Annotated in this window: 47 protein-coding genes (1 of these 47 only partly in view); 20 read left to right on the top strand and 27 right to left on the bottom strand. The window is 57.4% G+C overall.

Translation table 11 applies throughout. The features are described from left to right. Positions 1 to 968: the 3' portion of a calcium-binding protein gene (locus H6F59_RS26760; RefSeq protein ID WP_277882426.1), read on the top strand. 484 nt of this gene lie to the left of the window's left edge; 968 of the gene's 1,452 nt are visible here — the last part of the coding sequence; the start codon falls outside the window, past its left edge; it ends in the stop codon at positions 966 to 968. Between the two features lie 275 nt (positions 969 to 1,243). Then, a complete protein-coding gene (locus H6F59_RS14855) occupies positions 1,244 to 1,498 on the top strand; it encodes a hypothetical protein (protein WP_242021482.1) in 255 nt (84 codons plus the stop codon). Here H6F59_RS14855 and sigC read toward each other — a convergent pair. After that, the gene (gene sigC, locus H6F59_RS14850; protein ID WP_190701400.1) at positions 1,495 to 2,757 is read right to left on the bottom strand and encodes an RNA polymerase sigma factor SigC; all 1,263 of its coding nucleotides are present in this window, start codon (positions 2,755 to 2,757) and stop codon (positions 1,495 to 1,497) included. The two genes, H6F59_RS14855 and sigC, sit on opposite strands and share 4 nt — an antisense overlap. Positions 2,758 to 3,063: 306 nt before the next feature. Between sigC and H6F59_RS14845 the strand changes: the two genes are divergently transcribed. The 3 genes from H6F59_RS14845 to H6F59_RS14835 all read left to right on the top strand — a co-directional run bounded on the left by H6F59_RS14845 (position 3,064) and on the right by H6F59_RS14835 (position 5,312). Beyond that, positions 3,064 to 3,234 (top strand): PCP reductase family protein, encoded by a 171-nt coding sequence (locus H6F59_RS14845; RefSeq protein WP_073608637.1) that lies wholly within the window; start codon positions 3,064 to 3,066, stop codon positions 3,232 to 3,234. A 318-nt stretch (positions 3,235 to 3,552) separates the two neighbouring features. Further along, positions 3,553 to 4,083: a DNA starvation/stationary phase protection protein Dps gene (gene dps, locus H6F59_RS14840; protein ID WP_190701397.1), complete on the top strand. Its 531-nt coding sequence runs from the start codon at positions 3,553 to 3,555 to the stop codon at positions 4,081 to 4,083. Positions 4,084 to 4,262: 179 nt separating this feature from the next. Then, positions 4,263 to 5,312 (top strand): cation diffusion facilitator family transporter, encoded by a 1,050-nt coding sequence (locus H6F59_RS14835; protein ID WP_190701394.1) that lies wholly within the window; start codon positions 4,263 to 4,265, stop codon positions 5,310 to 5,312. Between the two features lie 65 nt (positions 5,313 to 5,377). Here the strand turns inward: H6F59_RS14835 and H6F59_RS14830 are convergent, their stop codons facing one another. The 5 genes from H6F59_RS14830 to tgt all read right to left on the bottom strand — a co-directional run bounded on the left by H6F59_RS14830 (position 5,378) and on the right by tgt (position 10,359). Further along, a complete protein-coding gene (locus H6F59_RS14830; RefSeq protein WP_190701391.1) occupies positions 5,378 to 6,010 on the bottom strand; it encodes a GUN4 domain-containing protein in 633 nt (210 codons plus the stop codon). Next, complete coding sequence (locus tag H6F59_RS14825) at positions 6,000 to 7,565, bottom strand: GUN4 domain-containing protein (RefSeq protein ID WP_190701388.1); 1,566 nt, start codon at positions 7,563 to 7,565, stop codon at positions 6,000 to 6,002. The genes H6F59_RS14830 and H6F59_RS14825 overlap by 11 nt, the downstream gene beginning before the upstream one ends. 59 nt (positions 7,566 to 7,624) lie before the next feature. Continuing rightward, complete coding sequence (locus H6F59_RS14820; RefSeq protein ID WP_190701386.1) at positions 7,625 to 8,623, bottom strand: hypothetical protein; 999 nt, start codon at positions 8,621 to 8,623, stop codon at positions 7,625 to 7,627. A 340-nt stretch (positions 8,624 to 8,963) separates the two neighbouring features. After that, entirely contained in the window at positions 8,964 to 9,101 is a 138-nt protein-coding gene (locus H6F59_RS14815; RefSeq protein WP_017299971.1) for a photosystem II reaction center protein K, read from the bottom strand. 115 nt (positions 9,102 to 9,216) lie between these two features. Further along, entirely contained in the window at positions 9,217 to 10,359 is a 1,143-nt protein-coding gene (gene tgt / locus H6F59_RS14810; protein WP_279308361.1) for a tRNA guanosine(34) transglycosylase Tgt, read from the bottom strand. Positions 10,360 to 10,515: 156 nt separating this feature from the next. Between tgt and H6F59_RS14805 the strand changes: the two genes are divergently transcribed. Further along, positions 10,516 to 10,848, top strand: coding sequence for a helix-turn-helix transcriptional regulator (locus H6F59_RS14805; RefSeq protein WP_190701380.1), 333 nt, complete (start codon positions 10,516 to 10,518; stop codon positions 10,846 to 10,848). Between the two features lie 51 nt (positions 10,849 to 10,899). Here H6F59_RS14805 and H6F59_RS14800 read toward each other — a convergent pair whose 3' ends face one another. After that, positions 10,900 to 12,372, bottom strand: a complete 1,473-nt coding sequence (locus H6F59_RS14800; protein ID WP_190701377.1) for a heme peroxidase family protein — start codon at positions 12,370 to 12,372, stop codon at positions 10,900 to 10,902. Between the two features lie 327 nt (positions 12,373 to 12,699). Here H6F59_RS14800 and carB point away from each other — a divergent pair, with 327 nt between their 5' ends. From carB to H6F59_RS14770, 6 genes are all read left to right on the top strand, one after another. Then, complete coding sequence (gene carB / locus H6F59_RS14795) at positions 12,700 to 15,969, top strand: carbamoyl-phosphate synthase large subunit (protein WP_190701374.1); 3,270 nt, start codon at positions 12,700 to 12,702, stop codon at positions 15,967 to 15,969. Between the two features lie 495 nt (positions 15,970 to 16,464). Beyond that, complete coding sequence (locus H6F59_RS14790) at positions 16,465 to 16,899, top strand: GFA family protein (RefSeq protein WP_190701359.1); 435 nt, start codon at positions 16,465 to 16,467, stop codon at positions 16,897 to 16,899. A 146-nt stretch (positions 16,900 to 17,045) separates the two neighbouring features. Continuing rightward, complete coding sequence (locus H6F59_RS14785; protein WP_190701356.1) at positions 17,046 to 17,204, top strand: hypothetical protein; 159 nt, start codon at positions 17,046 to 17,048, stop codon at positions 17,202 to 17,204. 201 nt (positions 17,205 to 17,405) lie between these two features. Then, entirely contained in the window at positions 17,406 to 19,088 is a 1,683-nt protein-coding gene (groL, locus tag H6F59_RS14780; RefSeq protein ID WP_190701353.1) for a chaperonin GroEL, read from the top strand. 97 nt (positions 19,089 to 19,185) lie between these two features. Further along, a complete protein-coding gene (corA, locus tag H6F59_RS14775) occupies positions 19,186 to 20,430 on the top strand; it encodes a magnesium/cobalt transporter CorA (RefSeq protein WP_190701350.1) in 1,245 nt (414 codons plus the stop codon). 123 nt (positions 20,431 to 20,553) lie between these two features. Continuing rightward, entirely contained in the window at positions 20,554 to 21,066 is a 513-nt protein-coding gene (locus H6F59_RS14770; protein WP_190702121.1) for an adenine phosphoribosyltransferase, read from the top strand. Between the two features lie 106 nt (positions 21,067 to 21,172). Here H6F59_RS14770 and H6F59_RS14765 read toward each other — a convergent pair whose 3' ends face one another. After that, positions 21,173 to 21,934, bottom strand: a complete 762-nt coding sequence (locus H6F59_RS14765; protein WP_190701346.1) for a PrsW family intramembrane metalloprotease — start codon at positions 21,932 to 21,934, stop codon at positions 21,173 to 21,175. 194 nt (positions 21,935 to 22,128) lie between these two features. Here H6F59_RS14765 and crtL point away from each other — a divergent pair, with 194 nt between their 5' ends. The 4 genes from crtL (at position 22,129) to cax (ending at position 27,089) form a co-directional block, all read left to right on the top strand. Then, positions 22,129 to 23,358 (top strand): lycopene beta cyclase, encoded by a 1,230-nt coding sequence (crtL, locus tag H6F59_RS14760; RefSeq protein WP_190701343.1) that lies wholly within the window; start codon positions 22,129 to 22,131, stop codon positions 23,356 to 23,358. A 212-nt stretch (positions 23,359 to 23,570) separates the two neighbouring features. Beyond that, entirely contained in the window at positions 23,571 to 25,034 is a 1,464-nt protein-coding gene (locus H6F59_RS14755; protein ID WP_242021481.1) for a type IV pilus twitching motility protein PilT, read from the top strand. After that, positions 25,027 to 25,788 carry a circadian clock KaiB family protein gene (locus H6F59_RS27350; RefSeq protein WP_190701337.1) on the top strand — a complete coding sequence of 254 codons (762 nt, stop codon included), beginning with the start codon at positions 25,027 to 25,029 and terminating at the stop codon, positions 25,786 to 25,788. The genes H6F59_RS14755 and H6F59_RS27350 overlap by 8 nt, the downstream gene beginning before the upstream one ends. A 209-nt stretch (positions 25,789 to 25,997) precedes the next feature. Then, positions 25,998 to 27,089 carry a calcium/proton exchanger gene (gene cax, locus H6F59_RS14745; protein WP_190701335.1) on the top strand — a complete coding sequence of 364 codons (1,092 nt, stop codon included), beginning with the start codon at positions 25,998 to 26,000 and terminating at the stop codon, positions 27,087 to 27,089. An 88-nt stretch (positions 27,090 to 27,177) separates the two neighbouring features. On the opposite strand, the gene H6F59_RS14740 is transcribed toward cax, so the two are convergent. After that, the gene (locus H6F59_RS14740) at positions 27,178 to 28,611 is read right to left on the bottom strand and encodes a hypothetical protein (protein ID WP_190701331.1); all 1,434 of its coding nucleotides are present in this window, start codon (positions 28,609 to 28,611) and stop codon (positions 27,178 to 27,180) included. Positions 28,612 to 28,893: 282 nt separating this feature from the next. On the opposite strand from H6F59_RS14740, the gene H6F59_RS14735 reads away from it, so the two are divergent. Further along, on the top strand, positions 28,894 to 31,278 hold the full coding sequence (locus tag H6F59_RS14735) for a TIM-barrel domain-containing protein (protein ID WP_199325796.1): 2,385 nt from the start codon (positions 28,894 to 28,896) through the stop codon (positions 31,276 to 31,278). Between the two features lie 54 nt (positions 31,279 to 31,332). Here H6F59_RS14735 and H6F59_RS14730 read toward each other — a convergent pair whose 3' ends face one another. From H6F59_RS14730 to gyrA, 5 genes are all read right to left on the bottom strand, one after another. Further along, positions 31,333 to 31,842 (bottom strand): hypothetical protein, encoded by a 510-nt coding sequence (locus H6F59_RS14730; RefSeq protein WP_190701323.1) that lies wholly within the window; start codon positions 31,840 to 31,842, stop codon positions 31,333 to 31,335. Between the two features lie 72 nt (positions 31,843 to 31,914). Continuing rightward, entirely contained in the window at positions 31,915 to 33,216 is a 1,302-nt protein-coding gene (locus H6F59_RS14725; protein ID WP_190701320.1) for an ATP-binding cassette domain-containing protein, read from the bottom strand. 39 nt (positions 33,217 to 33,255) lie between these two features. Further along, positions 33,256 to 33,690: a PIN domain-containing protein gene (locus tag H6F59_RS14720; RefSeq protein WP_190701315.1), complete on the bottom strand. Its 435-nt coding sequence runs from the start codon at positions 33,688 to 33,690 to the stop codon at positions 33,256 to 33,258. After that, positions 33,674 to 33,895, bottom strand: a complete 222-nt coding sequence (locus H6F59_RS14715) for a hypothetical protein (RefSeq protein WP_190701312.1) — start codon at positions 33,893 to 33,895, stop codon at positions 33,674 to 33,676. The genes H6F59_RS14720 and H6F59_RS14715 overlap by 17 nt, the downstream gene beginning before the upstream one ends. A 93-nt stretch (positions 33,896 to 33,988) precedes the next feature. Then, on the bottom strand, positions 33,989 to 36,523 hold the full coding sequence (gyrA, locus tag H6F59_RS14710; protein WP_190701307.1) for a DNA gyrase subunit A: 2,535 nt from the start codon (positions 36,521 to 36,523) through the stop codon (positions 33,989 to 33,991). A gap of 348 nt (positions 36,524 to 36,871) precedes the next feature. On the opposite strand from gyrA, the gene H6F59_RS14705 reads away from it, so the two are divergent. Continuing rightward, positions 36,872 to 37,273, top strand: a complete 402-nt coding sequence (locus tag H6F59_RS14705) for a response regulator (protein ID WP_190514744.1) — start codon at positions 36,872 to 36,874, stop codon at positions 37,271 to 37,273. Positions 37,274 to 37,547: 274 nt separating this feature from the next. Here the strand turns inward: H6F59_RS14705 and H6F59_RS14700 are convergent, their stop codons facing one another. The 6 genes from H6F59_RS14700 to H6F59_RS14675 all read right to left on the bottom strand — a co-directional run bounded on the left by H6F59_RS14700 (position 37,548) and on the right by H6F59_RS14675 (position 46,599). Further along, positions 37,548 to 38,147 carry a hypothetical protein gene (locus H6F59_RS14700; protein ID WP_190701304.1) on the bottom strand — a complete coding sequence of 200 codons (600 nt, stop codon included), beginning with the start codon at positions 38,145 to 38,147 and terminating at the stop codon, positions 37,548 to 37,550. A 99-nt stretch (positions 38,148 to 38,246) separates the two neighbouring features. Further along, positions 38,247 to 39,947 carry a hypothetical protein gene (locus tag H6F59_RS14695; protein ID WP_190701301.1) on the bottom strand — a complete coding sequence of 567 codons (1,701 nt, stop codon included), beginning with the start codon at positions 39,945 to 39,947 and terminating at the stop codon, positions 38,247 to 38,249. 155 nt (positions 39,948 to 40,102) lie between these two features. Next, positions 40,103 to 42,847 (bottom strand): MGH1-like glycoside hydrolase domain-containing protein, encoded by a 2,745-nt coding sequence (locus tag H6F59_RS14690; RefSeq protein ID WP_190702118.1) that lies wholly within the window; start codon positions 42,845 to 42,847, stop codon positions 40,103 to 40,105. Between the two features lie 131 nt (positions 42,848 to 42,978). Next, positions 42,979 to 43,191: an exodeoxyribonuclease VII small subunit gene (gene xseB / locus H6F59_RS14685; RefSeq protein ID WP_190701296.1), complete on the bottom strand. Its 213-nt coding sequence runs from the start codon at positions 43,189 to 43,191 to the stop codon at positions 42,979 to 42,981. Between the two features lie 51 nt (positions 43,192 to 43,242). Then, positions 43,243 to 44,484, bottom strand: a complete 1,242-nt coding sequence (gene xseA / locus H6F59_RS14680) for an exodeoxyribonuclease VII large subunit (RefSeq protein ID WP_190701293.1) — start codon at positions 44,482 to 44,484, stop codon at positions 43,243 to 43,245. A gap of 270 nt (positions 44,485 to 44,754) precedes the next feature. After that, entirely contained in the window at positions 44,755 to 46,599 is a 1,845-nt protein-coding gene (locus H6F59_RS14675) for a GGDEF domain-containing protein (protein ID WP_190701290.1), read from the bottom strand. A gap of 383 nt (positions 46,600 to 46,982) precedes the next feature. Between H6F59_RS14675 and H6F59_RS14670 the strand changes: the two genes are divergently transcribed. Then, complete coding sequence (locus H6F59_RS14670; protein WP_190701277.1) at positions 46,983 to 47,543, top strand: type II CAAX prenyl endopeptidase Rce1 family protein; 561 nt, start codon at positions 46,983 to 46,985, stop codon at positions 47,541 to 47,543. A 141-nt stretch (positions 47,544 to 47,684) separates the two neighbouring features. Further along, entirely contained in the window at positions 47,685 to 49,574 is a 1,890-nt protein-coding gene (locus tag H6F59_RS14665; RefSeq protein WP_190701273.1) for an AAA family ATPase, read from the top strand. Positions 49,575 to 49,645: 71 nt separating this feature from the next. Here H6F59_RS14665 and H6F59_RS14660 read toward each other — a convergent pair whose 3' ends face one another. The 7 genes from H6F59_RS14660 to petH form a co-directional block, all read right to left on the bottom strand. After that, the gene (locus H6F59_RS14660) at positions 49,646 to 50,992 is read right to left on the bottom strand and encodes an MATE family efflux transporter (RefSeq protein WP_190701271.1); all 1,347 of its coding nucleotides are present in this window, start codon (positions 50,990 to 50,992) and stop codon (positions 49,646 to 49,648) included. 29 nt (positions 50,993 to 51,021) lie between these two features. Beyond that, a complete protein-coding gene (locus H6F59_RS14655) occupies positions 51,022 to 51,447 on the bottom strand; it encodes a putative toxin-antitoxin system toxin component, PIN family (protein ID WP_190701268.1) in 426 nt (141 codons plus the stop codon). Further along, the gene (locus H6F59_RS14650) at positions 51,447 to 51,680 is read right to left on the bottom strand and encodes an AbrB/MazE/SpoVT family DNA-binding domain-containing protein (RefSeq protein ID WP_190701265.1); all 234 of its coding nucleotides are present in this window, start codon (positions 51,678 to 51,680) and stop codon (positions 51,447 to 51,449) included. Before H6F59_RS14650 ends, H6F59_RS14655 begins: the two co-directional genes overlap by 1 nt. Before the next feature lie 204 nt (positions 51,681 to 51,884). Beyond that, entirely contained in the window at positions 51,885 to 52,604 is a 720-nt protein-coding gene (locus tag H6F59_RS14645; RefSeq protein WP_242021480.1) for an ABC transporter ATP-binding protein, read from the bottom strand. Between the two features lie 82 nt (positions 52,605 to 52,686). Then, positions 52,687 to 54,465, bottom strand: a complete 1,779-nt coding sequence (locus tag H6F59_RS14640) for an ABC transporter ATP-binding protein (protein WP_190701263.1) — start codon at positions 54,463 to 54,465, stop codon at positions 52,687 to 52,689. Positions 54,466 to 54,842: 377 nt separating this feature from the next. After that, a complete protein-coding gene (locus H6F59_RS14635; RefSeq protein ID WP_190701260.1) occupies positions 54,843 to 56,153 on the bottom strand; it encodes a homoserine dehydrogenase in 1,311 nt (436 codons plus the stop codon). Between the two features lie 174 nt (positions 56,154 to 56,327). Continuing rightward, the gene (gene petH, locus H6F59_RS14630) at positions 56,328 to 57,590 is read right to left on the bottom strand and encodes a ferredoxin--NADP reductase (protein ID WP_190701257.1); all 1,263 of its coding nucleotides are present in this window, start codon (positions 57,588 to 57,590) and stop codon (positions 56,328 to 56,330) included. Positions 57,591 to 57,671 lie beyond the last annotated feature (81 nt).

Below are 57,671 nucleotides of genomic sequence, written 5' to 3'. Positions count from 1 at the left end.
CCCTCGGCAATAACGGCAGCCTCACCAATAACGGCAGCCTCACCAATAACGGCAGCCTCACCAATAACGGAGGCAGCACCCTCATCAATGATGGCACCTTCTTCAATATCGGCACCCTCTTCAATATCGGCACCTTAGCTGGAAGCGGCACCTTTGTTGGTGATCTCTCAGGCGGTACTGTGGCACCGGGCGGCACCTTGATGCTTGATCCCTTAGGCGGTGTTTCAGTTCAAAATACGGATGCTACGTTTACCGTTAACGGCACCTATACCCTGGAAACCCTCAATATCTCCTTCAGTGGAACGGATGCAGCTGACTTTGATGTACTTGATGTCAATGGGACGGCTAACCTTTCCTCAGGTACAATCAATTTCACCTTCGATGAAGAAGGGCTGAAAAACGACATTGTGGAAGGACAAACAGAATCTATTACCCTTCTCACTGCTGACACCCTTAGCAACTTACTAGACTTAACAAGCCTTGCTCCTAGTGATGATGAAGACAATGGAGCCGACTTTGCCTTTGCCCTACGGCAAGACGATAACAGCCTAGTCTTAGACATTACTTGCTTGACCGTCAACCTCGGCACTGTGCAGAACGGAGGCAACGGCAAAGACACCCTCATTGGCAATGCGGGTAACGACATCCTCAATGGGGGCAACGGCGACGACACCCTCAGGGGGGAGGCGGGTGACGACATCCTCATAGGGGGCAACGGGGCTGACTTGCTGACGGGCGGCAGTGGACGAGACCGATTTGTGCTAGCAAAGAATGCGGGCGGCGACACCATCACCGACTTTGTTGACGGAACCGACATCATCGGGCTATCGGGTGGCTTAACCCTTGGGCAACTAACCATCACCGCCAACGGCGACAACACGCTGATTAAATTCGGCGCGGCGACCCTGGCAACGCTTAACGGCGTCGCCCCTGACCTGATTACCGCTGCCGATTTTGTGGCAGCTTAACCGCTCCCTCATTTGTGCAACGATCGCCTCTGGAGATGTCTCAGGGGCGATCGTTTTTTAATAGGTAAAGGGCGATCGCACATCATTTGTCTGAATGGTACTCGTAACACGCATTGATGCAGATGGAACGGAGGCATCCGTGGGGGTTTGAGGTTGTCTACCACCGCATAACCTTAACGTTAGCAGTAAGTCGTAAGCGCTTACCCACCAAAAGCCCCAAGCGCTTTAATCTTGTACTACGATCGCACCATCCCCGCCCAACTACCCAAAGCACCATGCTTACCGTCAGCCCAGAGCGCATTCAGCTGCCCCCCGGCAGCACCGTCACCCTTCACTACCAAACCTGGGACGACTACGAGACCCTGCTAACCAGCCGTCGCGACGATGCCGCCATCAAAATTCGCTTCAACGTCCACACCCAACAGATCTCGCTTATGGCTCCCATGGCAGGCCACGGTAATAACCCAAGAAAAAGCCCCCTGCTTTGCTTAAAAACAAGGGGGCTTGAGGTAGCTATGCAGGGTCTCTAGTTCAGCGCTTCGAGGTAGTCGCGGACGCGGTTGCGGCGTTTGGGCTGACGCAGCTTTTGCAGCGCCTTCGACTCAATCTGGCGCACCCGCTCGCGCGATAGCTCCAGGGCGCGGCCAATCTCGGCCAGCGAGTAGGGGGTGCCGTCGCCGAGGCCAAAGCGCATGTTGATTACGTCTTGCTCACGGGTGGTGAGGTCGGCCATCAGCTGTTGCAGGTCGCGGCGCAGCGACTCGCGAATCAGCATGTCTTCAGGCGACATGCAGTCGGTTTCGAGCAGGTCGCCCAGCTCGGTGTCGCGGTCTTTGCCCACCTTAGTTTCGAGCGAAACGGCGCGAGGGACGCGCAGCAGCACTTCGCGCACCTGGGCGGCGGTCATGTCGAGCTCGCGAGCGATGTCCTCAATTGAGGGGGTGCGGCCTTTCTCCTGGGAGAGCTTGCGCTGGGCCTTTTTGATTTTGTTGAGCTTTTCGGTGATATGGACGGGCAGGCGAATGGTGCGGCTCTGGGTGGCGATCGCCCGCGTGATGCCCTGACGAATCCACCAGTAGGCGTAGGTGCTAAAGCGGTAGCCCTTGGTGGGATCAAATTTTTCCACCGCGCGCTCTAGGCCCAGGGTACCTTCCTGAATCAAATCCAGAAGCTCTAGGCCCCGGTTCTGGTACTTTTTGGCCACTGATACCACCAGGCGCAGGTTGGCCTTGATCATATGCTCTTTGGCACGAATGCCTTCGGAGATGGCCTTCTCTAGCTCGGGCACGGTGAGGGTAGCGAGGGCAGCCCAGGCGCGCTTACCTTCGGCCAGGGTGGGCTTGAGCTCAGCAATGGGCACTTCGGCCTCGGCGGCCCAGCGCTCGAGGGAGGGGCGATAGCCCAGTTGAGAAGAAAGGCGATCGCGGGTTTGCAACAGCTTGCTGTAGGTGGCCAAAATGCCGCCGGTTGTTTCCGCCGCCTGGTTTAGATCGACTAAAAGCTGCATGTAGCCCTGGACGCACTGGGCTTCAGAGACCTCTTCATGGCGCTCTAACAGGCGCACTCGGCCAATTTCTTGCAGATAGAGACGCACCAGGTCAGTGGTGCGACGCCCTTTGAGCACCTCGGCGGCATCGACTTCGAAGTCGCTCTCGTCAGTGTCGGACGCAGAGAAACCTTTGAGAGATAGGGATGCCCCCTCATCCTCGTCTCCCAAACTGGGGAGACTGAACTCTCGATCGGGCCGGGCGGAGGCTTCGTTTTTGCTGTAGTGGGGTGTTGCTACCATGACGTGCTCTAGTAACGTGTACTAAACTTGTGCCGATAGGCCATTTGCCAACCTGGTTTCAGTATTCCCAAACCGCTAGGACTTTAGAACAGTGGTTGGAGTTCCGGGGGCTGGGCGGTGCTTTTGGGGCGGCCCAAGTCTACGGGGGGTGGGCTGAGGGAGGAAATTTCTAACCGACACCGTAATCTACGCCGTTTGTGCGGGTAATTCCTGACGGAACGTTACACCTTGGCAAAAACCTTACATTGACCCCGAGGCGACATATAGGATTAGGGCATTCATTGCTATTCGGAGCAGACTTCGGTAATGGTTAATGGTCTTCCCTGGACGGCTGATGCTCAGGCTAAGCTCAAAAATATTCCGTTTTTCGTGCGCGCCCAGGCCCGCAAGCGAATTGAAGATGTGGCCCGCGAGACCGAGGCTGAAGCGGTGACGGCAGACTTGGTTGAACAGGTGCGCCTTGAGTTCGGCCAGTAGCTTGGTAGTACTTCAATTCTTAATGTTGGCTGTCGATTCTGCCATTTAATACAGACTGCTTTGCCGCTACAGCGTTAATGTTGCGGGGTTGACAGTCGCTGTGGCTCACTGTGCCTTCTATTGGGACACAGAGGCCTGTGCTCGGGCTAAAGCTTTCTCAGACAACAAACTCTGGCTGAAATGTTGCAAATCGAAGTCATAACGAGTATGATTTAGGAGAGCCAAGGTCATAGTGGTAGGATTTCAAGACTAGGCCTGCCGGCAAAAGCACAGGTTTGTTAGTTATTCATTCGATTGACAGAAACAAAGAGAGGCCATATGGTTGCAACCGTTGAAAAAACGAAGGCCAAGCGTGGGTTTTATCCCACCCGGATTGATATGTCGGCTGAGGTGCGATCGCAGGTTTGTGACGTGCTCAACCAGACTCTGGCCGCCACCCTCGATCTCAAGACCCAGACCAAGCAGGCCCACTGGAACGTCAAGGGCATGGACTTTTATCAGCTGCACGAGCTGTTTGACGAACTGGCCGGTGAGCTAGAAGGGTATGTCGACATGGTGGCCGAGCGGGTTACTGCCCTGGGTGGTACCGCCATGGGCACGGCTCGCATTGCCGCTAGCCAGTCAATTCTGCCCGAATACCCAATTGATGCCGTGGAGGGTGCCGAGCACATCGAGGCCCTGGCTGAGCGCTTTGCTGCCTACGGCAAACACGTGCGCCAAGCTATCGACACCACCGATGAGCTGGGCGATGCCGACACTGCCGACCTCTACACCGAGATCTCTCGCACCATTGACATGCGTTTGTGGTTCCTAGAGGCGCACTTGGTGAAGAAGTCCGATCGCGGTTAATTGCCGCAGTCCTCTAATGCATGGCTAGCTAGCAGTCGGGGAGGCAACCTATGTCTCCCCGACTTTGTCGTTTAAGGCAGAATTTTGGCTGACGGATTAGGCTTGAGTCTGCGGCCTTGCGGTAGCAAGACTTGGTTTTAAGCAGGTACCATAACGCTTCAGTAGCGCTTTTGCTCACTATGCCCAACCCGGCTTCTCCAGTTCCCAACTCTGACGCGATTGAGGGCGCGATCGCCCTGGTAACCCCGGTCGAACCGAGTCACCACCACAGCCACGACCATCATCATGGGCATGGGCATTCTCACGGGCACAGCCACACCCACGGCGCTGTGGACCCTGAGATCGCCGCGTCAGAGCAGGGGCTATGGGCGGTGAAGTGGTCGTTTGTGGGGCTGGTGATCACGGCGATCGCCCAGGCGGTCGTCTTTGCCCTCTCCGGCAGCGTCGCCCTAATGGCCGACTTAATTCACAACGTGGGCGATGCCATGACCTCGGTGCCCCTAGGGGTAGCGTTTTTGCTAGCTCGCGCTAAACCCTCGCCCCGTTTTGCCTACGGCTATGGCCGAGCAGAGGATCTGGCCGGGGTGGCGATTGTGGCGGTGATTTTCTTGAGTGCCCTAATTACCGGCTATGAGTCAATTGAGCGCCTGCGACATCCCCAGCCTTTAGAGCACCTAGGGGCACTGGCGGCGGCGGCCGTAATTGGTTTCATTGGCAATGAAGTTGTGGCCCTATTTCGGCTGCGGGTGGGGCGGGCCATTAACAGTGCCGCCTTGGTGGCCGATGGGCTGCACGCGCGGGCTGATGGCCTGGTGAGCCTGGCGGTGCTGGTGAGCGCCCTGGGCGTGGGGCTGGGCTACCCCTGGGCTGACCCGGTGATGGGATTGGTGATTACCCTGGTGCTGCTGCGGGTGGTGTGGCAATCGACCCAGACGGTGTTTACTCGACTGCTCGACGGGGTGGAGCCAGAGATGGTCGCTCGCCTGCGCCATGAAATAGAGCATGGAGTTGAGGGTGCCGCCGCTAAGGTGACCCAGGTCAAAGCGCGATGGCTGGGCCATCGGCTCTATGGGGAGGTGAGTTTAGCGGTAGAGCCCAAGCTGTCGGTGGCGGCGGGGGATGCGATCGCATCTCACCTCAGGATTCACCTTCACCAGCAAATGCCGTACCTAGCCGAGGTCACCATTCAGGTGCAGCCCCAAGCGCCAGCGGCAGCGGTTGTAGAATAGCCTACTCAGCCAAGGGTGACAGGTCGAGAAGGGTTCAGGGTTTACGGTGTCCGGTTTAAGGGCGGCTATCCGCCGAGCTGGTGGCAGCGCGACAGCCGCAGCATCATCGCGTCGAGTCGGGCCAGATCGCCAAAGCCTCCTCCTTGGCCGGTCAAGAAGCCGCCCATCTGCAGCGAGGTGATGCGCGGCACCCGCCAGTACCACAGGGCGGGTAGATGGCCCCTGGGGGCTTCAAGGTCAAAGTCGAGCCAGCTGTAGAACCGCAAAAATCCTATGGGCCGTAGTGGCGTTAGCATCAGCCATCCCACTTCTTCAAAAAAGGGATGGGGGGTAGACCAGTTGCGTAGGGCCGGGTCAAAGTCGATGGTTTCTAGCGTGGCGGCATAGATCTGAAGCTGGGCCGAAAAGCCAAAATGCCCGCCGCTAGCTTTCTGCCAGCGATCGTCAAGGGCATGTAGCAGTTGGCAGGGCAACCCCGCTAAAGCTTCGGTGGTCAGGTGAGGTCGATGGCGTGGCTCTGGCTCTGGCGACAATTCAGTGGCCTCGTTGTAATTCTGAATCACTGTCTCGAGCAGCAAATCTGCCGTCAGCCGATCTGCCGCCTCCCAGTCTTCTTCATCGAGTAGCAGGCTGAGTTCGTCGAGGCTTTCGTCTAGCTGGCTGTTAAAGGCGGGGCTGTTGAAGGTGTTAGACAGCACGGGTTAGCCCTCCGGTAAGCACTGTTGGGGCGGCTGGGTCAACAGCTGGAGTGGGCGTTGGGTCTAAAGGCATGCATAGGCTCAGGTGGTGAATGACAGCGGCCATAACGTCAAGGTTCGGGCGGTAGCGATCGCTCAGACTCGGGCAGCACCAGCGCCAGGTCGGCAGATGACCCACAGGCGCTTCAAGGCTGAAATTGAGGTCATGGTAGGGCCTATAACCTCGGTAAAACAGCGATGGCGGCTCGCACCAGCCGAGGACTTGTTGAAAGGCCAGCCACTGCTGGCGATCGTCCTGCTGAATTTGTTGCTGGCTCCGGTGCACCTGCTGCTGGGCCCTAAACCCAAAGCGCTTGTTGCTGTAGCGGCTCCAAAGGGCGTCAATGGTGGCTAGATCGACGGCTGGCAACCGCTGTACGGTGTCGGCGGTGACGGGCTGCATGTCGCGATCAAGGGTCTTGAGAATAACAGCTTCAGTCTCCATGTCGGCCTCTTGCCAGGCCTGTTGCAGCAGCAGGTCGCGCAGGCGGCTGTAGTCAACCCCAGCGGCAGACTCAATGCCGCCATACAGCTCGTTGCGCACGGCAATCTCAATGGTGAGTGCTTCATCAATGGAGATATCCCACAGCCGGCGGGCCTGGTCGAGGCGTCCCTGGTCAAACTCGGAGGGGTACAGGCTATTGGCCATGGCTTGGCGACAGAGGGCCAGGTATTGCTCTAGGTGTTCTCGGGCCTGCTGAACCTGATTTTGGTGAGTATCTGCGGCCTTGGTTTCGGCCACAAGGCTGTCCTCGACGACGGTTTTGGCGGTCTGCTGCTTGGTTTTGAGTTCGACCTCGTCGCTGTAGCTCTGCCAATGTTTTTGGTACATGGCCTCTGCCTCAGGAATTGGCAGGGCCAAGTTTTCGGCTAGTTCTTGCAGCACTGGCCAGGGGTCTTTGGGAGCAAAGGGCTGGTCTGCATCCATATGGCGCAAACGGCTAAACTCGGCGGCTATGGTTTCGTCAAAATAGCGGTGCTTTTCGGCACGGGTTTTATAGGGGCCAACCGCTCTGGCATTGAGCAGTTCAGCCTGTTCTGCAGAAAGGCCCAGGCGCTGGCGCAGCAGGTTGAGATTGTCGAGTTCGGTGGGCGAGAGTTCACCCTGGGTGCGACTGTAGGTTTCGGCCTCGGCTAGGTAGTCGCGCACTGGGGAGAATAGCAGCCCGCTCTGGGCGGTAGCCATCAGATCTACGAGGTCCTCGGCCTGATCGGTGCGAATTTGCAAATTGAGGTCTGAAATTTGGAAGAGGAACCAGGTTTCAAGGGACTTGTAGTAGAGGCGATCGCGCAGCCGCCTCAGAATAGAAACCAGCAGATCTGAATGGGCAATAAACCTAATCCCTACTCTGATCTCTGTCGTATCTCTAGTTTCTAGGATGGGGTTAAAGCGAATTTGGCCCATGCCATTTAGATCGCGCAGATCTTCAGTTAAGTAGTGCACCTCAGTGTCTAGCTCATCATGTTTGAGCTGAGGATCGACAAACTTGATTAAACATGCAATGTTTTGCGCCAAGCTAACACCTCACAGACGCGCCAAACCTAGGCCTTAGCCAACGGCCCATCTCCTGCAACCTATAGTAGGTCAGATAACAAATACAGCTCATCTAAAACGGTTTTCTCTAGGGCTTTGGCCTCTTGGGGGTCGAGGTTATAGTATTCACGCGCCTGGGTCAGGCGGCCCCGGTTAAAATCGGAGCTAGCCAGGCCAGCCATAACATTCTGGTGAAATAGTGCCACCTCTAGTTGATCGCCAGCTGGCCCAATGTGCTCGCGGTCAACGCCCTGAGGCAGCGAGTCAATGACCATTTCTTCAAACTGGTGGCGGTAGCCCAGCAGGCGCTGCTGCTGCTCGTGCTGACGTTGAGCCTCGGCTGCAGCCTCAGCTTCAGCCTGCTGCCGCGTCTGCTCGGCCTCATGGTGCAGAGTATTCAGGCGCTCGTCTTTGAGAAACTGAGCATCGGTCTCGGGCAAACCCATGCTGATAGCTTTAGCCCGCATCACGTTCCAAAAATTCTTATCTAGATCGCTAGCCTGCTTGCACACCAGCAGCTCTTTGCGAAAATGCTGATATTTCTCGGCCAGGGTTTTGAAAGGCCCCATAGCCGTGGCGTTGAGCTCGTTAGCTTCTTCAACCGATAGTTCTACCCGCTGCTGTACCAGACTTAAATTGGCTTTGGCCGCCGGCGTTAACTCACCAAAAGCACTTACATAGCCCTCGGCCTGGGTGCGATAGAACTCGTGGGGTGGCAGCAGGGCTTCGCCCAAGGTTAGCAGTTGAGCCAGTACCTTGGCTTGGTTGGTCTGTAGGGTGATGGTGTGGCTGGGCGGAATTTCCAAGACAAACAGGGTTTTTTGAGCGGTGCGCTCAAGCCAGTTGCCCACGTGCCGCAAAACTACTCTGAGTTTATTCAGCGGTGCCCGACACTGAAGTCCGGCATATAAGCTGGGTTCGACCGCTTTAGGATGGGCTACTGCTTCGGCTAAAACGCTGTACTGCGGACTGGGGAGAAAAGCAAACTTGGTCTGCTCAAGCTGGCTCAACTGGGTAATGCTGCTACAAAGTGCCTGCACACCAGCGTGGACAACCCTTGGGTCGGAGTCATCCTCTAAGGATTTTATCGAAAGCCTAAAACTGTTGCCTGAGTCAAGCTCTTTGACCATTGCCGGAGGGTGTGATGGAGCAAATTAGCGCTGGCTCAGTATATCAACGCCAAGCGGTAACGGCTTTGCCAAGTCCACGACCTCAGCCTGTCTGGGTGCAGTCGCTTGGGTTTTGGTGCCTCAGCTAACCCATTAGGTGCAATCTACGGGCCAAGGCGGCTAGCTAAATCTACGGCAGTTTGCCACTGCCCATTAAAAAGCCCCAGCGCTAGTAACGCTGGGGCTTAACTCTACTAAGAATGTAAAAGGTTTATTTGAAACCGACGGAAGCCTGCCAGACGAAGGCCAGCAGCAGGAAGAATACGGGGATGATGGGCAGCACGTCTACCAGGGGGTCGAACAGGGAGTAGGCCTCGGGCAGTTTGGCCAGCAGCATTGCGACTTCCATTAATGATTATCCTCTCGTTACACAGCCGGGACAGACCAGCCTCAGACCTGAGCCGAGCCTTACCCTGAGCGCCCTGGCTGAAATCTGAGAATTGGTAAATTTTCTTCGCATTTTATCATGGCAGGGGGGCGTCTTCGGTGGTTGCGATCGGGTTTGGGGTTAACCAATGGGCAAATTCTGTGGTGAAGCGATCGCCCAAAATCGCTTCCCGGATCCGCTGGGTAAACCGCACCAGCTCAGTGATGTTGTGGATCGAGATTAGCGTAAAGGCCAGCATCTCCTTGGCGTGGATCAGGTGGCAGAGGTAAGCGCGGGTGAAGTTTTGGCAGGTGTAGCAGGGGCAGTCGGCGTCGATGGGGGTGTAGTCGCGGCGAAAGCGCTGGTTTTTGATATTCCAGCGTTCCCCTGCTACCAACGCAGCTCCGTGGCGGGCCAGTCGGGTGGGGATGACGCAATCGAATAGGTCTACGCCCGCTGCGATCGCCTGGGCCATTTCCCGATAGGTGCCTACTCCCATTAAATAGCGGGGCTTGTGCTCGGGTAGGCAGGGAGCAGTGGCCTTAACAATGGTTTCAATCAGCTCTGGCGGCTCGCCCACGCTGACCCCGCCGATCGCATAGCCCGGCAGATCGAGCGTTGCTAACTGCTGCGCCGCCTCGGTGCGCAGGTCGGGGTAAACACCCCCCTGCACAATGCCAAACAGCGCTTGATCTGGCCGTTTGTGGGCCTCAACGCAGCGCTGAAGCCAGCGCCAGGTGCGATCGGTGGAAGCTTTGATCGTCTCGCGACTGCATGGGTAGGGTGGGCATTCGTCAAAGGCCATAATCACATCGGCCCCCAGATCGTTCTGGATCTGAATCGAGGTTTCGGGGCGGATATTGATGATGCGACCATCTTTAGGCGATTTAAACGTCACCCCATCTTCGGTAATCGTGCGCATCTGGCTGAGACTAAATACCTGAAAACCGCCCGAATCGGTCAGCATCGGGCCATCCCAGCCCATGAAGCGGTGCAGACCGCCCGCCTCGGCCACAATGTCTTCGCCCGGTTGTAGGTGCAAGTGGTAGGTGTTGGAGAGCACCATCTGCGCCCCGGTGGTAGCCAGCTGGGCGGGGGTGACGGTTTTGACGTTGGCTAGGGTGCCCACGGGCATAAACCGGGGGGTATGCACAGGGCCGTGGGGAGTGGTGAAGGTGCCCGCCCGCGCCTGGGTATGGCTACAGCGAGCATCGCAGCTAAAGGAAAAAGCCTGGGTCAAAATGAAGCGTTCCGAGGAGCAGGGAGAATGGCAAAGCGGCATTTATCGTAGCATTTGGCGGCGATCGCAGTTGCTCTGTGCCCTCAGCTGATGCCTCGCCGCTTTGCTACTCTGAGTCTAGATATTGTTTGAATATTGTCTGGGGTGGGGCAGCAAATGACCACGGCTTTAGAGAAACGGTCTGATACTCTACTGGTGCGCTTTAAGGCCCTGTCTGACCCGCTGCGGCTGGAGGTAATTGAGCTGCTGCGATCGCAGGAAATGTGCGTGTGTGATCTGTGCGATCGCATGGAGATTGCCCAGTCAAAGCTCTCCTTTCACCTCAAAACCCTGCGCGAGGCCGGGCTGATCTCTGCCCGTCAGGATGGCCGCTGGATCTACTACAGCCTCAATCCCGCTGAGTTTGGCGAACTCGAAGACTATCTCAGCGCTCTGCGCCAGCTTGGCCCTCAGTCCCTAGCCCGTCCCTGCTCGCCCGATCGGCTGTAGGGGCGCAGCATGCTGCGCCCCTACGAACCAGGTAGCCATCAGAGATGAGCCTTAGTTAGCGGACACCTCAGCGGGTTGAGGGGTCTCAGCGGCTGGGGCCGGTGCAGGAGCGGGTGGGGTAGGTAGAACAGGAGGCTCCGCTACTCCAGCAAACTTCAGCAGGTCGGCCATCTTAAAGTCACCGCCGGTTCCCAATCTGGGTGTCCAGTTCGGCTCCTGGCAGAGGTACGACAGCTCGTCAGATTGCAGCAGGCCGATAAACACCTCCGCCACAATGCGGCCGCCCACAGGACCGAGCGATCGGCCATCGGCGCGCTTGTCGGCCTCCCGCAGCACGTAGAACCACAGGGGCGTGTTGTGGGCCAACTCGGTACTGATCGCCGCCACATCCGCTAGGTCAGCGGTGGACAAAGGCGCAATGCCCATTTTGCCAGCGACGGTTTGGCCTGAGGGTAGCCCAAAGGTCAGGTGGCGCAGCAGGTTGCGCTGGGCCAACGAAGCCGGGTTCGACGCCATGTTGGGCGGAATAAACGGCAGCTGAAACAGAGGCCGCGAGATGGTGGCATCGATGCGCTGGCTCAGCTGAGGCGTGGCAGTTTCATTCACTTTGAAAAAGTTCTGCCAATCCATGACCCGCTCGGGAGGTAGCGGCTTGCCGCTCGACAGGTCGTTGCCGCCCGAGCCAGGGGCCGCAAAGATCGCCGCCGCAAAGTTTTGGTTGATGCGGTAGCCGCCGCGCACCTGGCTGTGGCCAAAGCGATAGGCCGCCACCGAAAACTCCACCGGAATGTAGGGCTCGCGCCGCCAGCGAGTGCTGTAGAAGCGGCGGCCCCGTTGCAGCACGGTGTCAACCACATTCTGGCCCACCAGTAGCGGCAGAAACTCGTGCAGCACAATCCACTGGTAGTGCCAGCGCACCAGCTTTTGGGCCTCGTCGAACAGCTGACCGGGGTTGACGCCGTCGGCCTTGAGCTTGTCGATCATGGCGTTGTGAAACTTGACGAAGGCCAGGTGCAGCTGCGACACAATCAGGTTTTCGTCATTGCGGGGGTCGCCCAGCAGCGCGGTGCCCTGGCTGTTGCGGGGCAGGTCGTGGGGGCGATCGCTATCGATCAGCAGCTTGCCGCGATTTTCGGGGCGGTTGTCGTAGAGAAAGGGGCTGGCGGTGGGGCCAGCGCCGTAGACGCTGTCTAGCTCAAAGGATGGGGTGCGGAAGTTTTCGATCGCCTCGGGGTCAGACTGACGCTCTAGACTAGAGGTAGGGTCGAAGGTGAGGTCGTGGTCGATGAACTGACCCAAAAAGGTAAACCCAGCCGGAATTGCGGGGTTGTCAGGGTTGTTAGTGGGGCCGGGGTCCATGATGCCTTCGGCTTTGCCCAGCTCCATTAGGGCCTGGCGAATAGCTGGGGTGTCTTGGGCAAAGGGGCGCGTGCAGCGAAACATTCTGCCGAAGCGGCCCCGCGCTGGAACGCGAAAGCGCGGGGGCGCAGCGTCTCTGAGATACATTTGACCGTGCCGTGTCATGGCATACCTCGTGTAGTTCAACTCGGTGGATGGCCCCATCATGGCAACGGGGTCGAAGCGATCGCAGTACCCGCGCGGGTACTTTTTGGGGGGTTAAGGGTGCAAGGTACAGGGTGTCAGGGACAGGGCTTGGTGTCGCCCCTTAAACCCTCCACCTGAAACCCTGTACCCCTCATCCTCAGTTCGGGAGTTTTGCTTAAATTCACTAAACGCTGACATTGGCTCGCAGCCCTGGAGAATCCCGCCGGAATGCCGCAACCTAAGCAAACGAATCTGGCAATTAACCCTTAGAATGATTTGGATTTTTCCTACGCACCCGTGCAGCCTATGCCCCGCCGTGATGACATCAAAAAGATTCTGCTGATCGGCTCTGGCCCGATTGTCATTGGTCAGGCCTGCGAGTTCGACTACTCTGGCACCCAGGCCTGCAAAGCGCTGCGGGAAGAGGGCTACGAGGTGGTGCTGATCAACTCCAACCCGGCGACGATTATGACCGACCCGGAGACGGCAAACCGCACATACATTGAGCCGCTGACTCCCGAAATCGTGGAGCGGGTGATCGAGCGGGAGCACCCCGACGTCATGCTGCCCACCATGGGCGGCCAGACGGCGCTGAATCTAGCGGTGACTCTAGCCAAAACCGGCGTGCTAGAGCGCCACGGCGTCGAGCTGATTGGGGCCAAGCTCGAAGCCATTGAAATGGCGGAGGATCGCAAGCTATTTAAAGAAGCGATGGCGCGCATAGAGGTGCCCGTGTGCCCGTCAGGCTTGGCCGAGACCATGGATGAGGCCAAGCAGATTGCCAAGCAAATCGGCACATTTCCGCTGATTATTCGCCCGGCCTACACCATGGGTGGCACCGGCGGTGGCATCGCCTACAACCAGGAGGAGTTTGAAACTATTTCGCGATCGGGTCTCGACGCCAGCCCGGTGTCGCAGATTCTCGTCGAGCAGTCGCTGCTGGGCTGGAAGGAGTACGAGCTGGAGGTGATGCGCGACCTGGCCGACAACGTAGTGATCATCTGCTCGATCGAAAACCTCGACCCCATGGGCGTGCACACCGGCGACTCGATCACCGTAGCTCCCGCCCAAACCCTGACCGACAAGGAATACCAGCGCCTGCGCGATGCCTCGGTCAAAATCATCCGCGAGATTGGCGTGGAGACCGGCGGCTCAAACATTCAGTTTGCGGTCAACCCCGACAACGGTGATTTCATCGTCATTGAGATGAATCCTCGGGTGTCGCGCAGCTCGGCGTTGGCCTCCAAGGCGACGGGCTTCCCGATCGCAAAATTTGCCGCCAAGCTGGCGGTGGGCTACACCCTCAACGAAATTTCCAACGACATCACCAAGAAGACCCCGGCTAGCTTTGAGCCCACCATCGACTATGTGGTGACCAAAATTCCCCGGTTTGCCTTTGAGAAATTCCCTGGCACCACCTCGACGCTGACCACCCAGATGAAGTCGGTGGGCGAGGCAATGGCGATCGGCCGCACCTTCCAGGAGTCGTTCCAGAAAGCGCTGCGATCGCTGGAGACTGGCCGGGCGGGCTGGGGCTGCGATCGCGCCGAAAAGCTGCCCAGCCTCAACGAAATTCGCCCCAAGCTGCGCACCCCCAACCCCGATCGTATCTTTGATCTGCGCCACGCCATGCAGCTGGGCCTGACGGTCAACGATATCTTCGACCTCACCGCCATTGACCCTTGGTTTCTCAACCAGCTAGCCGGCCTGTTGCAGACGGAAAAGTTTCTCAAGCGCACTCCCCTGACAGAGCTGAGCTATGAGCAGATGCGGGCGGTCAAGCGCCAGGGCTTTAGCGATCGCCAGATCGCCTACGCCACCGGCACCCACGAAGACGCCGTGCGTGACTACCGCAAGGGGCTGGGCGTGATTCCGGTGTACAAAACCGTCGATACCTGCGCGGCTGAGTTTGAGGCCTTTACCCCCTACTACTACTCCACCTACGAAGACGAGACCGAGGTGCTGCCCAGCGATCGCCCCAAGGTGATGATTCTCGGCGGCGGCCCCAACCGCATCGGCCAGGGCATCGAGTTTGACTACTGCTGCTGCCACGCGTCGTTTGCCCTGCGCGACGACGGCTACGAGACGATCATGGTCAACTCCAACCCCGAGACGGTCTCGACCGACTACGACACCAGCGATCGCCTCTACTTTGAGCCCCTGACTAAAGAGGATGTGCTCAATATCATCGAAGCCGAAAACCCCATCGGCATCATCATTCAGTTTGGTGGCCAAACCCCCCTCAAGCTCGCCGTCCCCCTCCAGCAATATCTCGCCTTCCTGCCCGCTGCCGACCTCTCGGCTAATCCCCCCATCCATCCCCCCACCAAAATCTGGGGCACCTCCCCCGACTCCATCGACACCGCCGAAGATCGCGAACGCTTTGAGGCCATTCTGCGCGAACTCGACATTCAGCAGCCCCCTAACGGTATGGCCCGCAGCTACCAAGATGCCCTCAAGGTCGCCCAGCAGATCGACTATCCCGTAGTGGTGCGCCCCAGCTACGTGCTCGGTGGCCGCGCTATGGAAATTGTCTACTCCGACACCGATCTGGAGCGCTACATGACCTACGCGGTGCATGTGGAGCCCGACCATCCAATCTTGATCGACAAGTTTTTGGAGAATGCGATTGAGGTAGATGTGGATGCGATCGCCGACCATACCGGTCAGGTCGTCATCGGCGGCATTATGGAGCACATTGAGCAGGCGGGCATTCACTCCGGCGACTCGGCCTGCTCCCTTCCCACCATGACCCTGCCCGACGCTGCCCTCGCCACCATCCGCGACTGGACGGTAAAGCTGGCCAAGCGCCTCAAGGTGATCGGCCTGATGAACATTCAGTTTGCAGTCAAAGGCGACCAGGTCTACATCATCGAGGCCAACCCCCGCGCCTCGCGCACAGTGCCTTTTGTGTCGAAGGCGATCGGCCATCCCCTGGCTAAGATTGCGGTGCGGGTGATGTCGGGCAAAACCCTGACCGATTTAGGCTTTACCGAAGAGGTAATTCCCCAACACATCTCCGTTAAAGAAGCGGTGCTGCCCTTCGATAAGTTTGCGGGCACCGACGCCCTGCTCGGCCCCGAAATGCGCTCTACAGGAGAAGTCATGGGCATCGACGCCGACTTCGGCAAAGCCTTCGCTAAAGCCGAACTAGGGGCCAACCAAAAGCTGCCCCTCGCTGGCACCGTTTTTATCTCCATGAACGATCGCGACAAAGCCGCCGTCATCCCTGTTGCCAAGGAACTGGCCGACATGGGCCTCAACCTGATCGCTACCTCCGGCACCCGCGCCGCCCTTATGGATGAGGGGCTCACCGTAAACCTCATTCTCAAAGTCCACGAAGGCCGCCCCAATGTTGAAGACGCAATCAAAAACAACGAAATTCAGCTGATTATTAACACCCCAGCCGGCAGTACTGCCCAGGAGGACGATCGCTCAATTCGCCGCACAGCTTTGGCCTACAAGGTACCGATCATCACCACAATTGCGGGAGCCAAGGCGACTGCCTCGGCCATCCAATCCCTGCAACAACACCCCCTCCAGGTGAAGTCCCTCCAGGAGTATGTGGGGATGTAGATTGGTTGCGTAACAGGCTCGACTCTTTGAGAATAACAACGCGGAGATAGCATAAATAGATGCTGGACAATTCCTGATTTCAAGGGATTGTCCAGCAAAGGCGAGGAATAATACCAAAAAGCCCCATGCTCAACTTCCAAATGCGCTGAATAATTCCTAAATCTTGCGGACTGATTCGGCAAGTATAATGGTCGGTTTCTTAGATTTGGATATTCTCTTGTAGATCTGCTGAATTATATTAAATATCAGGGCTCTCAACCCGGCGTATCTGCTATTTAATACATAGTTAGATAGCTTGAGCGATGGGTAAGAGCAGGAATCGAAAAGTTATTCGCCAGTACAAAAAACAATTTCTTAAGGATTGCTGATGGAGGCGTCCTTGGACTATCCACAATCAATTCTTTTGAGCTATTTGGGGTTGAATAAGATACAGAAGACTATGTATGTTCTTCAAGTTTAAAGAGCCTTCGTGAGTAGAAAGATGAGGCGGATTTTATGTCAACAAGTTTTACTGGCGGCTGTATGTGCGGAGCGATCCGTTACGAATGTTCGGCAAAACCTATCGCAATGGGATTATGTCACTGCCGGGATTGTCAGCGAGCGACAGGAAGCGCATTTGCTGCGGCGTTGATGGTACCTCGCAATACTGTAACTATTTTGGGAGAAGTCAAATATTATGAGGTGATAGGCGATAGCGGCAACCCGATTAGTCGTGGCTTCTGTGCTCATTGTGGTTCCCGATTATTTGGTTCACGTGCGAATGCTGATTTTATTAGTATTCAAGCAGGGAGCTTAGACGATCCAAGTTGGTTTAAGCCTCAGGTAGACCTTTATGTTTCGAGTGCTCAACCGTGGGATCACTTGAATCCAGATTTGATAAAATTCGCTAAATCTCTGCCACCTAACAATTCAAATGCATCAGACGTTTGAAAACTTTTGATGTTGAGTTTGAGGTCGTCGATCGCCGCTTTTCTCAACACATATTGCAAGAAGATTTATGCAGTAGTCGCCGTCTTTGATCCTAAATGTTTTAATTTTTGCCCTGATATCTAGCATATATTGCTTAAGGAATTGCCATGCACCCACTTGCTCGCCTGGTAATTGATGTGCGAAAAGGGTTAGGCGATCGCACCGGGGCTGTTATGCTGCCCCAGGCCGAGGCCAACATTGCTAAACTGCTAGACGAGTGGTGCGATCGCCGCCTAACCCATCATTCACATCCGTCCTTCTGTTAGGCCTTGCTCGCTCTCACGTCCCAAAGCGCTCGGCAAAACCCACAAGAAATTTCCCCATTTTAGGAAAAACGGCACCCTCCGCCGTAGAGGATCGGTTATTGCGACTTACCGACCGTCTCCTGCAGCGGTACTCTAGCGAGGTTAGCACTCTGACATAGTGAGTGCTAAGTTTGTCTCTGGAGAGCTGAAAGACAGGACGACATGGCAAAAAGAATTTCCTTTGATGAGGCTTCGCGGCAGGCCCTCGAAAAAGGCGTCAACGCCTTAGCCGACGCCGTTAAAATCACCCTCGGCCCCAGGGGGCGCAACGTCGTACTTGAGAAAAAGTACGGGGCACCACAGATTGTCAACGACGGCATCACCATTGCCAAAGAGATCGAACTAGAAGACGCTTTTGAAAATATGGGTGCTCGCCTCATGCAAGAGGTAGCCTCTAAGACCAAAGACCTGGCGGGCGATGGCACCACCACCGCCACCGTGCTGGCCCAGGCCATGGTTAAAGAAGGTCTGAAGAACGTGGCGGCAGGCACCAACCCCGTCAGCCTGCGTCGCGGCATTGAGAAAGCCGTTGCCCTGCTGGTGAACGAAATCGCCGCCGTGGCCAAGCCCGTAGAAGGCAACGCCACTATCGCCCAGGTCGCCACTGTCTCCGCTGGCAGCGACGAAGAAATTGGCAAAATGATTGCCGAAGCCATGGATAAGGTGACCAAAGATGGCGTCATCACCGTGGAAGAATCAAAGTCTCTCTACACCGAGCTAGATGTTGTCGAGGGGATGCAGTTCGATCGCGGCTACATTTCCCCCTACTTCGTCACCGACCAAGAGCGCATGGTGACCGAGCTTGACAACGCTCGCGTGCTGATCGTCGACAAAAAAATCAGCTCTATTCAAGATCTGGTGTCGGTGCTTGAGAAGGTAGCCCGCGAGGGTGCTCCTCTGCTGATCATCGCTGAAGACATCGAAGGCGAGGCTCTGGCGACCCTGGTGGTCAACAAAGCCCGCGGCGTGCTGAATGTGGCGGCGGTGAAAGCACCGAGCTTTGGCGATCGCCGTAAGGCCATGCTTCAAGATATCGCAGTACTCACTGGCGGCCAGGTAATTTCTGAAGAAGTCGGCCTCAGCCTTGATACCGCCGACCTGTCCATGCTGGGCTTGGCTGTTAAAGCCACCATCACCAAAGACACCACCACCCTGGTGTCGGATGCGGGCAACAAAGCCGACATCGACAAGCGCATCGCTCAAATTCGTAAAGAGCTGGCCGTCACCGACTCTGACTACGACAAAGAGAAGCTCTCCGAACGCCTGGCTAAGCTAGCTGGCGGTGTCGCCGTAATCAAAGTCGGGGCCGCCACCGAAACCGAGCTCAAAGATCGCAAGCTGCGCATCGAAGATGCCCTTAGCGCCACCAAGGCTGCTGTAGAGGAAGGCATCGTCCCCGGTGGCGGTGCTACCCTGCTGCACCTGGCCCCCAAGCTGGAGTCGCTCAAAGCTTCCCTCAGCGCTGAGGAAGCCATCGGTGTAGACATTGTCATGCGGGCTGTGGAAGCGCCCCTGCGGCAAATCGCCGACAACGCTGGCCAACCCGGCTCTGTGATTGTCGAAAAGGTGAAGGCCATGAGCTTCCCCACGGGCTACAACGCACTCACGGGTGCCTACGAAGACCTGATTCAGGCGGGCATTATCGACCCAGCTAAGGTCGTGCGCTCTGGTCTGCAAGATGCGGCCTCGATCGCAGGCTTACTCCTCACCACCGAAGCCCTCGTGGTCGATATCCCTGAGCCTCCCGCTCCCGCTGGTGACCCCGGCATGGGCGGCATGGGTGGCATGGGCGGCATGGGTGGCATGGGCGGTATGGGTGGCATGGGCGGCATGGGCATGATGTAGTCTGCCCCCAGTCATCTCTGAATAAATGCTTAACCCATAGGGGCACAGTTACGGCTGTGCCCCTATGCTTTATGTGGAATCGTTGAGAGTCAGAGCCATGTCGCGCCGCACACCAAACCCAGGGGGCCACCCATCCTCCTCGCCGGGCCAAGCTAATCAGGCACGGGTCGAGCGAGTTGACGCAGAGGCGTTGAGGGCGGCGGCTGTTAACACCCTCAACGCCTCGCCCCGCGAGGGCAGAAAGAAACTGATTGACTTCAACTATTCGACCCCCGGTACGCTCCCGGGCACGCTGAATATTCCTGACGATGCCCTGCCCACAGAGCTGCATTTGATGGACTATGGCCCCGACACCCTGCGTACCGCTACCATCGACCACCCGGTTGAGTGCGAGGCTCTTGGTAAACCCGAAACTGTCACCTGGCTCGATGCCCGCGGGTTGGGTAGCGAAGACATCCTGCGGCAAATCAGTCAGACCTTTGGCCTCCACCCCCTGATACTCGAAGACATTGTCAATGTGCCTCACCGTCCCAAAATCGACTTTTACGACGACAAAATTCTGATCATCATGCAGATGGTGCAGCCCAAAAGAACCGGTTCTGGGGTGGGCAGTGAGCAGGTGAGCTTTGTCATGGGCAATGGCTTTCTAGTCACGTTTCAGGAAGAGCCAAATTGGGACTCGTTTAACCCGGTGCGCGATCGCATCCGGCGGGGTACCGGCACCATTCGCACCCAGGGGGCCGACTACCTGGCCTATGCCCTGATGGATACCATCGTTGATAGCTTCTTCCCGGTGCTAGAGGTAATTGGCGAAACCCTTGAAGATCTTGAAGAAGAAGTGGTTGCCAACCCCACCAATGCCACCATCAAAAAAATTCACCGCATGCGCCGGGCGCTAATGAAGCTGCGTCGATACATCTGGCCCCAGCGCAGCGTCATCAACGGCCTGATTCGCGACAGCGACGATCTCATCAGCCAGGAAGTGCGCGTCTACCTGCAAGACGTCTACGACCACATTGTGCAAGTCGTCGACATCATCGAAAACTATCGCGAAATCGCCTCCAGCCTGATGGATGTCTACCTCTCCTCCATCAACAATCGCATGAACGAAGTGATGAAGCTGTTAACGGTGATCTCCTCCATTTTCATTCCCCTCACCTTTATTGCCGGCGTTTACGGCATGAACTTCGACACCGAAAAATCACCCCTGAACATGCCTGAGCTGGGGTGGTACTGGGGCTACATCATTTGTCTCTCAGTGATGGCCGTGATTGCCGTGCTGCAAATCTACTTCTTCTGGAAACGCGGCTGGTTCGACAACTTCTCCACAACAAGGCGATAGAAAAACGACCATGTTAGGGGATGAAACCTTTGCCATCTTCCTCAGCTTCACCATCTCCCCTATCTTCCTCACCGCCCAATGCCCCACGGTGATACCATGGCAACGGCTTTTACCTGCACCCCGATGGATCTCAGAGCCCACATCCGCGACGTTCCCGACTTCCCCAAGCCCGGCATTCTCTTCCGCGACATCACGCCGCTGTTAGGTGACCCCACCGCGCTGCAATACAGCATCGACTTGTTTGCCGAGCAGGTGGAGGATTATCGCCCCGACTACATTGCGGGCATTGAGTCGCGGGGGTTTATCTTTGGCATGCCCTTGGCCTACAAGCTAGGAGTGGGGTTTGCCCCAGTGCGCAAGCCCGGCAAGCTCCCTGCTGCGGTGCACACGGCCAGCTACGCGCTGGAATACGGCAGCGACACCCTCGAACTGCACCAAGATGCTTTTCCAGCGGGTAGTCGGGTGCTAATTATTGACGATTTGATTGCCACAGGGGGCACGGCCGCCGCCGCCGCCAAGCTAGTTGAGCAAACCGGCTGCACCCTTGCCGGGTATGGCTTTGTAATTGAGCTAGTGGGTCTAGAAGGCCGCACCAAGCTCCCCGACGTGCCGGTCACTGTCCTATTGCAGTACTGATTCGAGATGAGGGGAAGGGTAGAGGTCTGTCTCAATGCAGCAGTAGATCGGCCCTCACTCAGGGGCAAGGGCAGACGCCGCTGGCCCTTGCCGTTTGTTCACCCTGTCATGCCCTGGAGCTGTCTTGAGTTTTAGGAGTCAGGGCTAGGGCGTAGCGTAGGCAGCGCATCACCACAAACCACAGCACCGCAATCACTAGCACTAGGCCCACCCGGTTGAGCCACCAGCTCGTCTCCAGCGCCAGGGCATTAAAGGCAGCGTGGGACAGTATGGCCGCCACCAGGCCGTTGCGAACCAGCCCACTACCCTGCCCACTGGGCGCAAATTTTGCCATCCCCAGGGCATAGCCCCACAGCGACGACCACAGGGCATGACCAGGAGCGCTCAGCAGTCCCCGCAGGGCAAACATGCTGAGCACGGCGGGCCAGGCGGCGGTCAAGGCATTTCCCGGTACGCCTAGCCGCGCTACAGCGAAGTAGGCGTAGAGCATGGAGCCAATCACCTCTAGGGTGGCAAATCCCAAGCCGGCAGCGGCGGCAAAAATAATCCCGTCCACAGGTTCGTCAAATTCAGGATGGTTGTAGACGCCCGCTTTCACCACCCAAAACTTAATCAGCTCCGCCACAATTGGTACCACTACCACCGCCATTAGCCAGGCCGGTAGGGGAACAAACTGCCGCACCAAAAATACTGGAATAAACGCCAGAATTCCTAAGCCAAAAATTCTGAGCACCAGCCCTCGCGGCTCTGGGTTGAGCTTGTCGCGAGTGTAGAAAAACCACAGCAAAAACGCCAAAGGGGCCAAGGCTAGGGCCACTATGCCCACCACCGTAGCCAGTACGTTGGGATCGCTTGCAAGATTTGCCATGGCCACAATATTCGGTAAATCGCCTCTGAATGATACATCGCCCGGCTGCGGGCGGGGGAGATTAGAGTTAGGGAGCATTCGAAGCGTCTATCTACTGCCGCCCGCACCCTCCCCCCCTTAACCTCGATCTGCCCAATAACGACCGCAATCTTTGTAAGATAGGGGTTCACAGCAAACGAGGTTGCAAGCAGTTCATGCAGGATGTGTTGGTCATTGGCGCGGGGCCGGCGGGGCTGTCGCTAGTGGCAGCCCTAGCAGAGTCAGGGCTGGCGGTGCAGGGGTTGGCCCTAGGCGATCCGGCGCACCCCTGGCCCAACACCTATGGCATCTGGGTTGATGAACTCGAAGATGTGGGTTTGGTGCCGTTTCTAGAGCATCGCTGGAAGGACTGCGTGATGTACGTCAACAGCGGCCCTGTGCCCCTGCACCGCGAGTATGGGTTGCTGAGCAACGATCGCCTGCAATCCCACTGGCTGGGCCAGGCTGAGCAGCACCGGGTCACCTGGCATCGGGATAAAGCCGTTCACATCGAGCACAGGCCTACCCATACCCAAGTGACTACCGCAGCGGGTGAAATGCTTACTGCCCGGTTGGTGGTCGATGCTACGGGGCACCAGACGGCGCTAGTGCAGCGTCCGGAGGCTCCGGAACTGGCGTTTCAGGCGGCCTATGGCGTTGTGGGGCGGTTCTCTAAGCCGCCTACCGACCCCCAGCAGATGGTGCTGATGGACTTCCGCGATGACTACCTTACGCCAGCCCAGCGTCAGGAACCGCCTACGTTTCTCTATGCGATGGATTTAGGCGATGGAGTGTACTTTGTAGAAGAAACCTCGCTGGCTCACCACCCTGCGATCTCGATGGAGACGCTTGAGCGGCGCCTTCACCAGCGTTTAGGCCACTGGGGCATTGAGATTAAAGAAACACACCATGTGGAGCGGTGCCTGTTTCCGATGAACCAGCCGCTGCCCGATTTTACTCAGCGAGTGGTGGGCTTTGGCGGGGCCGCTAGCATGGTACATCCGGCGTCGGGCTATATGGTGGGGGCACTGCTGCGTCGGGGGCCGGGGCTGGCTGGGGCGATCGCATCTGCCCTCAGCTCATCCCAAACTACCCCTGACCAAGCGGCCTACCAGGCTTGGCAAGCCCTCTGGCCCGCCGAGCGTGTGCGCAAGCACTACCTCTATCTCTTCGGCCTCGAAAATTTGATGGCCTTTGACGCGCCGCAGCTGCATCAGTTTTTTAATGCTTTCTTTAACCTATCCACCGATGATTGGGCCGGGTTTTTGACCGACAATCTCTCGTTGCCCGAGGTGGTGCAGGCCATGCTGGGGCTATTTGGCCGTGCGCCTAACCCAGTGCGCTGGGGGCTGATGCGATCGGTATTTAGCCACGGCCACCTGCTAGGGCGCACGCTGATGAGCTAATTGGGCACAGGTTGTATACTCAGGGGTTATAGCCAGCCCATTAAATCCTGCGACTGTTGTTAGACTGTCGTGGCATTGCCAGAGGTAACGGACTAGCTAAGTTCTGCACCCAATGTGGGCAACCTGACTGTATTCCACGGGCATGCGGGCTGCCCTGCCCCGGCCCAGCTGTTGTACCTGTCGCTGTCGAGTCCATCATGGAGAACCCTTTCATGGCTGAGTTACCCAACGCCCCCGGGGCCCAACCTGCACCACCGCCACCGCCCAGACCTCCCCAGACGGCGGCCCAGGCCCAAGCCTCAGCTCAAGCTCGAGCCCAGGCTGCTGCGCGTGCCGCAGGTCAAGCGGCAGCCCAGGCAGCGGCAGCGGGTCACGCTCCAGCGGCCCACCAGGCTCCGGTTGGTCAGGCTCCAGCAGCGCGTCAGGCTCCAGCAGCGCATCAGCCCCCAGCCCCAGCCGCTCCAGCAGCACATCAGCCTCCGGTCGGTCAAGCTCCAGTAGCGCATCAGCCCTCAGCTCCGGCCGCTCAAGCTGCGCCTGCCCCAGGGCAAGCCCGCCACCGTCCGCCTTCGCCGCCACCCATGCCTAAGGCAGCAGAAACCCTCAAGGTGGGCAGCGGGCTGACCCTAGAGAAAATTGTGCGCGAGGCCTTCGATAAGGGCTTCTCAGACATTCACATGGGCGTGGGGGAAGTGCCACGATTCCGCGATCGCGGCGATATCGCAACTACCGAGTATCCCGTCACCGACGAAGCCACCTTCTACGCCTGGCTGGAAGAAATCCTCAAGCCCGAAGAGATTCAAGAGTTTCGCCAAACTCTTGACTTTGACGGAGCTGCCCAGTACGACTTCACCCGCATCCGGATCAACATCTTTGACTCCCTGCGCGGCCCTGCTATGGTGCTGCGTCTGATTCCGGTGAAAATTCTCACCCTCGACCAGCTAGGCTTCTCGCCGATCTTTCGCGATGTGTGCCATTACCACAAGGGGCTGGTGCTGGTGACTGGGCCTACGGGTTCGGGTAAGTCGACCACCATGGCGGCGATGATTGACTACGTCAACACCGAGATGCCCAAAAACATCATCACCATCGAAGACCCGGTGGAATTTGTGCACACCAGCCGGCGATCGCTGATCAAACAGCGAGAAGTGGGCATGCACACCCAAAAATTCGACAACGCCCTCAAAGCCTCCCTGCGGGAAGACCCAGACATCATTCTGGTGGGTGAAATGCGGGACAAAGAAACTGTCAACACTGCCCTGAAAGCAGCTCAGACCGGTCACCTCGTGATGGGTACCCTGCACACCAACAGCGCCGTTAAGACCGTAGAGCGGATTCTCAACCTATACGAGCCTGAGCAGCAGGCCCCGGTGCGGGTCTCCCTAGCGGAGTCGTTGGTGGCGGTGATTGCCCAAGGTCTCTGCCGCACCACCGACGGCAAGCGGGCCGCCTTCCACGACATTTTGATCAACACCGATGCCATCAAAGACTACATTCTGCGGGGCCAACTCGACGAAGTCGAAGCGCTGATTCCCAAATGTACCTTCGACGGTATGTGCACCATGAACCAGTCGCTCTACGCCCTTTACGAGTCAGGGCGGATCACCGAAGAGACCGCGCTGGAAATGTCGCCCAAGCAAAACGAGATGGCCCAAATGCTGCGCGGCCGTGTCTAATGGCGCTGCGGTTGGTGCAGTCGCCTCTAGCTTTAAAGGTATTGCCCTCTTTACTCCAGGGGGCGACTGCGTCTACTGCATCGATGAGCAAAAGCGGGCCCACTGGCACATCGACCTCTGTGCGGCTTTACAAACCCACCTGGAGCTGCCGGAGCCGCCCTACTTTTTGCTGCCCTGCTTTACCGCCACCGTAGATCGCTGGGTTAACTCCGCTACTCAAGCCCCTGTGACCGTGGCCGAGGCTTACCCCCGAGTCCTACGGTTTCAACCCCTGCTCAACGCGTTGTTTAGCCTAGGGGAATTGCAGTGGCAGCCCAACTACACCAGCGCTGAAGAATGTTCGGTAGCGCTGATCGAGTCGTACCAATCCACCTTTCCCGAACTATGGGAATGCCACGATTTGGTGATGCGCGTCGAGCAGGCGATCGCTGTCCCTACTCCCACTACACCGCTGCTGGAAATACCGCTAGCGGTTGACCCGCTGCCCCAAGCGCACTGCTTCAAGCTGTTTGTCAGGGCTACCGACACGGCTGTCACCGAAAAAATGCTGCGGTTTTTGTACACCACGCTAGAGTCAACCCTGCCTGGTGCCTACACCCTTCAGGTAATTGACGTCACCACTCACCCTGACGAAGCCGAGGCCGCTAATATCACGGCGACCCCAACCCTGATTCAGGTTTCTCCAGAACCCGTACGGCGGGTAGTGGGCAATGTACTTAGCCAAGAGCAGATGATGCAACTGCTGGCGGGGTAGCCGAGCGGCACAAGTTGGTTCGGCGACTGCGGTGCTCGAGAAGCGTATGCGCTTAGGCCATTTCTGTGAGAGCGTTACGGGTGCTTTGCTGGTGGAATTTGCTAAGGTGATTGCGCAGAACAGCCTCTCAACCGAGAATGGGCAGAAAAATGCTGCATGGGTGAAGTATTGTCTCTTCCTGGCCCACCTATTCCTTTAACTGGTTATTTATGTCGATAAAAAACATTGTCTCCCTGGGCCTGCTGCTCTTTATTCCGATCTCGATCGCAGCAGAGCGGCTAGAGTGGGGTGCCCTAACTATATTTGTGCTGTCGGCGCTGGCCATTGTGCCCCTGGCGATTTGGCTGAGCACCGCTACCGAAGAGCTAGCGGTGGTGACCGGACCGACCATTGGTGGGTTGATCAATGCCGTCTTTGGTAACGCTACCGAGCTGATTATTGCCCTGGTCGCCCTCAAGGCGGGGCTAATCGACATTGTCAAAGCCAGCATTACCGGGTCGATTTTGGCCAACCTGCTGCTGGTGTTGGGGCTGTCGATGTTCTTTGGCGGGCTGCGCTACAAAGAGCAGGAGTTTAACCAAAACGTGGCGGGCATTAACGGCAGCACCATGGCCCTGGCGGTGACAGCGATCGTGCTGCCGGCCATGGTGATCAACACCTCAAATATTGTGGAGCCGACTGCCATTAGCCGCCTGTCGCTGACCGTGGCGGTGGTGATGATTGTGGTCTATGGGCTAACGCTGCTGTTTTCTCTGAAGACTCATAGCTACCTCTACGACGTGGGCGTAAGCGACCAAGAGGGCGCTCACGGTGAGGGTGGGCACGGCGAGGCTGAGAAGCCTAATCTAGTGCTCTGGATTGGCGTGCTGCTGGCCGCTACGATTGGCGTGGCCGTTGAGTCGGAAATTTTTGTGGGAGCGGTGGAAGAAACTGCCAATAGCCTCGGGCTGACCGACCTGTTTACTGGAGTGATTTTGCTGCCTCTGGTGGGCGGTGCGGCAGAATATGTCACCGCTGTGCGGATGGCGGTGAAGAACAACATGGATCTGTCGGTGTCGATCGCCATGGGGTCGAGCCTGCTGGTGGCACTGCTGGTAGCCCCCGTTTTGGTGATCATCGGCTACTTTATTGGCCAGCCTATGGATTTGAACTTTGGCCCCTTTGAGGCGATCGCCGTTGTCATCGCCGTCGCCGTCGTCAACCTAATCAGCCAGGATGGCAAATCGAACTGGCTGGAAGGAGTGCTGCTGCTCTCCACCTTCGCCATTCTCGGAGCCTCATTTTTCTTCCACCCGGTGTAGGGCACCTAGAATAACCAACGCCTGATGGGGCGAGTTGGGTAACAAGCCACAGTGATTTTCACTGCGCCCTAAGCGATGCGGCGAAGGGCTAGCTCAACCAATCTACGGCATAGCGATCGCCTCGTTGCTCCAAAAATTCTCCAAGCTGGTGCAGGGTTAGCGGCTCAGGTATGGGGAATTGCCCTGGCATCTGCTTCAGGTCTAGGTAGTGCTGAATGATCGAGGCATTGTCTCGCGGAAAGCGCTGCTCTTTGACGCCCAAAAACTCGCCTCGGCGGTGGGCCTGAGACAAAATTTCCGATCGCCACTGCTCAATCGGAGCAATCCCCAGCGAGTTGATGCCATTGGAAAACAGGGTGAGATAGATATCGTTGTAGGGTTCGGTGGTTTGCAAATAGTCCTTGAGCAACCCCAGGGAAGTTTGGTCGTTAAACACCGTCCAGTAGGGCACCAGACCCAGGCGCATACATAGCCAGGGGTGCAGGTAGACAAACGACTCGGCCAGCAGGCGATCGCTGGGCACACCCAGCTGGTCGTACCACCAGCGATGCAGGTCGGCCACCAACGGACTGAGGGATTGGGGATCGTCAAACATAATCCGCTGTACCTTGAAGCCGTTCTCCTCGGCAAAGGCGATCGCATCTTCGCGCAGAGCCGGCTCAAAGCCCCATTCTGCCTCGGGCCAGTCGCCGTCAGAGGGGGGGCTGTGCCAGTGGCTATGCTCAGACCCCTGCTGCTTAAGAAATTCTGCTACCCGAGGGCTACCCTCGACATATTCTGCGCGATGGATGCCGCCCTTGCCGCCCACCTGAAAGAAATGGCGATCGCTGACCTGGGTGGCCGGCCACTTGTACTGACATTCCACCAAAAACAGGGTGCCCCCTGGCATCAAGTTTTGCTGCAAAAACTGCCGATAGGCGGCCCCCAGCCGCCTGCGCTTGAGCCGAAAATAGGCCACCTGTCCCACCTTCAACCGGTCCTGGTTGGGGTCGTGCATTTGGTAGGCCGCCAGGTCGGGATTCGCCGCTAGCAAACGCTGCACTCGGTCTTTGGCCCAGGTTAAGGCCTGCTTGGGGTCATCTTTGTCGCTTGAGTGGCGAGCACAAACCAGCAGGGTTTGGGGCAGCCAGGGAATGCCCAGGGCCGCACACAGATGAGAGACCGCTCCGTTAGAGGAGCCCACCATCATCGCCGGATACTGCCGCTGGGGGTATTGGTTGACCGCCCATTGGGCCAAGGTTTCGGACCGCACTTGCTCTAGAGCCCCTGGGCTAGAGGCATCGAGCCAGCCTAACCCGGTGATGATGGCATCGTTGATTGCATTGGGCAAACTGCCGATGGCCTGAGCCAGCCCTACCGCCAGCTGAGGCACCGGACCCCCAGCTGGCAAATCCTTTCCGTTGAGATAGCTGGCCGCCGACTGTAGCCCCTGGGTGGCAGAATCCATGCCGGTCACGTACTGGGGCTTAATTCCTCGGGCAGCTAGTTGCTGATTGATAGCCAGATAGGGAGAAAAAGGCACAGCTGCTCTCAAAATAAGGCGAAGTGTTTGGCCCCATTAAATCCTAGCGGAAGGGTTATTCCCATCTAGCTGCGGGCGGAGGGGGAAGGGGGGAATAGGCTAAGGGCTAATTCTCTCTGTGGGTAGACAAATTTTTTGGGCCTTTAGGGGAAGTCGTGGCCTCAGCTTGCCCCTAGCCTGACAAAGAGGAATCACTTGGGGGCAAGCAAAAGGATGGCTGTGCTAAAACCACTCTGGCTAAGGCTGAAATTTGTGCTGCAAGCCCTGTGGTTTTTGAGGTACATGCCCTACGCGATTTGGTACTCGTGGCAGCGCGATCGCCGCGATCGCCTCTACCAAACCCCGCCAGCAACTGCCCCCACGGTCGTAGGCAAAGGACTTCATGCCACCCCCACCAAGCGGGGCGCTGAGATTGAGTTTGAGCACGCCTCCCTCGAACTCGCCTTTTTAACACCAGATTTCGTTCGCGTCACTTGGCAGCCCGGTCGGTTGCCTTTGCCCTATGGCCTAGCCGACCACCCCTGGCCCGCCGTCACCACCCAACTAGAAGAGCAGTCTCAGGGATGGGTGCTTTCTAGTTCTGAACTCACGATCAGCGTAGGTTGGGACGGCAGTTTGGCGATCGCTGATCAGACCGGCCAGATTCGCCAAGAACTCCCTCCCCAGCGTTTGGGAGAAGGGTGGCAGCAGACTACCCCCCTGCGGGACGAAGAGTGCCTCTACGGCCTGGGGGAACGGGCGGCAACCTTTAACCTGCGGCGACCCGTAGTTTCAGAGCAGAGCGGCCCAGCCCAGACCAAAACCTACCAGTTCTGGAACTACGACCCCGGCAACATCTACGAACCCGGCACCGACCCGATGTATATCTGCATTCCGGTGTACCTGGGTTTACACCGGCAAGGCAGCTATCTGGTGTTTTACGAAAACACCTTTCGGGGCGAGCTACGGCTGGGCCAGCAAGCTACCACCACATTTGAGGCCGGTGCCCTGCGCTATTACCTAGCGATCGGTGCGCCACCCCAGCTCATGCAGCGCTACACCCAGCTCACTGGTCGGGCACCCCTGCCACCCCGCTGGGCCCTGGGGTATCACCAATCCCACTGGGGCTACCGCACCGAGGCCACCCTGCGCCAGGAGGTGCAAAACTTTCAGCAACACGACCTGCCCCTCAGCGCCCTGCATGTGGATATTGACTGCCAGGTCAACCACCGCGCTTTCACCATTGACCCTCAGCGGTTCCCCAAGTTTCGGCAGTTTACGGCGGAGCTAGCGGCAAATGGCGTGCGGCTGATCGCGATCAACAATCCCGGCATTCAGCACAACCGCCACAGCAACCTGTTCTTAGAGGGGCAAATTCTCGACGCCTTCTGCACCTACGCCAACGGCGATCTGGTGGTTGCCCCCGTCTGGCCGGGGCGATCGGTCTTCCCTGACTTTACCGACCCGATTGTGCGCGACTGGTGGAGCCGCCAGTTTTCCTACCTGCTGCAGGCAGGGGTAGCCGGTTTTTGGAACGACATGAACGAACCGGCGGCCTTTGTAGCCTGGGGCGACCCCACCCTGCCCCTAGCGACCCAGCACAAGCTAGAGGGGCGCGGCGGCGACCACCGCGAAGCCCACAACGTCTACGGCATGCTTGAAACCCGTGCCGCCTTCGAAAGCCTGCGAAGCCATCGACCCCACATTCGTCCCTTCGTAGTGACGCGATCGGGCTGGGCAGGGCTGCAGCGCTACGCCTGGACCTGGACTGGTGATATCGTCTCGACCTGGGAGGCGCTACGTCAGACCGTAGCCACCGTTTTGGGTCTGGGGCTGTCGGGGGTAGCCTATTGCGGCCCTGACATTGGCGGGTTTTTGGGAAATCCGGGGCCTGAACTGTACCTGCGCTGGTTTCAAATGGCCACCTTTATGGTCTTTTACCGCACCCACAGCGCCGTCAGCGTGGGGCATCGCGCCCCTTGGACCTACGGCGAACCCTGCCTCAGCATTGCGCGCCGTTTTTTGCAGCTCCGTCAGCAGCTAATGCCCTACTTCTATACCCTGGTGTGGGAGACCGCTGAACAGGGACATCCCCCTGTGCGCCCGCTGTTCTGGCTGAACCCGGCCGATGAAAATCTGTGGAACCGAGAGGATGCCTTTTGTCTGGGGGACGCGCTGCTGGTGTGTCCAGTGATGACCCAGGGAGAGCGCTGCCGCCAAGTTGCCCTCCCCCCCGGCGATTGGTACAGCTTTTGGGATGACACGCTATGGCAGGGCGGGCAAACCGTCGAGCTACCGACCCCGCTGGAGCAAATTCCTCTGCTGGTAAGGGGGGGCAGCATTTTGCCCCTGGCTGAAGGTAAAGACCTGACCCTGCACCTCTACCCGCCGGCCTTAGGCTCTGATGTGGAGTGGGAAAGCCAGGGCCAGCTCTACAGCGACGCCGGGGAAGGCTACGGCGACTCGCGATTAGACCAGTGGCACCTCAGCCAGCAGGGGCAGACCTTAACCCTCACCTGGCGATCGCAGGGAGACTACGAGTTTCCCTATAAGCGAGTAAACCTGCACCTGCATGGGCCAACCCTGGAGCAAGCCTGGGTGGATGGTCAAAAGGTAGCGGTGGCAGGGCAAATGCTATCCAGTGCAGTCTTTAAGCAGATCAATCTAAAGGTGCGGCAGGATGAATGATTAGGTGGAGGTAGCTGGGTCGATTGGCAAGCTTTTGGGGCGCTCGCTCCCCCCTTAGTTCCCCATGTATGACTCGCCCGTTAGCGATAGCACAAACAGCAGCCCCATCCACAGCAGCAGCAGGCCGTAAAAAATCAGCGCTAGGCTTTGCAGCAACAGCTTGAGCAACACCGGGCGCAGATTTCGCCTGCGGCTCATCGCTCGCAGCAGCTCAAGGGCGGCAGCGAACACCAGAATTAGGGTGGCGATCGCGGCGATAACCCAGCTGCTATAGAGCACCGGCAGCGACCTAGCACCTAGCAAGGCGATTGCGGCGGCTACCCCTAGCAGCCCTGCCCCGATCAGCTCTGCGATCGCCAGCACTCCATTAAAATGGTTTAGACGGCTCCGGTTGAGTGTATTTTTGGCGGTTAGGGCACCTTGCGCACCGGGGAGAGCCAACAGCACCAAGGTTCGAAGCGGGTGCGCCCAGGGAGCCTGCACTATGACAAAAGCCACAACCATAGTGCCGATCAGCGTCAGCCCTGAGAGCAGCTGGGTTTTACCAGAACGGGGTTTACGCAAGGTGCTTTCCCTTATTGGCGCGGCTTGTAGCCGCAGAGATCTGCTGTTGCAGATCTCTGCGGCTACAAAAGGTTAGCAGCTCCAAAGGGAGGCGTCACTCTCTGGGTCAAAAAGGTGGACTTTTTCGGAGGCGATCGCTAGCCACACCTCATCGCCAATTCGCACCACCTCGTCGGGGGGAATTTTGGCTAGCAGCGTTAGATCCTTGGTTCGCACCGTCAGGTAGGTTTCGCTGCCCAGGGCTTCCATGTGGGTGACATGACCGCGAATATTCTTAGGTGCGGGTAGGGCCAAACTGAGGTGCTCAGGGCGAATGCCTAGCAGTGCTTCGCGGTTGTCGTAGGGCAGCAGGCGATCGTCCCAACTGCTGGGTAGCGATAGGCGAAATTCGGGATGCACCAGCAAAAATGGAGCCTGCACCTGCACCGGAATGACGTTCATTGGCGGCGAGCCAATAAAGCCAGCCACAAAGCGATTGGCGGGGCGGTTGTACAGCTCTAGCGGAGTGGCCACCTGCTGAATTTGACCCAGATTCATCACAGCGATGCGGTGGCCCATGGTCATGGCCTCCACCTGGTCGTGGGTGACGTAGATGGTAGTAATGCCGAGCTGCCGCTGCAACTTCACAATCTGGGCGCGGGTTTCCATCCGCAGTTTGGCATCCAGGTTTGACAGGGGCTCATCCATCAAAAACACCTGGGGATTTCGAGCCATGGCCCGACCCAATGCCACTCGCTGCTTTTGCCCGCCCGAGAGCTGCCGGGGCTGACGGTTGAGCAGCAGGTCAATTTGCAGCATCTTGGCCACGGCCCGCACCCGTTCGTCGATCAGGCGCTCGGCCTCAGAGACATAGCGTAGGCTAGGAGGTAGCCGGCGCGTAATTGAGACTAAGGGCTTCTCCCACCAGCGGCTTTCGGTGAGCAAGCGCTCTAGCTCCTGGTTGGCGGGGGAGTCGCTGAGGGGTACAGGTTTTTCTTCCAGTTCTGGTAGGGATTTGCTCAGGTCGGCCCCCATGCGGCGCAGGCCAAAGGCGAGGTTGTCGTAGACCGTCAGGTGGGGGTAGAGGGCATAGCTCTGGAACACCATGGCGGTGTCGCGCAGCTTGGGGGGCAGGTCGTTGACTTTGCGATCGCCCACCCAAATGCTGCCCCCCGTAATCGCCTCCAGCCCCGAGATCAGCCGCAGCAGAGTGCTTTTGCCGCAGCCCGAGGGGCCAACCAGCACCATGAACTCGCCATCCTCAACGGTAAGGTTGATGCGCTTGAGCACCGCCGCTGCATCTGGTTCGGCATCTGGCTCAGTAGCCTCTGCCCCGTGGGATTGGCGAGACTTAGGAAAGGTTTTGTAAACGTTTTCGATTGCGACTTGGGCCACGGCAGGTTGGGCGATAGAAATAAGGATCTACAGATAAATTTAGAGGAAGGGGTTGGTAATCGTAAGTTGATCGAAAACCCTGAGATTGTTTTGCATATCCTCCGAGTAGAGGGTAGATACATTGGCTGTTAAAGCGGCAGCAACAATCAGCCCATCCCAAAAAGAAAGACTGTAGCGGTCACGGGTCTCAGATGCAAGGGTCAGCAGAGCCTGATCAGGTGCAATTACTCGACAGCCATTGTAAAAGTCCTGAATCAAGCTTTGAACTTGAGATTCATTAAATTGTGCTTTTTTGATGAGATTGACGCAAACCTCGTTAACTACCTGAATGCTGATAACAACCCCTGAAGCATCAATTAAGTCATGAGAAACTTGAGCCTTATGAAGATCTTCTGAGGTAGAGTGACGGTTTTTCAGCAGGGCGTACAGCCAGATATTTGAGTCTAGGCAGTAGGTTTTAGCGGTTGCGGTCATGCACTTCCTCGCGGCTGAGGGGCACGAAATCATCGACTACGATAGGATTTTTAAGCAATTTTGCAATCAAGCCTGTCTTCGCCGTGTTGAATTGAGTCGAAATCGTCACTTCGACCTGGTCAGTACCGCTTAGAGCTTGTTTGTATTCTGCAGGAATCTCTATCATCCCATCTTTGATCGGTGCTTTGAACGTGATGAATGACATCGGCGTCCCTCAGTTGAAGTTGAGTAGAGCGTCATTTAACACAAGCCAGGTATTGCCTAGAACCAACGCTTACTCTACGAAACTATCCTAGCTTTATTCTGATACCGCCCCGTTGTTAGCATCTGGATCAAGCACAGTTACACGAATGACCTGGGTAATGGTTTCGCCTTTGCTGGGTTTGACGATGCGATCGCTCTCCCCAGTCCTTCCCTGGCGAGGCACCGATTCGATGGGGATGACGGCGGTGCGATCGGCGCTGGTAAACACCGTAACGGCTTCCTTGGGTACTGCGGGCAGCAGCGCCATCAGGCTATCGGTCTTGAGGCTAAATTGGAACGACTGAGTGCCAATGTCGCCGCGCTTGGCGACCCGCAAACCTTCTACTGGCAACCGCTTGGCATAACCCGCCGCCGACACCAGCAGCAGGCAATCCTTGCTCGACTGCACGGCCACACAGCCGGTCAGAGTTTCCTGCTTGCCCATGCGAATACCCTGGGGCCCCTGAGCTGCCCGGCCCATGACTTGTAGGTTGTCATCGTCGATCGGGAAGCGCAACAGTCTGCCACCGGTCGTTCCCAGGACTAGGTCGTCGCCTGGCTCGGCCAGGGTGACGTAGGCCAGCTCGTCGCCGTCTTTTACTTTGATGGCGGTGAGGCCGCGCCCGGTGAGATTGGTGAATTCTTTGAGCGGGGCGCGCTTGATTTTGCCCTTGCGGGTGACGAGAATCAGGTCGTGCTCTAGCAAATCGTCGCGAAGCACCAACCGAGCCACGATCGCATCGGCGGCAGATGGCACCGAACCCGGCAGCAGCTGCACCAGGGGCGCTCCCTTGCCCTGACGCGGGTTGGCAGGGACAGCCTCGACGGCAACGGTGAAGGCCCGACCATCGCGGGTGAGGGTTAGCACCTCGTGGGTCGTGAGGGCTGCTTCAACCTGCACCACCGGGTCGTCGTCTACCTCGTGGAGCTTGGCGCTGGTATCAACCTCTAGTCGGGCCTGCCGCCGCTGGTAGGATTTTTGGGAAAACCGCCGCACATAGCCCTTTTGGGTAAACTCCACGACCGTCGCTTCTTCGACGGTTTCGGCAATGATGTCTCCGACCTGCTGCGATTCTTCTGCCCGTTCAGCGTCGGTTTGAATGCGGGTGCGGCGGGGGTCATTAAATCTCTTTTTGAGCGCCTTCAGCTCTTTTTTCATCGCCTTGAGCAGCTCTTTGCGATCGCTCAGCAGCCGGGTGAGATCGTCGCGGCGCTGGCTGAGTTCGGCAAAATCGTTCTCTAGGCCCTGGCGCTCCATGCCGGTGAGCTTGCGCAGGGGCATGGCCAAAATCGCATCCGACTGGCGCTCGCTGAGGTCAAACTGCTGCTGGAAAATCTGCTTGGCGGTGGTGCCGTCGGCGGCGTTGCGCAAAATGTCGATGATCGCATCAAGGTTGTTGAGCGCGGTGAGCAGCCCCTCGGTGATGTGCAGCTTAGCTTCGGTTTTTTCGAGCTGGTGCTGGTAGTGGCGGGTGAGGGTGGTTTCACGAAAGTCGAGAAACGCCTGCATCACGTCGCGCAGGGGCATCTGGCGGGGCTGACCGTTGTCGAGGGCCAGCATAATTACGCCAAAGTTGGTTTGCAGCGGCGTGGTGCGGTAGAGGTCTTGCAGCACCCGGTGGGCGGGGGTATCGCGCTTGAGTTCGATCACGACCCGCATGCCGTCGCGATCGCTCTCATCGCGAATATCCGCAATTCCCTCCAGCCGCCCCGCGTTCACCAGCTGGGCAATTTTCTCAATCCACCCCGCCTTATTCACCTGGTAGGGCAGCTCGGTAACGATGATCGCGTTGCGCCGCTGCCGCCCCCGACCTGGATGCACTTCTTCAAACTGGCAAATGCCGCGAATCGGGATGCTGCCTCGCCCGGTGCGGTAGGCGTCGAGAATGCCCTCGGTGCCGATGATCTCGCCCCCGGTCGGGAAGTCGGGACCAGGGATAAGGCGAAACAGCTCGTCGTCGGAGAGGGTGGGCCGATCGATCATCGCCACCAGGCCGTCGATCACCTCGCCCATGTTGTGGGGCGGAATGTTGGTGGCCATGCCCACGGCAATGCCCGAAGAACCGTTCAGCAGCAGGTTGGGCAGCTGGGTGGGCAGCACCACCGGCTCCTGCTGGGAGCTGTCAAAGTTGTCGCTAAAGTCGACCAGGGCTTCGCTGATATCGGTCAGCATGCCCTCGTTGCTGATCGGCGACAGGCGCGTCTCGGTATAGCGCATGGCCGCCGGGGGGTCGTTGTCGACTGAGCCAAAGTTGCCGTGGCCATCCAGCAATGGGTAGCGGCTGGAGAACGTCTGCACCATACGCACCAAAGCCTCGTACACCGCCTGGTCGCCGTGGGGGTGATATTTGCCCAGCACGTCGCCGACGACGCGGGCGCACTTGCGGTAGGGGCGATCGGGGGTCAACCCCAGCTCGTGCATAGCGTAAAGAATGCGGCGGTGCACCGGCTTGAGGCCATCGCGCACGTCGGGCAGCGCCCGGCCCACAATCACGCTCATGGCGTATTCCAGGTACGACCGCTGCACCTCGGTGTGGAGCGAGGTAGGCACAATTTGCCCAGAGGCAAGAATGTCGAGTTGGTCGGCCATGGGCGGGGGTCCTGGATTGAGACTAAAGGGGAACGGGGTAGGCGGGATAGACCGAGCCGTAGCTGAGTTTAGCCATAGCCTAGGCCCAAATCGGCATTTCGAGGCCTAACGCACGGTCTAAATTTAATCGGCCTTGATAAATCGGCGTTAACAATGCTGTAACTTATAGGCAAGCTTGTGGGTATGGCAAGCGTTTAGGCAATTTAGTCTACCCGCCATGGGGCACTTGCCTAGAAAAGCTTACCCAGGAGCGCCAGGGCTGTCGCTGTCTAGATAGAGCTGGCGCATCAACCCAATTATTTCCGTTCAAAGACTATATTTCGCTGATGACAGGGATGGACACACGTAATGAAGACCGTCTTACTCGTTGAAGACGACCTGGTAAATGCCCGAGTATTTTCTAAGATATTGACCAAGCGTGGGGGCCTGGCGGTTAAGCACACAGAAGATGTCGAAGAGGTGATGACCATTGCCCGCAGTGGTGAGGTTGACGTGGTTTTAATGGATGTGTCGCTGGCTCACAGCATGTATCAGGGCAAGCCCATGGATGGCATCAAGATTACCCAGCTGTTAAAGGCCGACCCCGCTACGGCTAACTTGCCGGTGATTTTGGTGACAGCCCACGCCATGGAGGGCGATCGCGAGAATTTTTTGAGCCAGAGTGGTGCCGATGGCTATATCTCGAAGCCGGTAATCGACCATCAAGAATTTGTGGATCAAATTAAGGCGACCATGGGGGATGCTGAATAAGTACACTTGTACTTTATCTGCCGCGTTTTCGCAACCCGTTCGACGGCGGTCTAGTCATCTGTTCCTAGAAAACCGTCATTTCTCGGCTCAAAGCCTCTGGCTTGACCTACAAAGTCTGCAAACAGCCTAGGAAGAACTTGAAAGGCGCTCCTATGGCTCTGCCCAACCCCTCAAGAAGAGGGATCGGGCAGAGCGGTTCAGCATTCGTCGGGTGGTTAAGGGTGAGAACTAGGAAGCAAGATTTAGGCCCTGCCCCTAGTCGGTAGTTTTGAGTCTACCGAACCCCCAAGATTTCTACTTGGGCTTGCAGAGTAATGGGACAGCTCGACAGCGGGTCAGCGTCTGGAAAGATCATATTCAGGTTGTACGCGCCCGTGAGAATGTATTCCCCCTCGGAAAGGTTAAGGTCTTTGCTAAAAAGACCGCTCTCAAAGGAATAAGACTGATTGCCGCCATTAAATCTAACCTCTACCCCGCTGCCGGGTGAGTCGATGATGCCGCTTACGCGAACGGCGAGGGTTTTACCCACCGGCAGGTTGACCACCTGAAATCCCATGGAAATCCACTCTTCAACGATCGCCTGGGCCTGAATAGACGACCCGTAGGGAACCTCGACATTGCCTTTGCTGCGAAATCGCAGTACTGTCGGCGGATGACCTTCAACCTCATAGGACGAAAAAGTTTCGAGGCTGACCGAAATGTGGTTTTCATCGCTGCCTGCTTGCAGGCTGAGATGCCGCTCTAGGGACTGGAACTGCTCGCTGCTGCCGCTGCTGTAAGAAGATTGCAGAGGATCTCCCTCATTTGTGTTTAAGAAAATGCGTCCGTTCCGGTTGTCGGTCAGGGGCACAATATTTAGAGTCGTCAGAGCCATGATGAATCTCCTGATCATTGGAGTGAAATAGACAGAATTAATGCAGGTTGGAACACAAACTTTGGGGCCGCCGCTGATCGATGATGGCGATGGCGCGTCCTAGACCATTACAGGGGAGCGTGACCAATCCACTACCTCTACCCCGGTGCTCATAAAGGTCGTAAAGCTGCGGCAAATGACCGGTTGGGAGGTGCCTTTAGCGGCGGTGAACAGGGCAGTTACCCGCTGGAGCACTCGATTGGTGTCAAAATCGCGAATATCTAAGGTGATTGGCCCAGCAGGGACTAAATCGGTCGGGGTGCGGTGGGGTACGAACTTGGCCATTAGCAGTTCGGGGTATTGTTTCCATCGGCCGCCGACCAAAAGCCCCGGGCCGCGTAGGGCACCGTTTTGCTCACGAGATAGAAACTTGATGCTCTGAAATTCTAGAAGCCCAATCGCATCGAACTGCTGACCGCCTGATGAGCTATCGACCAGTCTGACCATTAGCTTTGACCCGTCTTGATAGTTGCGCCAGCGATCGCCCGGAATGAAAATTCGACCCTGTAGGGCCTCGGGCTGGGCGATGGTCATCACTTCGCCCGATTGATGATGGTAGGTTACGTACTCTTTGATAGGCTTGAGAGTTTTCTCAGCAAAATAATTGAGTTGCACTAAAATTTGGCGAATATCCTCTGGAATATCTACTCGGGTGGCAGGACTTTGGGGGTAGGGAAAAATATTGATCAACCACTGCTCAACGGTCTTGACAAAGCCGCTGATCTCCGGCTCAAAAGTGTTTTCGTAAAAATCGTTGAGAAACTGCTGAGGACTCTCGTTAGTTTTGACTGGTAGCGGACTGGTCTGATGCACGCGATAGGAATCTAGCAGCACCTGCATGTATCGCAGCTGCAACATTAAAATAGACGCAAACTCACGCTCCATTTCTTTATAGATTTCAAGACGTTTGTCGGTTTGCCCAAGAGTCGAAGATTCTGAGTGAAAAATAGCCGCGCTTTTCCAAGCGTCAAATAAGTTGGCATTGTCAAAGTCTTTGGAAGGCATTAGCGTAGTATAAATTCTAGTAATGCTCTCTTGGTAATTTGCTTCCTCCTTGAGAATATGCTCCGCAAAATGGTTAGCCATATCCTCTGCTTGCTCATGCTCTGGATTGTTACCTGAAGCTATGAACGACTTTTTAATCTTAGACAGTGTTTGTTTGAATACGTTATCTTCGTGAGCGATCGAGCTGTATAGACTCTGCTCAGCTTTTGCAAATATCTCAGAGCGCAGATAGTCGGTCTTCTTTTCGAGGGAAATGCTTAAGCTCTTGAGTTGCTTTTCTAGAGCGTCAATACGTTGATGAGCGGCGTTCACCTGATTTGCCAAAACGGTGACTCGATCTTCTTTAGGGAAATTGCCGGTAAATGCGATCGTAAAGATTAAATCTTTCCACTCTTCATAGGTTTTATCTTGCAAGCGCATTCTTTTTTGGGCTTCCTTAGCTAAAGCACCTGTGACTTCTTTTTTGGCAGTATCAAGCATGACTCCTGCTAGCGCTTCCGTAATTTCTGCGGCAATGGCTCCGTAAAGCATTGGTCGTCTCCTAGATATGGGGCTAGTCCAGCGGCAGTTTTTTGTTAGAAACAAATGCTTTTTTACGGCATTTGTTGCGCAGGCTGCTGTGTTAAAGAGTGCTTCAAAGAGGCTCCGTAGAATTACAGACAGCAATTGGTGATCTCGATCAGTGGCTCTGGTGCGCTGACTGATAAAAACAGTGAAAACTGGTCGTTTTGAGGTTAAGGGACACGCTAGCAGCACCCAACAAAACCTGCCTAATTTTGGTTGCCGGCCGTCTTACTCAACCTACGTCTCCCGTGCCTATGGCTGGCAATTGAGACAAACTGCGGCTTCTGAGCCAGGGCAATTCACGCCGCATCAAGCCTGCGGCATTCCAGTACGGGAACCGATTCGAATCAGGTATCCCTTTGGCAATCGCGGATATATTCGGCCTGCTGCTGAATTAGTTTGGCGACTAGCCCCGTCCAGCCGGTTTGGTGGCTGGCCCCTAGCCCGGCCCCATTGTCGCCGTGGAAGTATTCGTAAAACAGCACGTAGTCGCGCCAATGAGGATCATGCTGAAAAGGGCCGCTACTGCCGTTGACGGGGCGATCGCCTCCTGACCTAGGCTCAAAAATGGCGATTAGCCGCTGGGATAGCTCGCTGGCGACTTCCCATAGGTTCATCCACTGCCCAGAACCGGTAGGGCATTCGACTTTGTAGTCGTCGCCCAGGTAGTGGTGAAACTTTTGCAGCGACTCAATGAGCAAATAGTTGACCGGAAACCAGATCGGTCCCCGCCAGTTGGAGTTGCCGCCAAATAGGCCACTGCTCGACTCGGCGGGTTCGTAATCGACTCGATATTCTTGCCCGTCGGCGTGGAATCGATAGGGGTGCTCGGCGTGGTATTTCGACAGGGCGCGAATGCCGTAGGGGCTGAGGAATTCGGACTCATCCAGCAGTTTTTCGAGCAGGCGGCGGAGGCGATCGCGCGGTTCGACCTGACCCAGAGTGGCATAGCACAGAGCCAGCATGCGCCGCGCCTCCTGCCCCTTCGTTTCCATACAGGCGACATTGCGCTTCAGGTTGGGGCGATTTCGAATGAACCACTCCAGCCGTTCGGCGAAGTCGGGCAGTTTCTCCAAGGTTTCGGGCTCCAGAGTCATGACTGCGCAGAGGGGAATTAGCCCGACCAGAGAGCGAATTTTCATCTGAATGCGATGGTCACAGGCCGGCCCTGAGGGACCATCGCCGTCGGGCAGGTGCAGCACGTCGTAGAAAAAACCGTCTTCCTCGTTCCACAGGCGGGTTTGGTCGTCGCCGATGTGGTTCATGGCGTCGGCGATGTAGATAAAGTGCTCGAAGAATTTGGTGGCCATGTCTTCGTAGACCGGGTTCTCCAAAGCCAGTTCTAGCGCCATCTCCAGCATGTTGAGGCAGTACATTGCCATCCAGCTGGTGCCGTCAGACTGCTCCAGGGTACCGCCCGTGGGCAGCGGGGCGCTGCGGTCAAACACGCCAATGTTGTCGAGGCCCAAAAAGCCGCCTTCAAACACGTTTTTGCCCTCGGCGTCTTTGCGGTTGACCCACCAGGTGAAGTTGAGCAGCAATTTTTGAAAGACGCGCTCTAGAAAGGGGCGATGGTCAACATCTGGCCCGGTCATCTTTTGAGCAATTTTGTACACCCGCCAGGTGGCCCAGGCGTGAACGGGCGGGTTGACATCGCCAAAGGCCCACTCGTAGGCGGGCAGCTGGCCGTTGGGATGCATATACCACTCCCGCGTCAGCAGATCGAGCTGCTGTTTGGCAAACTCGGGGTCAACCATGGCCAGAGGAATGCAGTGAAAGGCCAAATCCCAGGCGGCAAACCACGGATACTCCCACTTGTCAGGCATGGAGATGATTTCGGCGGTGTCGATGTGCTGCCACTGGCGGTTGCGGCTGCGGCCCTGCGGCGGCTCTGGCATGGTGGTGTCGCCTCTGAGCCATTGTTCCACCGAGTAGCGGTAGACCTGCTTGCTCCAGAGGAGGCCTGCGATCGCTTGCCGCTGAATCTGTCGCTGCTCGCCGCTCAGCTCAAAGGGGGTAAGGGCAGTGTAAAAGTCATCTGCCTCCTGTCGCCGAGTTTGAAGCAGCGTTTCAAAGTCAGCACCAAAGGGATGTTCTATGGTGGGCTGACAAGTCAGCCGCAGGCGCACTGTCCGCTGCGCTCCTGGCTCCAAGGAAAGGCGATAGTGGGGCGAGACTTTTGTGCCCACTAAATCAGGATTTACCGCATCAGCTTGTCCGTGAATTAACGCATTGTGAATGCCGTCTTTGACGTAGGGGGAGGAATTTTTGTCCCCAAATACCGCCGCGTAGTTAGTCTCGTTTTCGGTGAAATAGAGGGGTGAGTTTTCATCATCAGTCAGATTCCCCTCGCAGTGGAGCCAGTAGTTCCCCAACGTAGGGTGAGATGCTTCAATCACAACATCCTTCGTAGGGGCAGGCCGTTTGCCCTTACATAACCTCGGCTTCTCTACGTCCTCACCCCAGGCCCAAATGTTGCGGAACCACAGGGTTGGCAGCACTTGGATTGTGGCTGGCTCAGGGCCGCGATTGACCACTTCGATGGCAATCAGAATGTCTTCGGGGTCGGCCTTGGCGTATTCCACGAATATGTCAAAGTAGCGATTCTCGTTGAAAACACCCGTATCCAGCAGCTCGTACTCGGGCTGGTCGTAACCGCGCCGCTGGTTTTCGGCTACCAAGTCAGCGTAGGGGTACTCGGCCTGGGGATATTTGTAGAGAAACTTTAGATAGCTGTGGGTGGGAGTGCTGTCGAGGTAAAAGTAGTATTCCTTCACGTCTTCGCCGTGGTTGCCCTGGTCGCCGGTCAACCCAAACAAGCGCTCTTTGAGCACAGGATCGTTCCCATTCCACAGGGCCAGGGCAAAGCAGAGCAACTGCTGATCATCACAAATGCCGCCCAAGCCGTCCTCGCCCCAACGGTAGGCCCGCGAGTGCGACTGCTGGTGAGAGAAATAATTCCACGCTGCACCCGTAGCGCTGTAGTCTTCGCGCACAGTGCCCCACTGGCGATCGCTCAGGTATGGCCCCCATTTTTTCCACGGCGTTTGCGATGTGTGGGTCGCTTTGAGGCGCTGGTGCTCTGGGTTCATGGGGCTAGAGGAGAGTTGGTCTTCTCTAGGATGAGCCTTAATTTTAGGAATGACCGGAGGCTGCCCTAGAAACTTAGTCATTCTCTAGGGAGTGAGTCTAAAGCATGCCTGGCCGAGCCCTGGGGTTGGGATCAGTGGTCGGCTAGGGTCTCAATTAGCAGATCCACTTGCTGCTGTTTTTCGTTCAGATAGGTTTCGCACTGCTGGAGGGCTTGTACGGCCTGCTCAAACTGACTCAGCACCGCCGCCAGGGGCAGGCTGCCCGATTCGAGGTCGGCGATGATGCCTTCGACGGTGGCAACGGTGGTTTCGTAGCTCCAGGTATCAGCGGCTTTCTTAGGCATGGGGGAAGGGATGGATGGGTAGGGGGTGGATGGAGATGGGAGGTAAGGGAATTAGGGGGTGGTGGGATGGACCTGGGTGACTTGGACGGTGAGGTGGCCTTGGGCGAGCTGAACTTGGAGGGTTTGGCCGGGGGTGGTGGATTGGGCTTGGGTAACGAGCTGGTTGGCTTCGTCGCGCACCAGAGCATAGCCTCGCCTAACGACGGTGTCAGGGTCAAGGGTCATGAGGTGGCTCCGCAGGGCGGCGGTGCGATCGCTCGCCTGCCGCATTTCCACCTGTACCCCTTGCACTAGGCGGCGCTTGAGCTGCTTGAGGTGAACGATCTGCTGCTGCACCCGCTGGTCGAGGCGGGTGCGCAGTAATCGCTGGCCGAGGCGGTGCACATCGGTTTGGGCATCGAGCAGGTGATCGGCGGTAAGGGTTTTGAGCAGGGCTACGCGCTGTCGGTGAGCGTCGATCAGATCGGCCAAGGCGGGGACAGCGGCGATCGCAGCAGCAGTCGGTGTATGGGCACATAGATCGGCGGCCAGATCGGCCAGCGATTCGTCGCGCTGATGGCCGATGCCCGTCACTACTGGAATTGGGCAGTTGGCGATCGCCCGCACCACCCGCTCGTCGTCGAAACACTCCAGATCTTCGCTGGCCCCGCCGCCGCGAGCCAAAATCAGCACCTCGGCGCGACCATCGGCGGCGACTCGCTCCATGGCGGCCACGATGGAGGCAGGGGCGGTGTCGCCCTGCACCGTGGCGGGCGAAAAGAGAATGTGTAGGCCGGGGTGGTGGTGGCGCAGCGATCGCTGAATGTCGCCCCAGGCCGCTGCTTGGGGCGACGACACTACAGCTATGGCCTGGGGCAGGGCAGGCAGCGATCGCTTAAACTCGGGGTCAAACAGACCCTCAGCGGCAAGCCGCTGGCGCAGCTGGCGGTAGCGCAGAGCCTTAAGACCGTCGCCGCTGGGCAGCACCTGCCACACCGTTAGCTGATAGCTGCTGCGCTGGGGGTAAACCTTCACCGTGCCTAGAGCGATCACCTGTTCACCGACGGTAGGTAGGGTCGTAAGCCGCGCCTGCTGGCTGCGCCAGGCTACAGCATTGATGGCAGCTCCAGTGTCGGGGTCGGTGAGGGTAAAAAACAGCCCCTTGGCGTGGTTGTTGGCGCTAGACACTTCCCCCACGACCCAAACCTGGCGCAGGGTGGGGTCGTCTTCCAAAACGGCCTTAATGTAGTCGACCAAACCGCCGACGCTCAAGGCTGCTGGGGCCGTAGCCAGATTAAACTCAGGGTTAGTCATGAAGTCTCGTTCTCAGCCAAACTCCAGTGTGGGCTAGATAGCTGTGAACATCAACCGGCTAGTTGTGCTGGGCGAGTCTTGGCGGCTGTTTGGCTTGGTTTGGGTTGCTTAAAGAACCGCTTGGCCGCAGCTAGTACTTAACCAAAGCAATTGTGACCAGTTCGAATAGCTAGGATTCAGGGTCTACGGTATATGGTTCACGACCGACCTTGCACCTGAACCCTGAACCTTAAATCCCCAATGACCGCTCACCTTTGGCTTAGCAGTCTATTAGGTAAAGCTGTCGCCGACCACATACCGGTTGCGGCCCTGGGCCTTGGCCTCATAAAGGGCCAGGTCGGCGCGATGGATTAGTTCTCTGGGAGAGTGCTCTTTGACGCTAGGGCAGTGGCACACGAGGCCAAAGCTTAGGGTTAAGTTTGAGCTCACCTCTGAATAATCATGGGGCAGCGGGCACTGGGCGATCGCCGCCTGAACTTTTTCAACGATCTCAATGCTGCCATCGAGGGTGGTATCGGGTAGCAGCAGCACAAATTCTTCGCCGCCGTAGCGGGCTACCAGATCGCCCGGGCGCTTGACCACGGTGCTCAGCATCTGGGCCACCCGGCGCAGGCAGTCGTCGCCTGCCAGGTGACCATAGTTGTCGTTGTAGGGCTTGAAGTAGTCAATGTCGCAGAGAATCAGCGACAAATATTTTTGCTGACGACGGGCCCGCTGCCACTCTAAATCGAGGGCCTGGTCAAAACTGCGGCGGTTGGCAATTTCGGTAAGACCATCGACGGTGGCCAGTCGATTGAGTTCGGCATTGACCAGCTTGAGTTTTTGGTTAAGGTCAGCCTGGGTGACTTCGGCTCGCTTGCGCTCGGTAATATCGCGCACAATTACCAGCACCTCGTTTTGGCTAATGGGCACCACCCGCGACTCTTCGTGGCGCAGTTCGCCGTTGATCTCAATAGTGTGTTCGTAGCGCTGCCGGGTGCCCGTAGATAGGGCAATCCGTATGTAGTGCATGCGCTGGTCGGCCAGTTCCTTGGGAAAGCTGACGTAAAGCGACTGTCCGCGCTCGGGGACAATGGGGCCGTAGAGGACAATCTCGCCGCCCGAAATCAGGTCGAGAATATTGCCATTTTCGTCGATGCGCATCATCAGATCGGGGATGGCTTCGAGAAGGGCCTGCTGGGTGGCCTGGTGGTCTTTGAGGGCAAATTCTGCCCGTTTGCGATCGCTGATATCCAGCGTAGTGCCGTCAATGCGGAGGGGGGTGCCCACGTCATCGCGCACTAGGCGGGCCTGCCCACGCACCCAACACAGGGTGCCATCGGCGCGAAAGATCCGATACTCTCGGTCGATTTTGCCTTGGTAGCTCAGGGCCTCAATGTCGGCCAAAAGCAGCGGGTAATCGTCGGGATGAATGCAGTTAAACCAAAGGTCGGCATCGGCTAAAAAAGCCTCTGGGGGGTGGCCGTAGAGGGCAGTAGCAGCGGCGTTGACGTAGATGGTCTCCAGTGTCAAAGGGTCAACTGACCACACCACGCACTCCAGCGAGTTGAGAATGCTGTCAATGCGCTGCTGCTGCGATCGCAGCTCGGCTTGGGTAATCTCTATTTTTTCAGAGCTGCTAATCACCCACTGCTCTAGCTGCCGAGACAGGGCATCGCGCTCGGCTTCAAACCGCTTGCGATCGCTAATATCCCGCAAAATCGACAGATGACGATTGGGCTGAACGTGCGCCGTCGCCGCAAACTCCACCGTTTTGACAGTGCCGTTGTCGAGCTGCAGCTGCTGTTCCCCCCGCATCTGCCCCGCCGCCAAAAAATCCTGCCAGACCGTCTCAAAATCCGTGTCTAAGGACAAAAAATCGGCTACTCGTCGCCCGATCAAGTCTGCCTGAGGCAGCTCTAGCAGTGCGCAGGCCGCTGGGTTGGCCGCCACATAATACCCGGCATCATTAACAATGAGCATGGCATCAAGGGCGGCCTCAAAGATGCTCCAGGGCAGGGCTGCATCTAACGGCAGGTTAGCCCCTGCTCCGTTCGCGCTAGCAATATTCCCGCCAAGATCTGACGGGGATGCTTCCAATTCAGCGGGGGGCTCGGACTCTGCAGGCAAAGGCATGACGTGGCTAGTAACTTCATCTTAAGAATTTCTGACCTTGCCAGAGTGAGCCGGCAACACCCGTCGAACCAGCGTCAAATTAAAGGAGCGTCTTTGTTAGCATGCCCTAATCTTCGAAGATGCTTGAATCTAGTTACGCTCAAATCTCTGATTAAGTAGCTGGCTTTCCTAACTCTTCTCCACGCAGTCTAAACCGGGTGCTGCTGATTTAGGGACGGCAGCAGATGGCAACCACCATCACACCACCTCCCAACCAATCTGTTTACTATGGAAACAGGAGCTTTAGGGAACCATTACCCTGGAGCGCCAAGGCTTTTCCCTGTTCAAGTCGCTGACTGGCCCAGGGGCCTGCAATTGTTTGCTGCCACTACTGCATTGGTACGTTGCAACACCTTCGCCTTAGCACTTATATTGCCCTCCGACTCACCCTGCACCGGTTGCGGCAGGCCGCGACTACCTGGCCCCCGGCCCAGGACTGGGTACTAGCGGCTGGGCTAACGGTGGCGCTGGGGCTAGTGACTATTCCCTTAGGGTTGCACAGCCATTTTTTGGCCCCCACCCTGGCCGACATCACCTGGGGCGATGGACTGCGGCTGGCGGCGCGCGTGCTGCTGGTGCCCGCCCTGCTCGAAGAGGGGTTTTGGCGGGTGCTGCTGCTGCCCCACCCGACGGAGATCATGAGCGATCGCCGTCGCTGGCGGCTGGGTCTGCCCATGCTGGGTCTGTTTGTTGTCATGCATCCCCTCAATGCTATGGCGCTCTACCCCGTGGCTTTTACCACCTTTAGCAACCCGGTCTTTTTGTTGTCGGCCGCTCTGCTGGGCTTGATCTGCACCATCGTTTACTGGAAGTCGGGTTCTTGGTGGGTGGTGGCGGCCATGCACTGGCTGGTGGTGATGGTGTGGCTGGTGTTTTTGGGCGGCTACAGCGCTCTGAGCCTCTAGGTCGGCGTTGTTTCTCAATTTTTATAACGACTGGGGCAGGGCAAAGCGGTTTGGCCGACCGGGAGTGAACCCTAGGCCTGGGGAACGCTAAGTGGCGCCCATTCCCTCGCTGTCAGCCCCAAACCGTGATGAGTAACGCTCATGAATGACTTCTTCAAAGGCTTTGAACAACTGCTCGAACTGGCTAAAACGCTAGAAGAAAAAGCCGAAAGCGGTGAGCTTAAAACCAACGTGCAGATCAACGCTCGGGGCATGGGCAGCATTCCCCGCCAGGGCAACATCCCTAACATCGGTGTCAGCCGCATGAACCGCACCCCTGGAGATAGCGCGCCGATCAACGATCCCGCCGTCGAAGAAGTCATCATCACCCCACCCCCCGCTGGCGACAACTCCCCATCCTCCTCACCTTCCCCATCCTCCCCGCCCCCCTCGTCTCCCCATCACCCCACCATGGGCGATGTCGGTGGCCTCTCCGCCACCCTGCAAGAGCTGCGCGAACTGGTAGAAATTCCCCTTAAGCGGCCCGATGTGCTGGCCAAGCTGGGCCTGGAGCCCACGCGTGGTGTGCTGTTGGTTGGCCCTCCCGGCACGGGCAAAACCCTCACCGCCCGCTCCCTGGCCGAAGACCTAGGCGTCAACTACATTGCGATTGTCGGCCCCGAGGTGATGGGTAAATACTACGGCGAGGCCGAGCAGCGCCTGCGGGCCATTTTTGAGAAGGCCAAGAAAGCTGCCCCCTGCCTGGTGTTTATCGACGAAATCGACAGCTTGGCCCCCGATCGCAGCAAGGTCGAAGGCGAGGTCGAAAAGCGCTTGGTCGCCACCCTGCTGGGCCTGATGGATGGCTTTGCTCAGACCAAGGGCGTGATCGTGCTGGCCGCCACCAACCGACCCGACCACATTGACCCGGCCCTGCGTCGTCCGGGCCGCTTCGATCGCGAGGTGCAGTTTCGCGTGCCCGATCGCGCGGGTCGTCTCGAAATCCTTCAGATTCAGACCCGCGACATGCCGCTACAGGGCGTGGATTTGGATGCGATCGCCGATCTGGCGGTCGGCATGGTGGGGGCCGATCTCAAGGCCCTCTGCCAAAAAGCCGCCTACTTTGCCCTACGCCGTCAGGTGCCGGATCTGGCTGGCCCCGTACCCGACACCATGACCCTGGTGCACGCTGACTTTCTCCAAGCGATTAAGGAAATCAAGCCCTCAGTGCTGCGATCGGTGGAGGTGGAGTCGCCTGCGATCGCCTGGGAAGACATCGGCGGCTTAGAATCCATCAAGCAAACCCTGCAAGAATCGGTTGAGGGGGCACTGCTCTACCCTGAACTCTACGCCCAAACCGGAGCCAAAGCGCCGCGCGGACTGCTGCTGTGGGGACCTCCCGGCACAGGCAAAACTCTGCTGGCCAAGGCTGTGGCCGCCCAGGCCCGGGCCAACTTTATCGCCGTTAACGGTCCCGAGCTGCTGAGCCGCTGGGTCGGTGCGGCTGAACAGGCGGTGCGAGAGCTGTTTGCCAAGGCCCGTCAGGCCGCGCCCTGTGTCGTATTCATTGATGAGATCGACACCCTGGTGCCCGCCCGAGGCCAGTACCAAGGCGACTCGGGCGTAAGCGATCGCGTCGTCGGTCAGCTGCTGACTGAGCTAGATGGTCTCCAGGGCTGCACCAACGTGCTGCTGATTGGGGCGACCAACCGCCCCAGTGCCCTCGACCCCGCGATTCTGCGCGCTGGCCGCATCGATCTCCAGCTCGAGATTAGCCTGCCCGATGCGGCGGGGCGACTGGCGATTTTGCAGGTGCACAACAGCGATCGCCCCCTCGATGCCGTCGATCTCAACGACTGGTCTACCCGCACTGATGGCTGGAACGGTGCCGACCTGGCCCTACTCAGCAACCAGGCGGCCCTCGAAGCCGTGCGCGAGTACCGCGCCCAGGGCATGGCTGACCCCAGCCAGATTCGCATTGCGGCCCACCACTGGGAGCAGGCCCACCAGGCCATTCTCAGCCAGCGCAGCTCGGTGGCGAATCGGGGATAAACCGTAAAGCATAAACGGGTTTCTGTCACAGCTAAACGTTGTTAAGAAAGCGGTAGGGATGCAGGCGGCGGTCAGGCTAACGACTTTGGTACAGCCCAGAGTAGGGTGAGGGCGCGGGCGGCCATCAACCCTACCAGGGCCAGCCATAGTAGGTGAGCACTGCCCAAAGATTGAGCCAGCAGAGCTAGGGGCAAAAAGCCAACCCCGGCCGCTAACACTGTGGCGTTGCGCAGCACTGGGCCAGCGGTAAGACCGAGAAAGTAGCCGTCAAGCATGTAGGCGATCGCGCCCAATCCTAAAATGGGAATCAACCAGCCCACGTAGATTTTTACAATCGCGATCACCTCTTGATGGCCCGTCAGTAGGCCAAACAGCGGCGCTGGAAACAGCACAAAAGCCAGCGCAAAGGATAGCCCTAATGCGATGCTAGTGAATCCTCCCAAGGTTAATAGACGACGCAGGTGGGTGCGATCGCCGCTGCCGTAATACCGTCCCGCAAAGCTTTCCGTGGCAAAGGCGATGCCGTCGATAAAGTAGGCCGAGAGCGTCACCACTTGCAGCAGCAGCGTATTCGCTGCCAGAGTTTCTCTTCCCAGGGCCGAGCTGAAATTAGTAAACAGCGCAAAGCTCAGCACCAGGGCAAAGGTGCGCACCAAAATGTCGCGGTTCAGCAGAAACAGCCCTTTAATTGCCTGCAGATTCCACCCCTGGGGCACTACTGCCCAGAGCTTTTGGAAGCCGCCTTCTCTAGCCAACAGGCTCAGCCCCACCGCCAGGGTGACGTACTGACTGAGGGCAGTGCCCAACCCCGCCCCGGTGCTGGCCCAGCCCAACCCACTGATGAAAATAGTGTTGAATACCACGTTGCTGCCGTTGCCTACCAGCGACAGCACAATCACCCGGCGACCCTTTTCGCGACCCAAAAACCAGCCCATCAGCACCAGGTTCATCAGCACTGCTGGGGCATCCCAAATGCGGGCGTTGTAGAATGCCATGCCCGCTGCTCTAACCTCGGGTTCAGCGCTGAGCAGGGCAAAGCTAAGGTCGCGAATCGGCACCTGAAGCAGCAAAATCGCTACCCCAAAACTCAGGGCGATCGCCCCGTTGCGCAGCAAGATCAGCCAAATTTCCTCGGCATCGCCCCGCCCCCGCGCCTGAGCCGTTGTACCTGTGGTGCCCATGCGCAAAAAGCCAAAGCTCCAGTAGACCACGTTAAAAATCACCGTGGCCAGGGCTACCCCACCTAGGTGACTAATGTCGTCCAGATGACCGAGAAAGGCCGTATCTACGAGGCCCGCCAGGGGCACCATCAGGTTTGAGATGATATTGGCAGCTGCCAGCCTTAGAAAACTGGGCAGAAAGGCTGGAGAGGCGGCTGCACCATTAATGCTCGGGGATGGTTTTGTATTTCTGCCCATGTTTAGGCGGATGGAAGGCTTGGTAAAGGTTATGGAGAGAGGATCGCCAAAAACTGCTCAGCGTTTACGATAGGTATCTCAAACAGGGCTGTTAGGCTGAGAAGATCGCGATCGCCCGTAACCAAATAATCTGCCTGACCCACTAGCGCCAACTGCAAAAACGGTACATCAAACAGATCTCGACAGTCTGGAACTGCTGGCAGTTCTAATTGCATTGGTATGACGTTGCAATAGGGCAGGTAATCCGCCAATAGTTCTTCCTGCTCGGTTTTGGAAAGCCTAAATTTTGGATAGGCTAGCACTCGGATCAACTCTGTAACTGTTGCCCGGGAGACTAGCGGCGTAAAGCCTTTGCCCTGCCAAGTCTGGCGCAGGGTAGCTAAGATCCCTTGCTTAAATACTAGAGCTGAAATTAGCACATTTGTATCCAGTACGACCCTGAGTTCGAGAGTCATCACTGAGGCGCAGAACTGCCGCGAGACCAAGCTATAGCATCAGCAATATCCTGCTCTGTAATGTTCAGTTCAGCTAGCTTTTCTCTAACAGCATCAGACCGTTGAACTTTGACGGGAGTAAGAATGATCTGCCCATTTTCGAGGGTTATTTCAAAGTACTCAACTGGGCCAAGTGCCTCAGTTACGCTCGACGGCAGGGTAATTTTATTCTGCTCGGTAAGTTTAGTCAGCACGTTATAGGTACCCAGGGGTTTGTGCTTTTTACCTTACTTTAACGTAAGGCACAGTATCTTAAAGAGTAATCGCAAGAGCGTAAGCTTTGCTACATGGCATGATTCACGCCACCAAATCTATTTGATGACAGAGTTCCTATCACCCCGTAGTCACTCCACGGTAAGTATTTCAGCAAGTAGATAACGTTATCTAAGCTTCGATACTCATCGCACCGCGAGCGACTGAGCTAGATCCTCGGGGCTGAGGTGGTCGTTGAGAATCTTGCCGTCTTTGAACCAGACGATGCGCTGGCTAGCCCGGGCCACATCGGGTTCGTGGGTAACCATGACAACGGTAATGCCTGCGGCGTGGAGGTCGGCAAAAAGGCCCAGCACGTCATCAGTGGTGTGAGTATCCAATGCGCCTGTAGGTTCGTCGGCCAGTAAGAGTAGCGGGTCGTTGACGATCGCCCGCGCGATCGCCACCCGCTGCTGCTGCCCCCCCGATAGCTGAGTGGGCTTGTTGTTGATGCGATCGCCCAGCCCCACCCGCACCAATGCTTCTGTTGCTCGCTGGCGGCGGACCTCGCTGCGCACCCCGGCGTAGATCATCGGCAGCTCCACATTCTCCCGCGCGGTGAGCTGGGGCAGCAGGTGAAACTGCTGGAAGACAAAGCCGATTTTTTGATTGCGAATGAGGGCCAGGGCGTCGTCTTCTAAGGTGGCCACATTCTGGCTGTCGAAGAAATATTCTCCGGCGGTGGGGCGATCGAGGCAGCCGACCATATTCATGGCGGTAGATTTGCCGGAGCCAGACGGCCCCATAATGGCGCAGTACTCACCGGGGTAAATCGACAAATCTACGTTCCACAGCGCCCGCACCTCGGTATTGCCCGAGCCATAGACTTTTTGCAGCTGGCGAAACTCGATCAGTGGAGTGGGCATAGGCGCGAACGGGAGGCGATGGGGCGGTGAGGAGCATGGGATTGACTCAGTCAATCCCATTAACTTAAGTCTCCCGCCCAGGCTAGCGCAGGCCAGACTGAACCCGCCACAGGCTGGCGTAGATACCGTTCATTTCTAGCAGTTCTTCGTGGCGGCCCCGTTCCACAATTTCGCCGTGGGCCATGACGTAGATGCAGTGGCAGTGGCGAATGGTGGAGAGCCGGTGAGCGATCGCCAAGGTTGTGCGGCCCTGGGTGATCACCGCCAGCGATCGCTGGATTGCCGCCTCGGTCTCGTTATCCACCGCCGAAGTTGCCTCATCGAGCACCAAAATTGGCGGATCTTTGAGAATGGCGCGGGCGATCGCCAGCCGCTGCCGCTGGCCACCCGACAGCTTTTGCCCCCGCTCGCCCACAATGGTGTCATAGCCCTGGGGCATCTGCACAATGAACTCGTGGGCCTCCGCCAGCTTGGCGGCGTGGAGAATTTGCTCTGGGGTGGCATCGAAGGTGCCATAGGCGATATTCTCCGCCACTGTGCCCGAGAACAAAAACACGTCCTGGCTGACCAAGCCAATGCAGCGGCGCAGATCCTGAGGCAGCAGGTCTTGAATCTCCTGGCCGTCGACCAAAATGCGGCCCTGCTGGGGCTGATAAAAGCGCAGCAGCAGCTTTACCAGGGTGCTCTTGCCCGAGCCAGTGGCCCCTACTACCCCAATGCTCTGACCGGCAGGGATATGAAGGGAAAGATTCTTGAGCACCGGCTGGCGGTTGGCGTAAGCAAAGCTGACATTCTCATAGCGCACCTCGCCGCGCACCTGCTCCACCGGCAGCGGGTTGCGACCGGGGATCAGCTCAATCGGTTCATCCAGCAGGCCCAGCACCCGGCGCACCGAAGCCATCGCCCGCTGGTATTCATCCATAATTTCGCTGAGCTGGGTAAAGGGCCACAGCAGCCGCTGAATGATGAACACCATAAAGCCGTAGGTACCCGCTGACAGGGTGCCATCGGCAACCGCCAGACCGCCCAAAAACAGCATCAGGGTAAAGCCCACCAAGATGAAAATTCGAATCAGCGGAATAAAGGCGGCGCTGAGGGCGATCGCCCGGCGGTTGCTGTAGCGGTAGGCATCGCTGTCTAGGGTGACGCGATCGCGCTCATACCTTTCCGCCGTAAAGCTTTTAATTGTGGCAATCCCCGACAGGTTGTTGGCCAACCGCCCGCTGATTAGCCCTGCCTTATCGCGCACCTCGGCGTAGCGCGGAGCCAGCCGCTTCTGAAAAGCGACCGACCCCCATAGCACAAAAGGAATCGGCAGCATCGCCATCCACGACACCCCCGGCGCCAGAATTAAGAACGTCGTCCCCACCCACAGCACCGTGGTAAAAAAACGCAGCAGGTTGTGCGCCCCAGTATTGAGAAACCGCTCCAGCTGATTGATGTCGTCATTTAAAATCGACAGCAGGCCGCCCGTGCTGCGGTCTTCAAAATAGTTAAGATCCTGACTTTGCAGATGGCTGTAGGTGTCGATCCGCAGGTCGTGCTGCAAATTCTGGGCCAGGTTGCGCCACAGCCACGCATAGATATACTCGCTCAACGACTCCAGGGTCCAGATTAAAAACGTCAGCGCCGACAACACCCCTAGCTGCCCTGGAATGCTGGTAATCCCCACGCGGGCAATGAGCGAGCTTTCGTTATTAGTCACCACATCAATGGCAATACCGATCAGGTAGGGCGGGGCCAGGTCGAAGATGGTGTTGAGAACAGAGTTGGCGATCGCACCCCAAATCTGCGGCCGATAATTCTGCCCGTAACGCAACAGCCTCTGTATGGGGTGCCGTGCAGATTGAATACTGGCCATAAAACAGAAAAATGAAGGACGAAGAGCGAAAAATTGAGAAGAAGCTCGATAATCTCAGGCCAAAGTCTGTGCCGCCTATCCAGTTGGCAACGCCCACCCTACGATTCAATACCCCTTACCAGAGCTGCCAATCAGTCAATTTGCAAAACAGAGATTTAAACCGATGATTGATTAATTCTTTCCGTGAGGTGCAGGACGACGGAACGTCCTGCTCGACGTGGGTCTAGGGCCTGCGAAATGGCCCCAGCGGCAGATCTGGCTTTTTACCCCAATTGTGCGCCGCCAAGCCTAAGCAACATATCCGATACCCTAAGCGGTGCATTGCGGCTTATCAGATCTCAGATCAAAGCCGGGCTGGGGAAGGCCGCGAATGCACCCTACAACACCCGCAGCACACTGGCCACACTGTGAATCTCCCTGTACTCTCGCAGCTCATCCAACGCAGTTTGGAAATTCGCCTCCGTCACCTCATGGCTAACGATCACAATCTCTGCCCGCGTTTCGTGCTGACCAATTTGCACAATCGACTCCAAACTCACCCGGTGACGGCCAAAGCACAGCCCCAATTTGCCAATCACCCCCGGCTCATCCTCCGCCAGCAGCCGCACGTAAAAGCGACTGACAATGTCAGCCATGGGGCTAACCTTGCAGTAGTGCTGATGACTACAGGCCAGCAGCGGGTTAGTGGCTTTAGGCGTTGTCCCCGCCCGCAGGTTCGCCGCCAGGTTCAGCAGGTCAGACACCACCGCACTGGCCGTCGGTCCTTCCCCCGCCCCTGGCCCAAAGAACATCACCTGGCCAATCGGGTCGCCCTCAATCAGAATGGCGTTGTAAACATCGTTCACCGACGCCAAGGGATGGCTCACGGGCACCAGGGTCGGATGCACCCTCAGCTGCAATTGATCCAATGCTTGGTCAGAGGTCTCGTCGAAGTCGCTGTCACGGCGGGCGATCGCCAGCAGCTTGATCACAAACCCCAGCCGGTCGGCGTAGGCAATATCGGCGGCGGTCACATGACGAATGCCCTCGCTATAGACCTCCGACAGCTTAATGCGCCCCCCAAAGGCCAGCGACGCCAGAATCGCAATCTTGTCGGCGGCATCCAGCCCATCCACATCGGCGCTAGGGTCGGCCTCGGCGTAGCCCAGGCGCTGAGCATCGGCCAAAATTGCCTCAAAGTCGCCCCCCTCCCGCTGCATGCGAGTGAGGATGTAGTTGGTGGTGCCGTTGATAATCCCCGTCACCGCACGGATGCGGTTGACCCCCAGCGCTTGCTTTAGCGGCTGGATGACGGGAATGCCCCCCGCTACCGCCGCCTCCAACATCACATAGACCCCCGCCTCGTTAGCGGCGGTAAAAATCTCGTCGCCGTAGCGGGCAATCACCGCTTTGTTGGCCGTCACCACATGCTTACCGTGGGCAATGGCCTTAAGAATTAGCGATCGCGCCGGCTCCAAGCCCCCCATCACCTCCACCACCACATCGATAGTGGGGTCGCTGACAATGCTCTCTAAATCGGTGGTGAGGCGATCGCCCTCAATCGCCACCGACCGGGGCTTATCCAAACTGCGCACCCCCACGCGGGCCAGCTCTATCTGCCCTACAAGGGGATGACGATGGGCCGGATCCAGCAAAATCTTGGCCGTCCCCGACCCCACCGTTCCCAACCCCAGCAAACCGACACGCATCACCAATGGTCTGACTTCCTTAACTGCGATCGCTAGCCCAATTGTAAAGGGATTGTTGTCACCCCTGGGCGCTGATACCAACGGCCACAAAAAAAGGAAGGGTTTAGCCCTTCCTTTTTTTGAAAGGGCGAACCAGCGATCGCCCTCATCCACTATTGACGGAGACCAAAAACCTTAGTAGGTCTCAACGTGCCAGCGGTGCTCTTTCTTCATCTGCTTGCGGAACTCAACCCAGTCAACGCTGTGCTTGCTAGCTTCCGCTGCCATCGCTGAGTCAATGCCGTCTTCCATGCCCTTCAAACCGCACATGTAGGTGTGGGTATTGGGCTTTTGCATCAGCTCCCACAGCTCGGCAGCGTGCTCGCCCACCCGGTGCTGAATGTACATGCGACCGCCCTCAGCATTTTGCTGCTCGCGGCTGATGGCGTAGGTGAGCTTCAAGTTGTCAGGGTACTGCTCCTGCATCTGCTCCAGTTCCTCTTTGTAGAGGACGTTGCCACTGTAGGCCACCCCAAAGATCAGCCAAGCTAGGCCCTTGAACTGATAGTCGGGGTTCTTCTTGCGCTCGGCTTCCTTAAACATGCGCCACAGGTAAGCACGGAAGGGGGCGATTCCCGTCCCCGTCGCTAGCATGATGATGGTGGCCTCAGGGTCGTCAGGCAGCAGCATTTCCTTGCCCACTGGCCCAGTGATCTTCACACCAGCCCCAGGCTCGATGCCACAGAGAAACGTTGAGCAGGTGCCATAGACGGTCTCACCACTCTCGGGGTGCTTGTACTCTAGCTGACGCACGCAGAGCGACACGGTTTTGTCATCCATGTTGTCGCCGTGACGAGTCGAGGCAATGGAGTACAGGCGCAGCTTGTGGGGCTTGCCCTTGTCGTCGGTGCCATCGGGAATGATGCCAATACTCTGGCCTTCCACATAGTGCAGGTTGCCCTCAGACAGGTCGAAGGTAATGTGTTGCACAATACCCGTCCCGCCTTCTCGAACCAGGGGCTCATTCGACAACACCTTGCCGACGTAGGGGCTGTTGGGCTTGTAGAGGTTAACAGGCACGCTGGCAGCAGCGACCTTGGGCTCAGCTTGAGTCATGGACTTATGGTTGGTTTGGGTGGGCGCGGTCTCAGCTGGGGCAACAGCTTCGGCGGACGCAACCACAGGCGCAGTGATCGGCGTAGGCACAGCATTGCTAGCAGTTCCCACCTCTTCAATGGGGCGAATGCTCACAATCTTGCCGCCCATGCGGGTGATCCGCTGCATCTCCTGATTCATACGGGTGTAGGGCACCGTAATGAAGACGCTGCCACTCTTGCGAATGGGGTTAGCCATCTGATCGTTCTCTGCGCTCTGGCGCAGACCCTGCACCTCATATAGAAACAAGCGGCTTCCGGCCTCAGTACTGGCGTTGCCGCCGCTCACACTTGGATTGTACATATCTAAATTTCAGTGACTCTCTAGACCCAACTAAGTGCGACGGAGGCACACCGTCATGACCCGTCGCGCATGCTCTAATGA

This window comes from Nodosilinea sp. FACHB-141 (assembly GCF_014696135.1).
In the GTDB taxonomy this organism is placed as follows: domain Bacteria; phylum Cyanobacteriota; class Cyanobacteriia; order Phormidesmidales; family Phormidesmidaceae; genus Nodosilinea.
This window is presented reverse-complemented; position numbering and strand designations above follow the sequence as displayed.

Bases quoted from the DNA above. Each gene is read 5' to 3' on its own strand.
- H6F59_RS14655 (WP_190701268.1), bottom strand. From the start codon at position 51,447: ATGACTCTCGAACTCAGGGTCGTACTGGATACAAATGTGCTAATTTCA.
- cax (WP_190701335.1), top strand. From the start codon at position 25,998: ATGTCGATAAAAAACATTGTCTCCCTGGGCCTGCTGCTCTTTATTCCG.
- H6F59_RS14835 (WP_190701394.1), top strand. From the start codon at position 4,263: ATGCCCAACCCGGCTTCTCCAGTTCCCAACTCTGACGCGATTGAGGGC.
- H6F59_RS14815 (WP_017299971.1), bottom strand. From the start codon at position 9,101: ATGGAAGTCGCAATGCTGCTGGCCAAACTGCCCGAGGCCTACTCCCTG.
- carB (WP_190701374.1), top strand. From the start codon at position 12,700: ATGCCCCGCCGTGATGACATCAAAAAGATTCTGCTGATCGGCTCTGGC.
- H6F59_RS14665 (WP_190701273.1), top strand. From the start codon at position 47,685: ATGAATGACTTCTTCAAAGGCTTTGAACAACTGCTCGAACTGGCTAAA.
- H6F59_RS14720 (WP_190701315.1), bottom strand. From the start codon at position 33,690: ATGACCGCAACCGCTAAAACCTACTGCCTAGACTCAAATATCTGGCTG.
- H6F59_RS14635 (WP_190701260.1), bottom strand. From the start codon at position 56,153: ATGCGTGTCGGTTTGCTGGGGTTGGGAACGGTGGGGTCGGGGACGGCC.
- H6F59_RS14800 (WP_190701377.1), bottom strand. From the start codon at position 12,372: ATGACACGGCACGGTCAAATGTATCTCAGAGACGCTGCGCCCCCGCGC.
- crtL (WP_190701343.1), top strand. From the start codon at position 22,129: ATGCAGGATGTGTTGGTCATTGGCGCGGGGCCGGCGGGGCTGTCGCTA.
- H6F59_RS14675 (WP_190701290.1), bottom strand. From the start codon at position 46,599: ATGCCTTTGCCTGCAGAGTCCGAGCCCCCCGCTGAATTGGAAGCATCC.
- H6F59_RS14705 (WP_190514744.1), top strand. From the start codon at position 36,872: ATGAAGACCGTCTTACTCGTTGAAGACGACCTGGTAAATGCCCGAGTA.
- sigC (WP_190701400.1), bottom strand. From the start codon at position 2,757: ATGGTAGCAACACCCCACTACAGCAAAAACGAAGCCTCCGCCCGGCCC.
- H6F59_RS14785 (WP_190701356.1), top strand. From the start codon at position 17,046: ATGCACCCACTTGCTCGCCTGGTAATTGATGTGCGAAAAGGGTTAGGC.
- H6F59_RS14690 (WP_190702118.1), bottom strand. From the start codon at position 42,847: ATGAACCCAGAGCACCAGCGCCTCAAAGCGACCCACACATCGCAAACG.
- H6F59_RS14765 (WP_190701346.1), bottom strand. From the start codon at position 21,934: ATGGCAAATCTTGCAAGCGATCCCAACGTACTGGCTACGGTGGTGGGC.
- H6F59_RS14735 (WP_199325796.1), top strand. From the start codon at position 28,894: ATGCCCTACGCGATTTGGTACTCGTGGCAGCGCGATCGCCGCGATCGC.
- corA (WP_190701350.1), top strand. From the start codon at position 19,186: ATGTCGCGCCGCACACCAAACCCAGGGGGCCACCCATCCTCCTCGCCG.
- H6F59_RS14845 (WP_073608637.1), top strand. From the start codon at position 3,064: ATGGTTAATGGTCTTCCCTGGACGGCTGATGCTCAGGCTAAGCTCAAA.
- H6F59_RS14790 (WP_190701359.1), top strand. From the start codon at position 16,465: ATGTCAACAAGTTTTACTGGCGGCTGTATGTGCGGAGCGATCCGTTAC.
- H6F59_RS14855 (WP_242021482.1), top strand. From the start codon at position 1,244: ATGCTTACCGTCAGCCCAGAGCGCATTCAGCTGCCCCCCGGCAGCACC.
- H6F59_RS14700 (WP_190701304.1), bottom strand. From the start codon at position 38,147: ATGGCTCTGACGACTCTAAATATTGTGCCCCTGACCGACAACCGGAAC.
- H6F59_RS14805 (WP_190701380.1), top strand. From the start codon at position 10,516: ATGACCACGGCTTTAGAGAAACGGTCTGATACTCTACTGGTGCGCTTT.
- petH (WP_190701257.1), bottom strand. From the start codon at position 57,590: ATGTACAATCCAAGTGTGAGCGGCGGCAACGCCAGTACTGAGGCCGGA.
- H6F59_RS14755 (WP_242021481.1), top strand. From the start codon at position 23,571: ATGGCTGAGTTACCCAACGCCCCCGGGGCCCAACCTGCACCACCGCCA.
- H6F59_RS14640 (WP_190701263.1), bottom strand. From the start codon at position 54,465: ATGGCCAGTATTCAATCTGCACGGCACCCCATACAGAGGCTGTTGCGT.
- H6F59_RS14715 (WP_190701312.1), bottom strand. From the start codon at position 33,895: ATGTCATTCATCACGTTCAAAGCACCGATCAAAGATGGGATGATAGAG.
- groL (WP_190701353.1), top strand. From the start codon at position 17,406: ATGGCAAAAAGAATTTCCTTTGATGAGGCTTCGCGGCAGGCCCTCGAA.
- xseA (WP_190701293.1), bottom strand. From the start codon at position 44,484: ATGACTAACCCTGAGTTTAATCTGGCTACGGCCCCAGCAGCCTTGAGC.
- dps (WP_190701397.1), top strand. From the start codon at position 3,553: ATGGTTGCAACCGTTGAAAAAACGAAGGCCAAGCGTGGGTTTTATCCC.
- H6F59_RS14660 (WP_190701271.1), bottom strand. From the start codon at position 50,992: ATGGGCAGAAATACAAAACCATCCCCGAGCATTAATGGTGCAGCCGCC.
- gyrA (WP_190701307.1), bottom strand. From the start codon at position 36,523: ATGGCCGACCAACTCGACATTCTTGCCTCTGGGCAAATTGTGCCTACC.
- xseB (WP_190701296.1), bottom strand. From the start codon at position 43,191: ATGCCTAAGAAAGCCGCTGATACCTGGAGCTACGAAACCACCGTTGCC.
- H6F59_RS14645 (WP_242021480.1), bottom strand. From the start codon at position 52,604: ATGCCCACTCCACTGATCGAGTTTCGCCAGCTGCAAAAAGTCTATGGC.
- H6F59_RS14770 (WP_190702121.1), top strand. From the start codon at position 20,554: ATGGATCTCAGAGCCCACATCCGCGACGTTCCCGACTTCCCCAAGCCC.